The sequence below is a fragment of the Thauera phenylacetica B4P genome, from assembly GCF_000310225.1.
GTDB lineage: Bacteria > Pseudomonadota > Gammaproteobacteria > Burkholderiales > Rhodocyclaceae > Thauera > Thauera phenylacetica.
Genome location: NZ_AMXF01000012.1, coordinates 1 through 42,164 on the forward strand (window position 1 = coordinate 1; position 42,164 = coordinate 42,164).

General features: G+C 69.1%; 39 protein-coding genes and 2 tRNA genes. 31 read left to right on the plus strand and 10 right to left on the minus strand.

The window, feature by feature from the left end; translation table 11 throughout:
• Positions 1-251 precede the first annotated feature (251 nt).
• Complete coding sequence (locus tag C667_RS03515) at positions 252-866, minus strand: DUF2238 domain-containing protein (RefSeq protein WP_004357134.1); 615 nt, start codon at positions 864-866, stop codon at positions 252-254.
• Between the two features lie 220 nt (positions 867-1,086).
• On the opposite strand from C667_RS03515, the gene C667_RS03520 reads away from it, so the two are divergent.
• The 7 genes from C667_RS03520 (at position 1,087) to mnhG (ending at position 7,794) form a co-directional block, all read left to right on the plus strand.
• Entirely contained in the window at positions 1,087-1,659 is a 573-nt protein-coding gene (locus C667_RS03520) for a lipocalin family protein (protein WP_004357136.1), read from the plus strand.
• Positions 1,660-1,769: 110 nt separating this feature from the next.
• Entirely contained in the window at positions 1,770-4,679 is a 2,910-nt protein-coding gene (locus tag C667_RS03525; protein ID WP_004357137.1) for a monovalent cation/H+ antiporter subunit A, read from the plus strand.
• Positions 4,679-5,020: a Na+/H+ antiporter subunit C gene (locus C667_RS03530; RefSeq protein WP_004357139.1), complete on the plus strand. Its 342-nt coding sequence runs from the start codon at positions 4,679-4,681 to the stop codon at positions 5,018-5,020. The genes C667_RS03525 and C667_RS03530 overlap by 1 nt, the downstream gene beginning before the upstream one ends.
• Complete coding sequence (locus tag C667_RS03535; protein WP_004357142.1) at positions 5,017-6,645, plus strand: monovalent cation/H+ antiporter subunit D; 1,629 nt, start codon at positions 5,017-5,019, stop codon at positions 6,643-6,645. The genes C667_RS03530 and C667_RS03535 overlap by 4 nt, the downstream gene beginning before the upstream one ends.
• Complete coding sequence (locus C667_RS03540; RefSeq protein WP_004357144.1) at positions 6,642-7,160, plus strand: Na+/H+ antiporter subunit E; 519 nt, start codon at positions 6,642-6,644, stop codon at positions 7,158-7,160. Before C667_RS03535 ends, C667_RS03540 begins: the two co-directional genes overlap by 4 nt.
• Positions 7,157-7,441: a K+/H+ antiporter subunit F gene (locus tag C667_RS03545; RefSeq protein WP_004357146.1), complete on the plus strand. Its 285-nt coding sequence runs from the start codon at positions 7,157-7,159 to the stop codon at positions 7,439-7,441. The genes C667_RS03540 and C667_RS03545 overlap by 4 nt, the downstream gene beginning before the upstream one ends.
• Positions 7,438-7,794, plus strand: coding sequence for a monovalent cation/H(+) antiporter subunit G (gene mnhG / locus C667_RS03550; RefSeq protein ID WP_004357148.1), 357 nt, complete (start codon positions 7,438-7,440; stop codon positions 7,792-7,794). Before C667_RS03545 ends, mnhG begins: the two co-directional genes overlap by 4 nt.
• Positions 7,795-8,208: 414 nt before the next feature.
• Here the strand turns inward: mnhG and C667_RS03555 are convergent.
• From C667_RS03555 to C667_RS03565, 3 genes are all read right to left on the minus strand, one after another.
• Positions 8,209-8,284: transfer RNA gene (locus tag C667_RS03555), tRNA-Asn, on the minus strand.
• A gap of 78 nt (positions 8,285-8,362) precedes the next feature.
• Positions 8,363-8,438, minus strand: a tRNA-Asn gene (locus C667_RS03560).
• Positions 8,439-8,544: 106 nt separating this feature from the next.
• A complete protein-coding gene (locus C667_RS03565) occupies positions 8,545-9,753 on the minus strand; it encodes an amino acid aminotransferase (RefSeq protein WP_004357150.1) in 1,209 nt (402 codons plus the stop codon).
• A gap of 151 nt (positions 9,754-9,904) precedes the next feature.
• Between C667_RS03565 and uvrB the strand changes: the two genes are divergently transcribed.
• Entirely contained in the window at positions 9,905-11,992 is a 2,088-nt protein-coding gene (gene uvrB / locus C667_RS03570; protein WP_004357152.1) for an excinuclease ABC subunit UvrB, read from the plus strand.
• Positions 11,993-12,016: 24 nt separating this feature from the next.
• A complete protein-coding gene (locus C667_RS03575) occupies positions 12,017-12,490 on the plus strand; it encodes a low molecular weight protein-tyrosine-phosphatase (RefSeq protein ID WP_004357154.1) in 474 nt (157 codons plus the stop codon).
• 153 nt (positions 12,491-12,643) lie between these two features.
• Here the strand turns inward: C667_RS03575 and typA are convergent, their stop codons facing one another.
• On the minus strand, positions 12,644-14,461 hold the full coding sequence (gene typA / locus C667_RS03580) for a translational GTPase TypA (protein ID WP_004357156.1): 1,818 nt from the start codon (positions 14,459-14,461) through the stop codon (positions 12,644-12,646).
• A 121-nt stretch (positions 14,462-14,582) separates the two neighbouring features.
• Between typA and C667_RS03585 the strand changes: the two genes are divergently transcribed.
• Positions 14,583-15,320, plus strand: a complete 738-nt coding sequence (locus C667_RS03585) for an S-methyl-5'-thioinosine phosphorylase (RefSeq protein WP_004357158.1) — start codon at positions 14,583-14,585, stop codon at positions 15,318-15,320.
• A 25-nt stretch (positions 15,321-15,345) separates the two neighbouring features.
• On the plus strand, positions 15,346-15,852 hold the full coding sequence (locus tag C667_RS03590) for a TIGR00645 family protein (protein WP_039920720.1): 507 nt from the start codon (positions 15,346-15,348) through the stop codon (positions 15,850-15,852).
• Between the two features lie 324 nt (positions 15,853-16,176).
• Here the strand turns inward: C667_RS03590 and C667_RS03595 are convergent, their stop codons facing one another.
• Together C667_RS03595 and map are read right to left on the minus strand one after the other, a co-directional pair.
• The gene (locus C667_RS03595) at positions 16,177-18,753 is read right to left on the minus strand and encodes a [protein-PII] uridylyltransferase (protein ID WP_004357162.1); all 2,577 of its coding nucleotides are present in this window, start codon (positions 18,751-18,753) and stop codon (positions 16,177-16,179) included.
• A gap of 22 nt (positions 18,754-18,775) precedes the next feature.
• Positions 18,776-19,606: a type I methionyl aminopeptidase gene (gene map, locus C667_RS03600; protein WP_004357164.1), complete on the minus strand. Its 831-nt coding sequence runs from the start codon at positions 19,604-19,606 to the stop codon at positions 18,776-18,778.
• A gap of 396 nt (positions 19,607-20,002) precedes the next feature.
• Here map and rpsB point away from each other — a divergent pair, with 396 nt between their 5' ends.
• From rpsB to C667_RS03695, 19 genes are all read left to right on the plus strand, one after another.
• Positions 20,003-20,758: a 30S ribosomal protein S2 gene (gene rpsB, locus C667_RS03605; protein ID WP_004357166.1), complete on the plus strand. Its 756-nt coding sequence runs from the start codon at positions 20,003-20,005 to the stop codon at positions 20,756-20,758.
• Positions 20,759-20,923: 165 nt separating this feature from the next.
• Positions 20,924-21,820, plus strand: coding sequence for a translation elongation factor Ts (gene tsf / locus C667_RS03610; protein WP_004357169.1), 897 nt, complete (start codon positions 20,924-20,926; stop codon positions 21,818-21,820).
• 10 nt (positions 21,821-21,830) lie between these two features.
• Positions 21,831-22,544, plus strand: a complete 714-nt coding sequence (pyrH, locus tag C667_RS03615) for a UMP kinase (protein WP_004357171.1) — start codon at positions 21,831-21,833, stop codon at positions 22,542-22,544.
• An 18-nt stretch (positions 22,545-22,562) separates the two neighbouring features.
• On the plus strand, positions 22,563-23,120 hold the full coding sequence (gene frr / locus C667_RS03620) for a ribosome recycling factor (RefSeq protein WP_004357174.1): 558 nt from the start codon (positions 22,563-22,565) through the stop codon (positions 23,118-23,120).
• A 52-nt stretch (positions 23,121-23,172) separates the two neighbouring features.
• Positions 23,173-23,940, plus strand: a complete 768-nt coding sequence (uppS, locus tag C667_RS03625; RefSeq protein WP_004357177.1) for a polyprenyl diphosphate synthase — start codon at positions 23,173-23,175, stop codon at positions 23,938-23,940.
• Between the two features lie 7 nt (positions 23,941-23,947).
• Positions 23,948-24,769, plus strand: a complete 822-nt coding sequence (locus C667_RS03630; protein ID WP_004357178.1) for a phosphatidate cytidylyltransferase — start codon at positions 23,948-23,950, stop codon at positions 24,767-24,769.
• A 45-nt stretch (positions 24,770-24,814) separates the two neighbouring features.
• Positions 24,815-26,014: a 1-deoxy-D-xylulose-5-phosphate reductoisomerase gene (ispC, locus tag C667_RS03635; protein ID WP_004357180.1), complete on the plus strand. Its 1,200-nt coding sequence runs from the start codon at positions 24,815-24,817 to the stop codon at positions 26,012-26,014.
• Positions 26,014-27,378, plus strand: coding sequence for an RIP metalloprotease RseP (rseP, locus tag C667_RS03640; RefSeq protein WP_004357182.1), 1,365 nt, complete (start codon positions 26,014-26,016; stop codon positions 27,376-27,378). The genes ispC and rseP overlap by 1 nt, the downstream gene beginning before the upstream one ends.
• An 8-nt stretch (positions 27,379-27,386) precedes the next feature.
• Positions 27,387-29,747, plus strand: a complete 2,361-nt coding sequence (gene bamA / locus C667_RS03645) for an outer membrane protein assembly factor BamA (protein WP_004357185.1) — start codon at positions 27,387-27,389, stop codon at positions 29,745-29,747.
• A 34-nt stretch (positions 29,748-29,781) separates the two neighbouring features.
• On the plus strand, positions 29,782-30,282 hold the full coding sequence (locus tag C667_RS03650; RefSeq protein ID WP_004357187.1) for an OmpH/Skp family outer membrane protein: 501 nt from the start codon (positions 29,782-29,784) through the stop codon (positions 30,280-30,282).
• A gap of 13 nt (positions 30,283-30,295) precedes the next feature.
• Complete coding sequence (gene lpxD / locus C667_RS03655; RefSeq protein ID WP_004357189.1) at positions 30,296-31,330, plus strand: UDP-3-O-(3-hydroxymyristoyl)glucosamine N-acyltransferase; 1,035 nt, start codon at positions 30,296-30,298, stop codon at positions 31,328-31,330.
• Between the two features lie 6 nt (positions 31,331-31,336).
• Positions 31,337-31,771 (plus strand): 3-hydroxyacyl-ACP dehydratase FabZ, encoded by a 435-nt coding sequence (gene fabZ / locus C667_RS03660; protein WP_004357191.1) that lies wholly within the window; start codon positions 31,337-31,339, stop codon positions 31,769-31,771.
• Positions 31,768-32,538 carry an acyl-ACP--UDP-N-acetylglucosamine O-acyltransferase gene (gene lpxA / locus C667_RS03665; RefSeq protein WP_004357193.1) on the plus strand — a complete coding sequence of 257 codons (771 nt, stop codon included), beginning with the start codon at positions 31,768-31,770 and terminating at the stop codon, positions 32,536-32,538. Before fabZ ends, lpxA begins: the two co-directional genes overlap by 4 nt.
• A gap of 40 nt (positions 32,539-32,578) precedes the next feature.
• Positions 32,579-33,736, plus strand: coding sequence for a lipid-A-disaccharide synthase (gene lpxB / locus C667_RS03670; protein ID WP_004357194.1), 1,158 nt, complete (start codon positions 32,579-32,581; stop codon positions 33,734-33,736).
• Positions 33,733-34,344 carry a ribonuclease HII gene (gene rnhB / locus C667_RS03675; protein WP_004357196.1) on the plus strand — a complete coding sequence of 204 codons (612 nt, stop codon included), beginning with the start codon at positions 33,733-33,735 and terminating at the stop codon, positions 34,342-34,344. Before lpxB ends, rnhB begins: the two co-directional genes overlap by 4 nt.
• Positions 34,337-35,149, plus strand: coding sequence for a TrmH family RNA methyltransferase (locus C667_RS03680; RefSeq protein ID WP_004357199.1), 813 nt, complete (start codon positions 34,337-34,339; stop codon positions 35,147-35,149). Before rnhB ends, C667_RS03680 begins: the two co-directional genes overlap by 8 nt.
• A 232-nt stretch (positions 35,150-35,381) precedes the next feature.
• Complete coding sequence (locus C667_RS03685) at positions 35,382-35,888, plus strand: hypothetical protein (RefSeq protein WP_004357201.1); 507 nt, start codon at positions 35,382-35,384, stop codon at positions 35,886-35,888.
• A 72-nt stretch (positions 35,889-35,960) separates the two neighbouring features.
• Positions 35,961-36,746, plus strand: coding sequence for a peroxide stress protein YaaA (yaaA, locus tag C667_RS03690; protein ID WP_004357203.1), 786 nt, complete (start codon positions 35,961-35,963; stop codon positions 36,744-36,746).
• The gene (locus tag C667_RS03695) at positions 36,743-37,888 is read left to right on the plus strand and encodes a M14 family metallopeptidase (protein ID WP_004357205.1); all 1,146 of its coding nucleotides are present in this window, start codon (positions 36,743-36,745) and stop codon (positions 37,886-37,888) included. The genes yaaA and C667_RS03695 overlap by 4 nt, the downstream gene beginning before the upstream one ends.
• A 78-nt stretch (positions 37,889-37,966) precedes the next feature.
• Here C667_RS03695 and hpnE read toward each other — a convergent pair whose 3' ends face one another.
• From hpnE to hpnC, 3 genes are read right to left on the minus strand one after another with little or no spacing between them, the layout of a single operon-like run.
• The gene (gene hpnE / locus C667_RS03700; protein ID WP_004357207.1) at positions 37,967-39,292 is read right to left on the minus strand and encodes a hydroxysqualene dehydroxylase HpnE; all 1,326 of its coding nucleotides are present in this window, start codon (positions 39,290-39,292) and stop codon (positions 37,967-37,969) included.
• A complete protein-coding gene (hpnD, locus tag C667_RS03705; RefSeq protein WP_004357209.1) occupies positions 39,289-40,122 on the minus strand; it encodes a presqualene diphosphate synthase HpnD in 834 nt (277 codons plus the stop codon). The genes hpnE and hpnD overlap by 4 nt, the downstream gene beginning before the upstream one ends.
• A complete protein-coding gene (hpnC, locus tag C667_RS03710; protein ID WP_039920725.1) occupies positions 40,119-40,967 on the minus strand; it encodes a squalene synthase HpnC in 849 nt (282 codons plus the stop codon). Before hpnC ends, hpnD begins: the two co-directional genes overlap by 4 nt.
• Before the next feature lie 425 nt (positions 40,968-41,392).
• On the opposite strand from hpnC, the gene C667_RS03715 reads away from it, so the two are divergent.
• Positions 41,393-42,070, plus strand: coding sequence for an ABC transporter ATP-binding protein (locus C667_RS03715; protein WP_004357214.1), 678 nt, complete (start codon positions 41,393-41,395; stop codon positions 42,068-42,070).
• Positions 42,071-42,164 lie beyond the last annotated feature (94 nt).

Consider the following 42,164-nt stretch of genomic DNA (forward strand, 5'->3'; position numbering starts at 1 on the left):
TGGCGGCGGGCGGCGCGGATTGCGCCAGGGCGTGGCCGGCGACCGCTGCGGTGGCGAGCCCGCCGGCCGCGGCGAGGAAGCGCCGGCGTGGATTGGAGGATGGCTGGGTCATGGAGTCTCCCGATAGCTGAGCCGCCCCGGTGCGGGATGCCGCCGGGGCTTGATGAGCCGGGCGCGCGGGCCCGGCGGGGCTTGGCGACGCGAGTCGCCGAGACGGACGGCCGATATGAAGATCGGCCGGATGCGTCCGTTCAGGTGGAGGGCTGCGCGGCCAGTCGTTCGAGCTGGCGGTCGTGCAGTCGTCCCAGGGCAAGCTGCGCGATTATCGCCCCGAGCAGCGCCATCAGCATGTCGGCCTGTGCGTCCCACGGGTCGCCCTGGGTGCCGAGGAACTCCACCGCGCCGCCTCCCCAGAGCACCGCGGAGGCCCATTCGACCAGCTCGTAAAGCGCGCTGATGCCGGTGCAGCTCAGGGTGAGTAGGGCGAACAGCCATTTTCCCGGGCGCAGCGGCGAGGTGCGCAGCAACAGCTCACGACCGAGGATGGCCGGGGTGACGCCCTGGAAGAAGTGGCCGAAGCGGTCGTAAGGGTTGCGCGCGAGCTCGAACCAGTCCTGCACCACGAAGCCGACCGGCACCCGTGCGTAGGTGTAGGCGCCGCCGAGGATCAGGATCAGCGAGAAGAACGCGATCAGGCCATACGTGAGCGGGGTGAGCGGGAAGCGCCGCGCGCTCGCGAGCAGGATGGGCAGCGCGATCAGCACCGGGGCCACCTCGGCCCACCACACGTCGCGGTCGTAGGGGGCGATGCCCGAGGCGAGGAGGGCGGCGAGGACGAGGATCAGCAGGGCGAGGCGCAGGTTCATGGGGGCTCCCGGGGGCCGACGTGGGGCTGGCGTTGGTACGAGGCCGTGCGGACCCTTGGGGATGATGCCGCGGGCGATCGCCTTGGCGCGTTATCCTGAGCCCTTGCGAACTTCCTCGCCAGCATGGCCCGCCTGTTCCGGTGCAGCGGCGGTGCAGGGCAAGCGAAACTTCACGCCCCACGGAAAGTCGTATCAGCCCTATTCACGCGCAGGATCTCCGATGAAATACCGCCCCATCACGCTGGCCGCCTGTCTCCTGGCGGCGCTCTTTGCGCAGGTCGGCCCCGCAGCCGCGGCCGACGCCTCGCCCGCGCCCGTGGAGCCGATCGCCGCGCTCGATGTGCCGCGCTACATGGGCACCTGGTACGAGATCGCGCGCTATCCGAACTGGTTCCAGAAGAAGTGCACGGGGGATTCGCGCGCCGACTACAGCCTGCTCGAGAGCGGCGAGGTGCGCGTGGTGAACCGCTGCCGCGAGGCCGACGGCAAGGTCGCGGAGGCGGTGGGCCTTGCGCGGCAGCTCGGTGCGGCGGACTCGCCGCGGCTGGAGGTGCGCTTCGCCCCAGCGTGGCTGTCTTTTCTGCCCATGGTGTGGGGCGACTACTGGGTGCTCGACCTCGACCCCGACTATCGCCTGGTGGCGGTCGGCGAGCCGAGCCGCGAGTACCTGTGGATCCTGTCGCGCACGCCGACGGTCGATGCGCGTGCCTACTCCGAACTGCTCGAGCGCCTCGCGGCGCGCGGCTTCGATGTCGACCGGCTGGTGCGCGGGGAGCAGGGCGGCGGCGGGTGACTGGCACCAAATTTGCTGTGGTAACCTCGGCAGGGTGTCGCCGTGCCGCCGTACGTCTTCCCGGCCGCCCACCCCGTCCCTGAAAGCCTTTCCGCCCCGATCCGCCATCGATGTTGCTCGCCTCGCTCGTCCTGCTCCCCTTCCTCGGCAGCGTGCTCGCCGCGCTCATGCCGCAGGACGCGCGCAACCGCGAGTCCTGGCTGGCGATCGGGGTGGCGGTGGGCGGGCTGGCGATCGCGGCGGCGCTGTTCCCGCAGGTCGCCGCAGGCGAGGTCGTGCGTGCGGAGTTCGCCTGGCTTCCGGCGAAGGGCCTGGACTTCGTGCTGCGGGTCGACGGCCTGGCCTGGGTGTTCACCGTGCTGGTGCTGGCGATCGGGCTGCTGGTGGTGCTGTACGCGCGCTACTACATGTCGCCCGAAGACCCGGTGCCGCGCTTCTTCGCCTTCCTGCTTGCCTTCATGGGCTCGATGCTGGGCGTGGTGCTGTCGGGCAACCTGGTGCAGCTGGTGGTGTTCTGGGAACTCACCAGCCTCACCTCCTTCCTGCTCATCGGCTACTGGCACCACCGCGCCGACGCCCGCCGCGGCGCGCGCATGGCGTTCACGGTGACCGCCACCGGCGGCCTGTGCCTGATGGCCGGGGTGCTGGTGCTCGGGCACATCGTCGGCAGCTATGACCTCGACGTGGTGCTCGCCGCCGGAGACCTCATCCGCGGCCACGAGCTCTACCTGCCCGCGCTGGTGCTGATCGCGCTCGGCGCGCTCACCAAGAGCGCGCAGTTTCCCTTCCACTTCTGGCTGCCGCACGCGATGGCGGCGCCTACGCCGGTGTCGTCCTACCTGCACTCGGCCACCATGGTGAAGGCGGGGGTGTTCCTGCTGGTGCGCCTGTGGCCGGCGCTCGCGGGGACGCCGGAGTGGACCTGGATCATCGGCGGCGCGGGGGTGTGCACCCTGCTGATCGGCGCCTTCGTGGCCATCTTCCAGCACGACCTCAAGGGCCTGCTGGCCTACTCGACGATCAGCCACCTCGGCCTCATCACCGTGCTGATCGGCATCGGCACGCCGCTGGCGATCGTCGCGGCGATCTTCCACATCCTCAACCACGCTACCTTCAAGGCCTCGCTGTTCATGGCCGCGGGCATCATCGACCACGAGACCGGCACCCGCGACCTGCGCGTGCTGCGCGGCCTGCGCCACAAGCTGCCGATCACCGCCACGCTGGCCATCGTCGCCAGCGCGGCGATGGCGGGGGTGCCGCTGCTGAACGGCTTCCTGTCCAAGGAGATGTTCTTCGCCGAGACGCTGCAGGTCGGCGGTGACCTCAACTGGTGGATGTCGTACGCCGCGGTGGCGATGGGCATGTTCAGCGTGGCCTACTCGCTGCGCTTCATCTCGGTGTTCTTCGGCGCGCCCGCGCAGGGCCTGCCGCGCGACCCGCACGAGCCGCCGCGCTGGATGCGCTTCCCGGTCGAGCTGCTGGTGCTCGCCTGCCTGGTGGTGGGGGTTGCGCCCGGGGTGAGCATCGAGCCGCTGCTCCACCTCGCGGTGGTCGCCACCCTGGGCGAGGCGGCGCCGGTCTACGACCTGGCGGTGTGGCACGGCCTCAACCTGCCGCTGCTGATGAGCGTGTGCGCGCTTGTGGGCGGCGTGGCGCTCTACGTGGTGCTGCGCCGCCACTTCGACCTGGCGCAGCGCGAGCGCGTGCCGCTGATCCACCGCCTGAACGGCGCGCAGGCCTACGAGACCACGATGCTGCAGCTCACCCGCGGCGCGGAGTGGCTGCTGCGCCGCGTCGGCACGCGCCGGCTGCAGCCGCAGCTGATGCTCATGATGGTGGCGCTGCTGCTCGTCCCGCCCCTGCTCGCGGGCGTGCCGCCGGCGTGGACGGCGATCCCGCTGCAGGGCTTCGACCCGCTCTTCGCCGGCATGTGGCTGATCGGTGCCGGCTGCGCGCTGGCCGGGGCGTGGATGGCGAAGTACCACCGCCTCGCCGCGCTCGCGCTCGTCGGTGGCACCGGCATCGTCACCGCGGCGACCTTCCTGTGGCTGTCGGCACCCGACCTGGCGCTGACCCAGCTGATGGTGGAGACGGTGACCACGGTGCTGATCCTGCTCGGCCTGCGCTGGCTGCCGCCACGGATCGAGTCGATCACCGGCTCGACGCAACCGGCCTGGCGCGTGTGGACGCGGCGCGGACGCGACCTCGCGCTCGCAGTCGGTGGCGGCCTCGCGCTGGCGGCGCTGACGTATGCGGTGCTGGTGCACCCGGCCTCGGACACGATCGCCGACTTCTTCCTGCTCAACGCCCTGAGCGGCGGCGGGGGCAGCAACGTGGTGAACGTGCTGCTGGTGGACTTCCGCAACTTCGACACCCTGGGCGAGATCACCGTACTCGCCATCGTCGCGCTCACGGTGTATGCCCTGCTGCGCCGCTTCCGCCCTGCGCCCGAGAGCGCCGGCATCCCGCCGCAGCAGCGCTTCGAGGGCGACCCCGCGAGCCGGCAGAACCCCGCCGAGCAGGCCGATCGCGGCTACCTGCTGGTGCCGGGCATCTACCTGCGCCTGCTGCTGCCCTTCATGGGGGTGATCGCGGTGTATTTCTTCATGCGCGGGCACAACCTGCCGGGCGGGGGCTTCGTCGCCGGGCTGATCTTCGCGGTGGCGATCCTGGTGCAGTACATGCTGGCCGGCACGGTGTGGGTGGAGAGCCACCTGAGCCTGCGCCCGCACCGCTGGCTGGGCTTCGGCCTGCTGCTGGCCTGCGTCACCGGCCTGGGGGCGTGGTGGTTCGAGCACCCCTTCCTCACCACCCACACCGCCCACGTTCATTGGCCGCTGGTGGGCGAGCTGCACCTGCCGAGCGCCTTCGTCTTCGACCTCGGGGTGTTCGCGGTCGTGGTGGGGACGACGATGCTGATGCTGGTCGCGCTCGCGCACCAGTCGCTGCGCGCACACCGCCACCCAGGCGAGGACGCGCCGGCGGACGGGCAGGGCGGCGCCGAGGGGAGGAGGCTCTGATGGAGCTCGTGCTGGCCATTTCCGTCGGGGTGGTGTTCGGCGCAGGCGTCTGGCTGATCCTGCGCCCGCGTACCTTCCAGCTCATCACCGGGCTGCTGCTGATGTCCTACGCGGTCAACCTGTTCATCTTCGCGATGGGCCGGCTGTGGGTGGACAAGCCGCCGATCACGCCCACGCCCGCCATCGATCCGGCGCAGTTCGCCGACCCGCTGCCGCAGGGGCTGGTGCTGACCGCGATCGTGATCGGCTTCGCCACCACCGCGCTCTACCTGGTGATCATGATCGGCGCGCGCGGGCTGTCGGGCAGCGACCACGTCGACGGTGAGGAGCCGCGCGAATGACTTCGCTGCCTTGGCTGAACCACCTGATCATCGTGCCCGTGCTGCTGCCGCTGGTCGTGGGCGCGTTGATGATCCCGATCAACCAGGCGCGCCACGGCCTCAAGTTCGCCCTCGGCCTCTCCAGCGGGGTGCTGCTGTGGGCGGTCGCGGTCGCGCTGCTGGTGCTGGCCGACAGCGGGCATTGGCCGGGCGGTATCGGCGTGTATCTGGCCGCCAACTGGGCGGCGCCCTTCGGCATCGCCCTGGTCGCCGACCGCCTCTCCGCGCTGATGCTGGTGCTCGCCGCGACCATCGCGCTCGCCGTGCTGGTGTTCTCGGCGCGGCGCTGGGACCGCGTCGGGGTGGGCTTCCACCCGCTCTTCCAGTTCCTGCTGATGGGGCTCAACGGCGCCTTCCTGACCAACGACCTGTTCAACCTCTTCGTGTTCTTCGAGGTCATGCTGGCCGCGTCCTACGGCCTCGTGCTGCACGGCTACAACCTGCGCCGCATCCAGGCCGGCATGCAGTACATCGCGGTGAACCTGGTGGCCTCGCTGCTGTTCCTGATCGGGGTGTCGCTGATCTATGCCGCCTCCGGCACGCTCAACATCGCCGACCTCGGCGCGCGGGTGGCCCTGCTCGGCGCGCAGGACGCCTGGCTGCTGCAGATCGGCGCGACGGTGCTGGCGCTCGCCTTCCTGACCAAGGGCGCGATGTGGCCGCTCGGCTTCTGGCTGCCCACGACCTACGCCTCGGCCTCGGCGCCGGTGGGGGCGATGCTGGTGCTGATGACCAAGGTGGGCGTGTATGCGGTGCTGCGGGTGTGGCTGGCGGTGTTCGGCGAGGGCGCGGGCGCCGCGGAGGGCTTCGGCTTCACCGCGCTGACCCTGGGCGGCATGGCGACCCTGCTGTTCGGCGCCATCGGCATGCTCGCCAGCCAGGACGGCGGGCGCATGGCGGGCTACGGCGCGATCGTGTCCTCGGGGACGCTGCTGGCAGTGGTCGGGCAGGCGGGCGGCGCGGTGCTGGCCTCGGGCCTCTACTACCTGCTCGGCTCCACGCTGGCGATGGCGGCCTTCATGCTGCTGATCGAGCTCACCGAGCGCATCCGCCCGCCGGGCGCCGCGCTGATCGCGATCACCATGGAGGCCTTCGCGATCGAGGACAAGCCGGAGGACCCGGTGGGCGTCGGCATCCCCGGCACGCTCGCCTTCCTCGGCCTGAGCTTCGCCGCGTGCGCGCTGGTGATCGCCGGCATGCCGCCGCTGTCGGGCTTCGTCGCCAAGTTCAGCCTCTTCCACGCCCTGCTCGCGGCCGCACCCGAGGCGGTGCCGGCGACCACCTGGATGCTGATCGGGCTGATGATCCTCGCCGGGCTGGCCGCAATCATCGCGCTGATGCGCCTGGGCGTGCGCACCTTCTGGGCCGCGGGCGCGGTGACGCCGCCGCGGCTGCAGTTCTCCGAGGCTGCGCCGGTGGGCGCGCTGGTGCTGCTGTGCGTGCTGCTGACGGTGCAGGCGGGCACGGTGTTCGACTACCTCGGGCGCACCACCGCGGGCCTGCTGCGCAGCGGCGACTACGCCGCGCGTGTGCTCGGCGAGCCCCCGGTGCTGCGCGCGCCGGGCGCGGAGGAGGGGGCGCGATGAGACGCTGGCTGCCTTCGCCGCTGCTGTCGGCGAGCCTGCTGCTGATGTGGCTGATGCTCAACCAGACGCTGGAGCCCGCCCACTGGCTGCTCGGCGGCGTGCTCGGCGTGCTCGCGCCGCTGCTGTCGCGGCCGCTGCAGCCGCACGGCCACGCCCGCATCCGGCGCCCGCTGGCGCTTTTCCGGCTGTTGTGGATGGCGGCGGTCGAGATCGTCCGCTCCTGCTTCAACGTCACCCAGATCATCCTGCTGCGGCGCTCGGCGGACGTGAACTCGCAGTTCATCCGCGTGCCGCTCGAGCTGAAGAGCCCGCACGGCCTGGCCCTGCTGTCCTGCCTGATCAACTCGACGCCGGGCACGGTGTGGGTGGAGATCCTGCCCGAGCGCCACGAGCTGCTGCTGCACGTCTTCGACCTGCACGACGAGGCGTGGTGGGTGCATACCATCAAGACGCGTTACGAACAGCCGATCATCGAGGTGTTCGAGACGCCCGAACCCGGAGGAAGCCGGACATGACGACCGCGACGCTGCTCTCGGCAGCGAGCTTTTTCGCGCTGGCCTGCGTGGTGCTGGCCATGCTGCTGTGCACGCTGCGGCTGATGGTCGGGCCCTCGGCGCAGGACCGCGTGCTGGCGCTCGACACGCTGTGGATGTGCGTGATGGTGCTGGCGCTGTTGCTGGGCATCCGCCACGGCAGCCAGATCTACTTCGAGGCGGCGCTGATCATCGCGCTGCTCGGCTTCGTTTCCACGATCGCGCTCGCCAAGTTCCTGATGCGCGGGGAGGTGATCGAATGAGCGGCGCCGAATCCCTGCCGTGGTGGGCGGCGATCCCGGTGGCCTTGCTGCTGGTGCTCGGCGGGCTGATCACCCTGGTCGGCACGATCGGCCTGGCGCGCCTGCAGAGCTTCTACCAGCGCATCCACGGCCCCGCGATCACGATCGCGCTCGGCGCCGGCTGCATCCTGGTCGCGTCGATGCTGTACTTCACGGTGGCGCAGTCGCGCCTGGTGATCCACGAGCTGCTGATCAGCGTCTTCGTGCTGATGACCGCGCCGGTGGTGTCGATGCTGATCATGCGCGCCGCGGTGTATCGCGACCTGCGTGCCGCGCGCGACATGGATCCGGGGAACGACGCGGGGAACTCGTGAGCGCGCGGGGCGCCGAGGCGAGCAAGTCGAGATCGAAGGTTAACCGACCCCGTTTCAACCGGATCCGTTACGCCCAAGGGTTCAACAAGCCCGCGTTCGTCGTCTCTAAGTCACCGACGCTTCGCGTGGCCACCGTCAGGCCATGAGCGGACGCGGTTGCCGCGATGAGGGCATCGTGCTCTGCACGCACATCAGGAACGTGCAGCTTCGCGCAGCGACGCGCGACTGCGGTATCGACAGCAAGGATTCGGCCGGCAAAGGCCGGCAGTAGATGTCGATTGAGCCATACGCGCAGCAGCGCGGCCTGTGCGCGATCCGGTTGCTCGACGAGCAGGGGCCCTCAGTTTTGCCTCCCCGGGGATCAGCCAATAAAAAAGCCAACCCCGGAGGATTGGCTTTTTTGCTTGGTGATGCTGGCTCCCCGACCTGGGCTCGAACCAGGGACCTACGGATTAACAGTCCGGCGCTCTACCGACTGAGCTATCGAGGAATTACTCTTTTTGCAGCTTCGCTACGAAGCACCCGCTGCAACTTGCTGTTCCTTGGAGAAACACCAAGTTCTGAAACTTGGCTCCCCGACCTGGGCTCGAACCAGGGACCTACGGATTAACAGTCCGGCGCTCTACCGACTGAGCTATCGGGGAACAGAGGCGCGCATTCTAGGCAGAGAACGCGCTTGCGTCAAGGCAAAGGCGGCAAATTTTAGCGCCCCCCCCCTCGCCCCGACGCGTTGAGGCTCGGCCCCCGAGCTTAGCCCTTGACCACCTGCGCGATCGCCTTGGCGACGTAGCCGATGTTCTTCGAGTTGAGCGCGGCCAGGCAGATGCGGCCGGTCGACACGGCGTAGATGCCGAAGTCGGCCTTCAGCTGCTCGACCTGGGCGGCGGTCAGCCCGGTGTAGGAGAACATGCCGCGCTGCTTGATCACGAAGGAGAAGTCCTGCGCCACGCCGGCGGCCTTGAGCTGCTCGACCAGGCCGGTGCGCATGGCGCGGATGCGCTCGCGCATACCGCCGAGCTCGTCTTCCCACATCTGGCGCAATTCGGGCGAGGACAGCACCGCGGCGACGATGGCGCCGCCATGGATCGGCGGGTTGGAGTAGTTGGTGCGGATCACGCGCTTGACCTGCGACAGCACGCGGCCGGCTTCTTCCTTGCTGGCGGTGACGATGGACAGCGCGCCGACGCGCTCGCCGTAGAGCGAGAAGCTCTTCGAGAACGAGCTCGACACGAAGAACTGCAGGCCGCTGGCCGAGAAGGCGCGCACGGCGACGGCGTCGGGCTCGATGCCGTCGGCGAAGCCCTGGTAGGCCATGTCGAGGAAGGGGATGAGGCTGCGCTCGCGGCACACGGCGACCACGTCGTCCCACTGCGAATCGGACAGGTCGGCGCCGGTCGGGTTGTGGCAGCAGGCGTGCAGCACGATGATCGAGCCGGGCTGCAGGCTGTCGAGCTTGGCCTTCATGCCGGCGAAGTTCACGCCGCGGGTGGCGGCGTCGTAGTAGGGGTAGTTCTCGACCGGGAAGCCGGCGGACTCGAACAGCGCACGGTGGTTCTCCCAGCTCGGGTCGGAGATGTACACGGTGGCGCCGGGCAGCAGGCGCTTGAGGTAGTCGGCGCCGACCTTGAGCGCGCCGGTGCCGCCGAGGGCCTCGATGGTGACGGTCTGGCCGCTGGTGGCGAGCTGCGAGTCCTTGCCGAAGAGCAGGCCCTGCACCGCGTTGTTGTAGGCGGCCGGGCCTTCGATCGGCTGGTAGCCGCGCGGCGGCATGGCCTCGAGGCGGGCCTTCTCGGCGGTGCGCACGGCGGCCAGCAGCGGGATCTTGCCGTTGTCGTCGTAGTACACGCCGACGCCGAGGTTCACCTTCTCGGCACGGGTGTCGGCGGCGAAGGCCTCGTTCAGGCCAAGGATCGGGTCACGGGGCGCCATCTCGACGGCGGCGAAGATCGAAGCGGACATGAGGACTCCAGTTGTTCCGGTAGGGCAGCAAGAATGACGCGTGGCGGGAACGGACTTGCGCCGTGCCTTGTCACGCGATTTGGGAAATAATCGGCGTTTTCGTCCGGTCTCACCATGCGGCGATGCACCGGAATGGAGCAGGAATTTTAGCATGACGAGTCAAGGCAATAGCGCCGGAAACGATGCACCGCAGCAAAGCGCGACGGTGCTCTCCTTCGAGGGCAGCCCCTTTCGCCTGCACCAGCCCTTTCCTCCCGCCGGCGACCAGCCCGAGGCGATCCGCCTGCTGTGCGAGGGGGTGGAAGACGGCCTGATGTACCAGACGCTCCTCGGCGTGACCGGCTCGGGCAAGACCTACACGATGGCCAACGTCATCGCCCGCATGGGCCGCCCGGCGCTGGTGCTGGCGCCCAACAAGACGCTGGCGGCGCAGCTCTACGCCGAGTTCAAGGAGTTCCTGCCCGAGAACGCGGTCGAGTACTTCGTCAGCTACTACGACTACTACCAGCCCGAGGCCTACGTGCCCTCGCGCGACCTCTTCATCGAGAAGGACTCGTCGATCAACGAGCACATCGAGCAGATGCGGCTGTCGGCGACCAAGAGCCTGATGGAGCGCCGCGACGTGGTGATCGTGGCCACGGTGTCTTGCATCTACGGCATCGGCGACCCGGTCGACTACCACGCCATGATCCTGCACCTGCGCGAGGGCGAGCGCATCGCGCACCGCGACCTCATCCAGCGCCTGGTGGCGATGCAATACACCCGCGCCGACATCGACTTCCGCCGCGGCACCTTCCGCGTGCGCGGCGACGTGATCGACGTCTTCCCGGCGGAGAACGCCGAGCTCGCGGTGCGCATCGAGATGTTCGACGACGAGATCGAGCACCTGACCCTGTTCGATCCGCTCACCGGTCACCTCAAGCACAAGCTGGCGCGCTTCACCGTGTATCCGTCCAGCCACTACGTGACCCCGCGCGCCACCGTGCTGCAGGCGATCGAGGCGATCAAGGAGGAGTTGAAGGAGCGCATCGCGACCTTCCAGCGCGAGGGCAAGCTGGTGGAGGCGCAGCGCATCGAGCAGCGCACCCGCTTCGACCTTGAGATGCTGAACGAGATGGGCTTCTGCAAGGGCATCGAGAACTACTCGCGGCATCTGTCGGGCCGCGGCCCGGGCGAGCCGCCGCCGACGCTGATCGACTACCTGCCGCAGGACGCGCTGCTGTTCATCGACGAGTCGCACGTCGCCATCGGCCAGGTCGGCGGCATGTACAAGGGCGACCGCTCGCGCAAGGAGAACCTGGTCGGCTATGGCTTTCGCCTGCCCTCGGCGCTGGACAACCGGCCGCTCAAGTTCGACGAGTTCGAGCGCCTGATGCCGCAGACCGTCTTCGTCTCCGCCACGCCGGCGAAGTACGAGGAAGAGCACCAGGGCCAGGTGGTGGAGCAGGTGGTGCGCCCGACCGGCCTGATCGACCCGATGGTCGAGGTGCGTCCGGCGATGACCCAGGTGGACGACCTGCTCGGCGAGATCAAGAAGCGCCTGGCGGTGAACGAGCGCGTGCTGGTCACCGTGCTCACCAAACGCATGGCCGAGGACCTCACCGACTACCTTGCCGACAACGGCATCCGCGTACGCTACCTGCACTCGGACATCGACACCGTGGAGCGCGTGGAGATCATCCGCGACCTGCGCCTGGGCGAGTTCGACGTGCTGGTGGGCATCAACCTGCTGCGCGAGGGACTGGACATTCCCGAGGTGTCGCTGGTGACGATCCTGGACGCGGACAAGGAGGGCTTCCTGCGCTCCGAGCGTTCGCTGATCCAGACCATCGGCCGCGCTGCGCGCCACCTGCACGGTACCGCCATCCTCTACGCCGACCGCATCACCGACTCGATGAAGGCGGCGATCGGCGAGACCGAGCGCCGCCGCGACAAGCAGATCGCCTTCAACGAGGCCAACGGCATCGTGCCGAAGTCGGTCACGAAACGGATCAAGGACATCATCGACGGGGTCTATGATTCGGATGGCGCCAAGCGCGACGCCGCACGCGTGGCGGAGAAGGGCAAGGACTACGCGGCGATGGACGAGAAGGCGCTGGCGCGGGCGATCAAGCGCCTGGAAAAGGAGATGCAGGAGCACGCCCGCAACCTCGAGTTCGAGAAGGCCGCGGCGGCGCGCGACGAGCTCTTCAAGTTGCGCGAGCGCGCCTTCGGCGCCGACCAGCACGGCAGCGTGTAAACAACAATAAGAGGAGGGGAGGGGATGAAGAGGATCCTGTTCGTATGCACAGGGAACATCTGCCGCTCGCCGACCGCGGAGGCGGTAGCGCGTCACTTTGTCGAGACCGGCGGGCTCGGCGCGCAGGTGCTGCTCGACTCGGCCGGCACACAGGGCTACCACGTCGGCGAGGCGCCCGATCCGCGCACGCAGAAGGCGGCCAGGCTGCGCGGCTACGACCTGTCGGCGCTACGCGCGCGCAAGCTGGAGCTGCGGGATTTCCAGGAGTTCGACCTGCTGCTGGCGATGGACCGCGGGCATCTCGAGCACATGCAGCGCCACTGCCCCGAGGTGTATCGGCCCAAGCTGCAGCTCTTCCTGCCCTTCACGGGGGCGGAACGTCACGGCGAAGAGGTGCCCGACCCCTATTACGGCGGACCGAAGGGCTTCGACCTGGTGCTCGACATGTGTGAGGAAGGGGCGCGCGGCATCGTGGAGCGCGTGCGGCGGGAGGAGTGAGCCGGAGGGGGGCGGCGCGGGCCCATCCGGGCGGGAGATGAGCGAGCGCTCGCAGTGTCGCGCGTTGCCGCAGGGGCGTCGCTGCCCCGCGCGACTGGCGGGGCGAAGCGGCGGCAGCGACGAGAGTCCCGCCCGATCTCCCGTCGCCGGTGCTCAGGCCTCGGCAGCCTTGGCGGCGCGCTTGCGGTCGGTTTCCTTGAGGTGACGCTTGCGCAGGCGGATGTTCTTGGGCGTGATCTCGACCAGCTCGTCGTCGGCGATGAACTCGATCGCGGATTCCAGCGTGAGCGCGATCGGTGTGATCAGGCGCACGGCCTCGTCGGTGCCGGAGGCGCGCACGTTGGTGAGCTGCTTGCCCTTGATCGGGTTCACCACGAGGTCGTTGTCGCGGGTGTGGATGCCGATGATCATGCCTTCGTACAGCGCCTCGCCCGGGCTGACGAACATGCGGCCGCGATCCTGCAGGTTCCACAAGGCATAGGCCACCGCCTCGCCGTCGTTCTGCGAGATCAGCACGCCGTTGCGGCGCTCGGCCATCGGGCCGGCCATGGGGCCGTAGTCGTCGAAGACGTGGCTGGCGAGGCCGGTGCCGCGCGTCATGGTGAGGAACTCGCCCTGGAAGCCGATCAGGCCGCGGGCCGGGATGCGGTACTCGAGGCGCACGCGCCCCTTGCCGTCCGGCTGCATGTCCTGGAGTTCGCCGCGGCGACGGCCGAGCTCTTCCATCACGCCGCCCTGGTGATCTTCCTCGACGTCGACGGTGAGCGTCTCGTAGGGCTCGCACTTGACGCCGTCGATTTCCTTGTAGACCACGCGCGGGCGGCCCACCGCGAGTTCGTAGCCCTCGCGGCGCATGTTCTCGAGCAGGATGGTGAGGTGCAGTTCGCCACGACCTGCAACTTCGAACACGTCCGAGTCGCCGGTGTAGGTCACGCGCAGGGCGACGTTCTTGAGCAGCTCCTTCTCCAGGCGTTCGCGGATCTGGCGGCTGGTGACGTACTTGCCTTCGCGACCGGCCAGCGGCGAGGTGTTGACCATGAAGTTCATGGTCAGCGTGGGCTCGTCGACGGCGATCGGCTTCATGCCGTCGAGGCACTCCGGGTCGCACAGCGTGACGCCGATGTTGACCTGCTGGATACCCGCGATCAGCACGATGTCGCCAGCCTCGGCAAGCTCGGAGGGTTTGCGCTCCAGACCCTCGAAGGTGAGGATCTGGCTGACCTTGCCCTTGCCGCGGTTCTCGTCGCCGTACATGACGACGACTTCCTGGTTCGGACGCACGCGGCCGCGCTTGATGCGGCCGATGCCGAGCTGGCCCATGTAGGTCGAGTAGTCGAGCGAGCACACCTGGATCTGCAGCGGGCCGTCGGCGTCGACTTCGGGCGCGGGCACGTGCTCGAGGATGGCCTCGAACAGCGGGCGCATGTCGGTGCGCTCGTCGCCCTCGTTGATCACCGCGAAGCCGTTCAGGCCCGAGGCGTAGATCACCGGGAAGTCGAGCTGCTCCTCGGTGGCGCCGAGCTTGTCGAACAGGTCGAAGGTGTGGTTGATCACCCAGTCCGGACGCGCGCCCGGGCGGTCGATCTTGTTGATGACGACGATCGGCTTGAGGCCGAGCGCGAGCGCCTTGCGGGTGACGAAGCGGGTCTGCGGCATCGGGCCTTCGACGGCGTCCACCAGCAGCAGCACGCTGTCCACCATCGACAGCACGCGCTCGACCTCGCCGCCGAAGTCGGCGTGGCCCGGGGTGTCGACGATGTTGATGTGGGTGTCGCCGTACTGGATGGCGCAGTTCTTCGAAAGGATCGTGATGCCGCGTTCCTTCTCGATGTCTCCCGAGTCCATGACGCGTTCGGCGACCTGCTGGTTTTCGCGGAAGGTGCCGGACTGGCGCAGCAGTTGGTCGACGAGGGTGGTCTTGCCGTGGTCGACGTGGGCGATGATGGCGATGTTGCGAATGGCGCGGGACATGGAGGAGGGCGGCGAAGTCTTTGAAAGGGCGAGGATTCTATCACGTGCTGTGGCGGCGCAGCATGGATTTGTGGGGGGCGTGCTAGAATCGCGCGCCTCAGCCAACAGAGGTCTCTACACCATGCTCGCGATCATCGGCGGCAGCGGACTCACCCAACTGTCGAACATGGAGATCGAGCGCCGCGAGGTCGTGCGCACGCCCTACGGCGAGCCCTCCGGTGCGCTCGCCTTCGGCCGCGTCTGCGACGAGCCGGTCGTCTTCCTCGCCCGTCATGGATACGGCCACACGATTCCGCCGCACCTGGTCAATTACCGCGCGAACATCTGGGCGCTCAAGGAGGCCAAGGCCACCGGCATCGTCTCGGTCGCCTCGGTGGGCGGCATCCGCGCTGACCTCGCGCCGGGCACGCTGATCGTGCCGAGCCAGATCATCGACTACACCTGGGGGCGCAACAGCACCTTCTTCGAGGGCGGCAGCACGCCGGTGCGCCACATCGACTTCACCGAGCCCTACGACGAGGCCCTGCGCGGCCGCCTGCTCGCGGCGACCCTCGCGGCCGGCGACAGCGCGGTGGATGGTGGCGTGTATGCGAGCACGCAGGGCCCGCGCCTGGAGACCGCAGCCGAGATCGACCGCCTCGAGCGCGACGGCTGTGACATCGTCGGCATGACCGGCATGCCCGAGGCGGCGCTGGCGCGCGAGCTCGAGCTGCCCTATGCGGCAATCGGCGTGGTGGTGAACTACGCCGCCGGGCGCTCGTCGAGCGCGCACGGCATCCACTTCGACGAAATCGAGCTGGTGCTGCAGGAGTCCATGGTGCGCGTGCGCGCCGTGCTGGAGGGCCTCTGCCATGTCTGATCGACCGGTCGAGGGGGGCGACGCGATCAAGCGGATCGAGAGCGGGTTCGAGCACGTGCTGTTCGCCAGCCGCTGGCTGATGGCGCCGGTGTATTTCGGCCTGGTGCTGGCGATGGTGCTGCTGCTGGTGAAGTTCGGCAAGGAGCTGTTCGGGCTGTTCGCGCAGATCTGGAGCGCCTCGGGCAGCGAGCTGATCATCGGCGTGCTTTCGCTCGTCGACGTGGCGCTGATCATGAACCTGCTGATCATCATCATGTTCAGCGGCTACGAGAACTTCGTCTCCAAGATGGAGGACCTGCACACCCACCGCGACCGCCCGGAGTGGATGGGACATATCGGCTTCTCCGACCTCAAGCTCAAGCTGATCGGCTCGATCGTGGCGATCTCCGGGATCGAGCTGCTGAAGGCCTTCATGAACGCCCACAACCTCACCGATCGCCAGCTCGGCTGGATGGTGGGCATCCACGTCACCTTCCTGTTCTCGGGCCTGCTCTACGCGGCCATGGACCGCCTGGCGGGCAAGGGCCACTGAGCGCCGGCGCCCCGCCGCTGCTTTCGCGCCTGCCGGCGCTCCTACAGGGGATCCACCCGCCGGAGTTCATCTTTCGGGCCGCGCGGGTTCGTGTCTCGGCCCACGCGGGTCCATGTCCCGGGTCGCGCGGGGGTCATGTAGGAGCGCCGGCAGGCGCGAATGGGCGGTGCGGAGACGGTAGCCGTCGGGGCTGGGACGCCGCTTTCGCGCCTGCCGGCGCTCCTACAGGGGATCCGACCGCGGAGGCGCAGGTTTCGGGCTGCGCGGAGTTCATGGAGGAGCGCCGGCAGGCGCGAATGGGCGGAGCCGGCCCGCCCATTCGGCCTAGACCTGCAGTCGCTCGAGCAGCTCGCGCTCGATCCTGAGCACCTGCGCGTCCTGGTTCAGCACATTGCCGGTGAGCAGGAAGGTGTCCTCGACGCGCTCGCCCAGGGTGGCGATCTTGGCGGTGTGCAGGCGGATCCCGTGCTCGGCGAGTACCGCGGCGACGTCGTAGAGCAGGCCGGGGCGGTCGGCGGCGGTGAGCGAGAGCACGTGGTGGCGGCCGGCCTCGTCGGGGCGGATGCTGACCTCGGGGCTGATCGGGAAGTGCTTGACCTGCCTCGACATTCTTCCGCGGCTGGGGCGCTCTGGCACGCCGGGCTTCTGCAGGCGCGCGGTGAGCTCGTGCTCGATCAGGATCAGGATGTCGCGATAGGCGGCCTGTTCGCCCGGGTCCTGCAGCATGAAGCTGTCGAGTGCGTAGCCGTGACGGGTGGTGTGCACCTTCGCGTCTACGATGGTGAAGCCCATGCGGCCGAAGAAGCCGGTGAGGCGCACGAAGAGGTCCTTCTGGTCGCGGGTGAACACCATCACCTGCACGCCGTCCTCGTCCTCGGCCACGCGCGCCTTCACCACCGGCTCGTCCGATTCGGTGCGGTAGTACAGCACCCGCGTGTGCCAGGCGATCTCCTCGGCCGAATGGCGCATGAAATACACCGGGTCGAGCCGGGCCCACAGCGCGTCCTCGACGCCGGGGCGCAGGCCGTGGAAGCGCAGCTGGCGGCGGGCGTCCTCGATGCGGTCGTCGAGGCCGAGCGCCTCCTTGGCGGTGGCCCCGCGCAGCAGGCGCTGGGTGGCGAAGAACAGATCCTCGAGCAGCTTGCCCTTCCAGCCGTTCCACACCTTGGGGCTGGTGCCGCGGATGTCGGCGTGGGTGAGCAGGTAGAGCGCGACGAGGCGACGCTCGTCGCGCACGACGTCGGCGAAGCGCTGGATGATCTCGGGGTCGGAGGTGTCTTCCTTCTGCGCGACGCGCGACATGGTGAGGTGCTGCTCGACCAGCCACACGACCAGCGCGCTGTCGTCCGCGTCCATGCCGTGCTGCGCGCAGAACTCGCGCGCATCGGCCATGCCCAGCGTGGAGTGGTCGCCGCCGCGGCCCTTGGCGATGTCGTGGAAGAGCGCGGCGACGTAGAGCAGCCAGGGGCGCTCGAAGGCCATGATCAGGCGCGTCATCAGCGGGTATTCGTGCGCGTGCTCGCCCATGGTGAAGCGGCGCACGTTGCGCAGCACCATCAGGATGTGCTGGTCGACGGTGTAGACGTGGAACAGGTCGTGCTGCATCTGGCCGACGATGCGCCGCCAGGCGGGGATGTAGCGCGACAGGATGCCGTACTCGTTCATCTTGCGGAACACGCGCACGATGCCGCGGCGCTGCTGCAGGATCTGCAGGAAGAGCGCACGGTGCGCGGGGTCGGCGCGGAAGGCGGCGTTGACCTGGTTGCGGTGGATCCACAGCGCGCGCAGGGTGCGAGCGGTCATGCCCTTGAGCTCGGAGCGCTGCTGCAGCAGCAGGAAACATTCGAGCAGCGCGGCGGGCTGGCGCTCGAAGACGTCCTCGTCGCGGATGTCGAGCAGCTCGCGCACGACCTGGAAGCGCGCGTTGACCACGATCGCGGCGCCGCGGTCGGGGAAGATGACGCTGCCGTAGTTCTGCAGCAGCACGGTGTTGAGCTGCATCACCATCTTGGCGGTGACGTAGTAGCGCTGCATCAGCACCTCGGAGGCGCGCCGGGTGGGCGTGGCCTCGATGCCGAGGATGCGGGCGAGCCTTTCCTGGTGGTCGAAGAGCAGGCGGTCCTCGGCGCGGCCGGTGAGCTGATGCAGGCGGATGCGGATGTGCTGCAGGAAGCGCTCGATGGCGCGCAGCTCGCCGGCCTCGCCGCCGGTGATCAGGCGGTGGCGGGCGAGGTCGCGCCAGTTGTGGCCGAGGCCGGCGGCGCGCGCGATCCAGCCCAGCATCTGCAGGTCGCGCAGCCCGCCGGGGCTCTCCTTGCAGTTGGGCTCGAGCGCGTAGGGCGTGTCGTTGAAGCGCGCATAGCGCTGCTCCTGCTCGAGCAGCTTGGCCTTGTAGAAGGCGCGCACGTCGAGCGCCTCGCGGTAGCGCGCGTCGAGCTCGCCGAAGAGCGCCGCGTTGCCCGCGAGCAGGCGCGCCTCGAGCAGGTTGGTCTGCACGGTGATGTCGTCGGCGGCGGCGATCATGCACTCGTCCACCGTGCGCACCGCGTGGCCCACCTCGAGCCCACAGTCCCACAGCGCGCCGACCAGCGCCGACAGCCGTGCCTTCAGCGCCTCGTCGGGCGGCGCCGCGAGCAGCACGAGCAGGTCGACGTCCGAGGCGGGGAAGAGCTCGCCACGCCCGTAGCCGCCCACCGCCACCAGCGCGGCGGTGGCGGGCATCGCGCATGCCGTCCATAGGCGGACGAGTTCCTGGTCCACCAGCCGGGCGCGCCCCTTGAGCAGGGTGGAGGTCTGCGGCCGCGCCTGGTAGGCCGCGCGCAGCTGCGCGCTGCCCTCGACGAGGCGTTGGCGAGCCGTGGCGGCCAGGGTCTGCAGTTCGTCGGTGAGGGCGTCGTTCATGCGCGGGCCAGGGTCGGTTGGCTCAGCCTGCCTTGGCGAAGCGGGCGGCGACGAGTTCGGGCGGGGGCGGGCACTTGGCGGAGAGGGTGAGCACCTCGACGCCGGTCTCGGTGATCACCACCGTGTGCTCCCACTGCGCGGACAGGCTGCGGTCCTTGGTGACGATGGTCCAGCCGTCGGGCAGCTCGGAGATTGCCGCCTTGCCGGCGTTGATCATCGGCTCGATGGTGAAGATCATGCCGGGCTCGAGCGTGGGGCCGGTGCCGGCCTTGCCGTAGTGCAGCACCTGCGGCTCCTCGTGGAACTTGCGCCCGATGCCGTGGCCGCAGAACTCGCGCACCACCGAGAAGCCGTTGCCTTCGGCGTGCTTCTGGATCGCCGCACCGATGTCGCCGAGGCGGCCGCCGGGCCTGACCGCGGCGATGCCGAGCCACATGCACTCGTAGGTGATGCGCGTCAGGCGGCGGGCGACGATGCTGCAGGCCGACTCGCCGCCGACCAGGAACATGCGGCTGGTGTCGCCGTGGAAGCCGTCCTTGATGACGGTGATGTCGAGGTTGACGATGTCGCCCTTCTTGAGCGCCTTCTCGCCGGGCACGCCGTGGCACACCTGATGGTTGACCGAGGTGCAGATCGACTTGGGGTAGGGCTTGTAGCCGGGCGGGGCATAGTCGAGCGGGGCAGGGATGGTGTCCTGCACATTCACCATGTAGTCGTGGCAAAGGCGGTCGAGCTCGCCGGTGGTCACGCCGGGGACGACGAAGGGCTCGATGTAGTCGAGCACCTCGGCGCCGAGGCGGCAGGCCACGCGCATCTTCTCGATCTCTTCGGGGGTCTTGATGACAATGCTCATTGTTGTGTGTTCTGCGTCGGGGCGGTAAAGCAGGAAGGCTATCGCAAGCGCCGCGCTGCAGCAAACCCGGGCTCGGCGCAGGGCGCGCGCGCCGCCATGCCTTCGCCATCGCCGTGGCCGTCGCCCGCCGGACGGGTGTCGGCCTGCGTTCGACCGGCTGGCGGCCTTGAGCGCGATGCGAACCGCGTGATATTATTGCGGGCTTGTCTGCATGCGCAGGCAAAATCCGCACGCCTTGCGGCACAGGGTCCTTCCGGGGGCTCGCCCGATCCACCGCCTTCCGGCATCCGCCGGGGCCGAGGTCGAGCGAATCCCGGCGGGCAGCGTGGCGGTCCGGTTCGCCGGCCGTCCACCCGCAGGGCGGAGGTTCAACCCTTGTACAGTTTGGAGCAACACATGTCCGTCACGATGCGTCAGATGCTGGAAGCCGGCGTCCACTTCGGTCACCAGACCCGCTTCTGGAACCCGCGCATGGCCCCCTACATCTTCGGCCAGCGCAACAAGATCCACATCGTCAACCTCGAGAAGACGATGGTGAAGTACAACGAGGCCATCGAGTTCGTGCGCAAGCTCGCCGCAAACCGCGGCAACATCATGTTCGTCAGCACCAAGCGCCAGGCTCGCGAGATCATCGCCGAGGAAGCCCAGCGCGCTGGCATGCCCTACGTCGATGAGCGCTGGCTCGGCGGCATGCTGACCAACTTCAAGACCGTCAAGCAGTCGATCAAGCGCCTGAAGGAAGTCGAGGCGATGATGGAAGACGGCTCGATCGATCGCCTGTCCAAGCGCGAGGCGCTGACCGTGCGCCGCGAGCTCGACAAGCTGCAGAAGTCGATCGGCGGCATCAAGGACATGGGCGGCCTGCCTGACGCGCTGTTCATCATCGACGTCGGCTACCACAAGATCGCCATCACCGAAGCCAAGAAGCTCGGCATCCCGGTCGTGGCCGTGGTCGACACCAACCACTCGCCCGACGGCGTGGATTACCTGATCCCGGGCAACGACGACTCGTCGCGCGCGATCCGCCTCTACGCCCGTGGCGTGGCCGACGCCGTGCTGCAGGGCCGCAGCCAGGTGCTGCAGGAGATCGTTGACGCCGGCGGCGACGAGTTCGTCGAGGTCGAGGAAGAAGGCTCGCAGGAACAGGCCTGATCCTCAGTAAAGGGGGCCCGCGGGGCCCCTTTTGCAATCCGGGTGGCGCCTGCGAATCCCGCAACGTGCGCCCCGCACAATTCCCGATGTCGCGCCGACGGCCCTCCGGTGCGTCGCGCGGCATCCGCGTTTCGAACATCAAACCGAACCTATTCAGGAGCTAGCATGGCGGAAATCACCGCAAGCATGGTCAAGGAACTGCGCGAGAAGACCGACGCGCCGATGATGGAATGCAAGAAGGCGCTGACCGAAGCGGCCGGCGACATGGGCAAGGCCGAAGAGATCCTGCGCGTCAAGCTCGGCAACAAGGCCTCGAAGGCCGCTGCCCGCATCGCAGCCGAAGGCGTGGTCGGCATCGACATCTCGGCCGATGGCAAGCTCGGCTCGATCATCGAGGTGAACTGCGAGACCGACTTCGTCGCCAAGAACGACGATTTCCTGGCCCTGGTGCAGAACTGCGCCGGCCTCGTCTCCGCCAACAACCCGGCCGACGTCGCCGCCCTGTCGGCGCTGCCGATGGGCGAGGGCACCGTCGAGGCCACCCGCACCGCGCTGGTCGGCAAGATCGGCGAGAACATGTCGATCCGCCGCTTCGCCCGCGTCGAAGCCAAGGGCAAGCTGTTCTCCTACATCCACGGTGGCGCCAAGATCGGCGTGCTGCTGGACGTGGTCGGTGGCGACGAGCAACTCGGCAAGGACATCGCGATGCACATCGCCGCGTCCAAGCCGAAGGCGCTCGACGCCTCGGGCGTGTCGCAGGACCTGATCGACGCCGAGCGTCGCATTGCCATCGAGAAGGCCCGCGCCGACAACAAGCCCGAAGCGATGCTCGAGAAGATCGCCGACGGCACCGTGCAGAAGTTCCTCAAGGACGTCACGCTGCTGGCCCAGGTCTTCGTCAAGGCCGAGGACGGCAAGCAGACCATCGAGCAGCTGCTCAAGGCCAGGGGCGCCTCGGTCGCCGGCTTCACGCTGTACATCGTCGGCGAAGGCATCGAGAAGAAGGTCACCGACTTCGCCGCCGAAGTGGCCGAGCAGGCCGCCGCTGCCGCCAAGAAGTAAGGAGAGGAACGTGTCCGCCGCCTATAAGCGCATCCTGCTCAAGCTCTCCGGCGAAGCCCTCATGGGCGACGACGCCTACGGCATCAACGAGGAGGTCGTCAGCCGCATCGTGTCCGAGGTCGCCGAGATCACCCGTCTCGGCGTCCAGGTCGGTGTGGTGATCGGCGGCGGCAACATCTTCCGCGGCATGAAGGGCGCGGCCTCCGGAATGGACCGCGCCACCGCCGACTACATGGGCATGCTGGCCACGGTGATGAACGCGATGGCGCTCGCCGACGCGATGCGCCGCATGGACCTCGAGGCGCGCGTGCAGTCCGCGCTGCGCATCGACCAGGTGGTCGAGCCCTACATCCGCGGGCGTGCGATCCGTCACCTCGAGGAAGGCCGCGTGGTGATCTTCGCCGCCGGCACCGGCAACCCCTTCTTCACCACCGACACCGCCGCCGCGCTGCGTGGCGCCGAGATCGGCGCGCAGATCGTGCTCAAGGCGACGAAGGTGGATGGCGTCTATACTGCCGATCCGAAGAAGGACCCGCTGGCGCAGCGCTACCATCGCATCAGCTTCGACGAGGCGATCGGGCGCAACCTGCAGGTTCTCGACTCGACCGCGTTCGCGCTGTGCCGCGACCAGAAGCTCCCGATCAACGTGTTCTCGATCTTCAAGCCCGGTGCGCTCAAGCGCGTGGTGATGGGCGAGGACGAAGGCACGCTGGTCCATTCCTGACCTCCGGAGAGGGCTTGCATGATTTCCGAACTCAAGAAGAACATCGAGCAGAAGATGCAGAAGTCGGTCGAGGCGCTCAAGACCGACCTCGCCAAGGTGCGCACCGGGCGCGCCCACACCGGCCTGCTCGACCACGTCATGGTCGAGTACTACGGCTCGATGGTGCCGGTGAACCAGGTCGCCAACATCACCCTGATCGACGCCCGCACGATCGGCGTGCAGACCTGGGAGAAGCCGATGCTGGGCAAGGTCGAGCGCGCGATCCGCGACAGCGACCTCGGCCTCAACCCCGCGAACATGGGTGAGCTGCTGCGCGTGCCGATGCCTGCGCTGACCGAAGAGCGCCGCCGCGACCTCACCAAGGTCGTCCGCCACGAGGGCGAGACCACCAAGGTGGCGATCCGCAACCTGCGCCGCGATGCCAACCAGCAGCTCAAGGACGCGGTCAAGGACAAGGAGATCTCCGAGGACGACGAGCGTCGTGGCGAGGACGAGGTCCAGAAGCTCACCGACCGCTACGTCGCCGAGATCGACAAGCTGCTCGCCCAGAAAGAGCAGGAACTGATGCAGATCTGATCCGCTTGCGCGGATCGGCTGTATCGTCAACGGGCAGGACAGGAGGCGGAGCATGATCGGAGGGCTGTTCAGGAGTTCCACCCGCGACATTCCCGACGTCTCGCAGGTGCCGAAGCACATCGCCGTCATCATGGACGGCAATGGGCGCTGGGCGCGCAAGCGCATGCTGCCGCGCGTCGCCGGCCATGCGCGTGGCGTGGAGGCATTGCGAGCCACCGTGCGCGGCTGCGTCGATCGCGGGGTTGAATACCTCACCGTCTTCGCGTTCAGCTCCGAGAACTGGCGCCGCCCGCAGGACGAGGTCTCGTTCCTGATGCAGCTCTTCCTCAAGTCGCTGCAGAAGGAGATCCGTCGCATGCACGACAACGGCATGCGTTTTCGCGTGATCGGCGATCTCTCCCGATTCGATGGTCGCCTGGTGGACATGATCCGCGAGGCCGAGGCGCTCACCGCAGGCAACGGCGGGCTCAACTTCACCGTGGCGGCAAACTACGGCGGGCGCTGGGACATCCTCGACGCCATGTCGCGCCTGATGGCGCGCGAACCCGGACGCCTGGAGCGATTCACCGAGGAGGAACTCGCCACCGAGCTGTCGATGAGCTTCGCGCCCGAGCCCGATCTCTTCATCCGCACCGGCGGCGAGAAGCGCATCAGCAACTTCCTGCTCTGGCAACTCGCCTACACCGAGCTCTATTTCACCGACGTGCTGTGGCCCGATTTCGACGGCGAAGCGCTGGGCCAGGCCCTCGGTTCCTATCAGGCGCGGGAGCGGCGCTTCGGGCGTACCAGCGAGCAACTCAAGGCGGACGCCGGGGAGTAGGGTCGCCATGCTCAAGGATCGCGTCCTCACCGCCATCGCCTTGCTGGTCGGCCTGCTCGCGGCGGTGTTCCTGCTGCCGGCCTCGCTCTGGCTCGTGGTGTGCGCAGCCCTGTGCGGTGCGGCCGCCTGGGAGTGGGGCGCGCTCGCTCGCTTCGAGCAAGGCCTGCGCGTGTCCACCGCGGTCGCCTTCACCGCGGCGTGCGCGCTCCTCGGCTGGAGCGCCGGGCTGGGCAGCGGCCAGCTCGGCGGCGCGGGGGCCTTGGTTCCGCTCTATGTCTTCAGCGCCTTGTTCTGGATCTTCGTCGTGCCGCTGTGGCTGCGCGGCAAGTGGGCGCTGTCCAACCCGATGCTGGCCTCGCTGGTCGGCTTCGTCGTCCTCGTGCCGACCGCACTCGCGATGATGCAGCTGCGCACGATGGGGCCCTGGGTGCTGCTCGGCACCATGGCGGTGGTGTGGGTGGCCGACATTGCGGCCTACTTCACCGGGCGGGCGTTCGGTCGCCGCAAGCTGGCGCCCTCGATCAGTCCCGGGAAGACCTGGGAAGGTGCCGCCGGCGCGGCGGTCGCGGTCCTGGCGTTCGGCTTCGGCATCCTGGCCATGCTTGGTGCGGAGCTGCAGGGTGGCGTGGCCGCGATCGCCGTCGTGTTGCTGGCATGGACCGCCGTGAGCATCGTCGGCGACCTCTTCGAGTCCCTGCTCAAGCGCCAGGCCGGCTTGAAGGACAGCGGCAGCATCCTGCCCGGCCATGGCGGCATCCTAGACCGCATCGACAGCCTCACCTCCACGCTCCCGATGGTTGCGCTCGGCGCGGTGTGGCTCGCGCGCTGATCCTCCACGGCTGCGGCCGTGCTCCCTCCGTAACGGATTCTCCCCATGCCTGACCCCGCACCCCAGCGCCTGACCGTCCTGGGCGCGACCGGCTCGATCGGCCAAAGCACGCTCGACGTCGTCGCCCGCCACCCCGACCGCTTCGAGGTCTTCGCGCTCAGCGCGCAGCGCCAGGACGACAAGCTGCTCGAACAGTGCCTGCGCTTCTCGCCGCGCTTCGCGGTGATGGGCGACGCCGCAGCGGCCGATCGCCTGCGCGCCGCGTTGCGGGGAGCGGGCCGCGACACCGAGGTGCTGTGCGGTGAAGAGGCGCTCGAGCGCGTCGCCGCAGCCGAGGCGGTGGACATGGTGATGGCCGCGATCGTCGGCGCCGCTGGCCTGCGCCCGACGCTGGCCGCCGCGCGCGCAGGCAAGAAAGTCCTGCTCGCCAACAAGGAGGCCCTGGTGCTGTCGGGCCAGCTGCTCATCGACGCGGTGGCGGCGAGCGGGGCCGTTTTGCTGCCGATCGACAGCGAGCACAATGCGATCTTCCAGGCCCTGCCCGCCGACTACGCGCGCGAACCCGCTCGCGCCGGAGTGCGCAGGGTCTTGCTGACGGCCTCCGGCGGTCCCTTCCGCGCCGCGCCGATCGAGTCGCTCGCCAACGTCACGCCCGAGCAGGCCTGCGCGCACCCCAACTGGGTCATGGGGCGCAAGATCTCGGTCGACTCGGCGACCATGATGAACAAGGGCCTCGAGGTCATCGAGGCGCACTGGCTGTTCGGTGCGCCCGCGGAGATGATCGAGGTGGTCGTGCATCCGCAGAGCGTGATCCACTCGATGGTCGACTACGCCGACGGCTCGGTGATCGCCCAGCTCGGCAACCCCGACATGCGCACCCCGATCGCCAACGCCATGGCCTGGCCCGAGCGCATCGACGCCGGGGTGCGCCGGCTCGACCTGTTCGAGATCGCCAGGCTCGACTTCGAGCGCCCGGACTTCGCGCGCTTCCCCTGCCTGAAGCTGGCCTTCGATGCGCTGCGCGCCGGCGGCACGGCGCCCGCGGTGCTCAACGCCGCCAATGAGGAGGCGGTCGCCGCATTCCTCGATCACCGCATCGGTTTCCTCGATATCGCCGCGGTGATCGCGGCGAGCCTGGAACGTAGCCGGCCGGGCGCGGTCGATTCGCTGGAGGCGGTCCTGGCCGCCGACGCGCACGCCCGCGAACTCGCGCGGGACGAGATCTCCCGACTCCGGCTCAATTGATGAACCTCTTCGACTACCTGATTCCCTTCGCGCTCGCCCTCGGCCTGCTCATCCTCGTCCATGAACTCGGTCACTACCTGGTGGCGCGCTGGTGCGGGGTCAAGGTGCTGCGCTTCTCGATCGGCTTCGGCAAGCCGCTGCTGCGCCACACCGCCGGGCGCGACGGCACCGAGTGGGTGCTCGCCGCGTTCCCGCTCGGCGGCTACGTCAAGATGCTCGACGAGCGCGAGGCGCCGGTGGCGGCGCCCGAGCTGCACCGCGCCTTCAACCGGCAGAGCGTGTATCGCCGCTTCGCGATCGTCGCCGCGGGCCCGCTGGCCAACTTCCTGCTCGCGATCGCGCTGTACTGGGGGCTCTTCGTCGGCGGCACCGAGGAACTCAAGCCACGCGTGGCGCTGTCCGACACCCCGGCAATCGCCCAGGCGGCCGGCGTGCGCGAGGGCGACCTCGTCGTGGCGGTGGACGAGGAGCCGGTGCGCAGCTGGCAAGACCTTCGCTGGGTGCTGCTGCGCCACGCGCTCGACAGCCGCGAGGTGATGCTGCGCGTGCGCACCCTGGAGGACGTCGAGGCCTTTCGTCGCCTCGACCTCGCCGGCGTGGCGATCGACGAGGGCAACACCGACCTGATCGCGCGCCTCGGCCTGCGCCCATGGCGGTCGGCGATCCCGGCGGTGATCGGCCGGATCGCGGACGGCAGCGCGGCCGAGCGGGCGGGATTGCTTGGCGGGGACCGCGTGCTCACGATCGCGGGCTCGCCGGTCGAGGCCTGGAGCGACCTCGTGCGCCAGGTGCGCGAGGCGCCCGGGCGCGCACTCGACTTCGAGGTCGAGCGCGCTGGCGTGGTGGTGAAGCTGGTGATCACGCCGGAGGCGGCCGAGGAGGGCGGGGCGCAGATCGGCCGCATCGGGGTGGGTGTCGCCGAGGCCGCCGCGGGCGGCATCGCGATGTTCGGCGAGGTCCGCTACGGCGTGCTCGAAGGGCTGTCGCGCGCGGTCCAGCAAACCTGGGAGACGAGCGTGCTGAGCCTCAAGATGATCGGCCGCATGCTCACCGGCGAGGTGTCGTGGAAGAACCTCTCCGGGCCGGTCACCATCGCCGACTACGCGGGGCAGACCGCCCAGCTCGGATGGGCCCACTACCTCAAGTTCGTGGCCCTCATCAGCATCAGCCTGGGGGTCCTGAACCTGCTGCCCATCCCGGTTCTGGATGGGGGGCACTTGTTGTACTATACGGTCGAAATCATCAAGGGCGGTCCGATCCCGGAGCGCATCATGGAGGTCGGTCAGCAGATCGGCCTCGCCCTCCTGGTGATGTTGATGGCATTCGCCTTCTACAACGACCTGAACCGTCTCATTTCCGGCTGAACTCCCGCATGAAACGCAAGCTCCTGCCCGGGCTCCTGGTGGCCCTTTTTGCCGCGTCGCCGGCCCTCGCCTTCGATCCCTTCGTGGTCAAGGACATCCGCGTCGAGGGCATCCAGCGCACCGAGGCGGGCACCGTATTCAACTACCTGCCGGTCCGTGTCGGCGAGACCTTCTCCGAGGCGCAGGCCGCCGACGCCATCCGCGCGCTGTTCGCCACCGGCTTCTTCAGCGACGTGCGCATCGAGACCGAGGGCGACGTCATCGTCGTGGTGGTGGACGAGCGCGCCGCGATCGCCGACATCACCTTCGACGGCGTCAAGGAGTTCGACAAGGACGCGCTCAAGAAGGGCTTGCGCGAGGTCGGCCTCGCCGAGTCGCGCATCTTCGACCGCTCGCTGCTCGAGCGCGCGGAGCAGGAGCTCAAGCGCCAGTACCTGTCGCGCGGCAAGTACGCGGCCACGGTCACCACGACCGTGACGCCGCTGGAGCGCAACCGCGTCGGCATCAATTTCAAGGTGGACGAGGGCGGCGTGGCCAAGATCCGCCAGATCCGCATCGTCGGCGCGAAGACCTTCGAGGAGGAAGACCTTCTCGACGAGATGCAGCTGACCACGCCCGGCTGGCTGACCTGGTATACCAAGAACGACCAGTACTCCCGCCAGAAGCTCTCGGCAGACCTCGAGACCCTGCGCTCGTTCTACCTGAACCAGGGCTACCTCGACTTCAACATCGACTCGACCCAGGTCTCGATCACGCCCGACAAGCAGGACATCTACGTCACGGTGAACATCACCGAGGGCGAGAAGTACACGGTGAGCGGCGTGCGCTTCACCGGCGACCTGATCCTGCCTGAGTCCGAATACCACGCGCTGACGAAGATCCGCCCGGGCGAATCGTTCTCGCGCGAGCGCCTCACCGAGACCACCAAGGCGATCACCGACCGCCTCGGTAACGAAGGCTATGCCTTCGCCAACGTCAACGCCGCGCCCGAGGTCGACAAGGACAAGCGCGAGGTGGCCTTCACCGTGTTCGTCGATCCGGGCCGTCGGGTGTACGTGCGCCGCATCAACGTCGGCGGCAACACCAAGACGCGCGACGAGGTGGTGCGCCGCGAGATGCGCCAGATGGAAGGCGGCTGGTACGACGCGGCGGCGATCAATCGTTCGCGCACGCGCATCGACCGCCTCGGCTTCTTCGACGAGGTGACCGTCGAGACTCCGGCGGTCCCGGGGACCACCGACCAGGTCGATGTCAACTTTTCCGTCAAGGAACGACCGACCGGCAACCTGATGCTGGGGGCCGGGTTCTCCAGCTCCGAGAACATCGTGCTGTCGGCGTCGATCTCGCAGCAGAACCTCTTCGGCAGCGGCAACGCATTGACGCTCGGTCTCAACACCAGCGAGTCCAGCCGCACGCTCGCGCTGTCCTTCACCAACCCGTACTACACGGTCGATGGCGTCAGCCTGGGCTGGGATCTCTACCATCGTACCTACGATGCCGACGAGCTCGACTCGGTGTCACCGTACAAGACCGTGTCGACCGGCGCGGGCATCCGCCTCGGCTGGCCGATCGCCGAGGACGACCAGGTCAATTTTGGCCTCACCGCCGATCGCACCGAGATCACCACCTACAACCTCAGCCCGCTGCTGTACAAGGACTTCTGTCGTGAAAACGGCCTGAACAACGTCAGCGGCGTGGGCGAGTGCACGGTCGACAGCCTGGTCCTTACCGTGGGCTGGTCGCGCGACGGTCGCGACAGCTTCGTCTATCCGCGCAGCGGCGTGTATCAGCGCCTGTACGGCGAGGCCACCGTTCCGGTCGGCGACCTGCGTTACGGCAAGCTCGGCTACCAGTATCAGCACTGGTTCCCGATCGGTTCCGACTATGCGCTCATGCTCAACGCCGACGTCGGCTACGCGAAGGGCTTCGGCGGCAAGGACGTACCCTTCTACAAGAACTACTACGTCGGTGGCATCGGGTCGGTGCGCGGCTTCGACCAGGGCTCGGTCGGTCCGAAGTACATGGACGAGGATGGCGACATCACCTCCACCGGTGGTACCCGCAAGGTGGTGGCGAACGCCGAGTTCTTCTTCCCGATGCCGGGCGCCGGCAAGGACCGCTCCTTCCGCATCTCGGCCTTCTTCGACGCCGGCTACGTCTGGGGCGAGGAGCAGGTGCCGCTCGACGCCAAGACCGGCAGCTTCGTCGAGCAGGATGTCCGATTCGGCGACCTGCGCTACAGTACGGGCCTCGCGTTCTCGTGGAGTTCGCCGATCGGCCCGCTGAAGTTCAGCTTCGGCCACCCGCTCAAGAAGGAAGAGAACGACGAGATCCAGCGGTTCCAGTTCCAGCTCGGCAGCGTGTTCTGATCTGCCGGCAACCCAGTTTCATCCGGAGGCATAATTGAAAGTCCGTACCCTCTCCCTGGTCGCAGTCGCCCTGCTCGGCCTCTCCCACTCCGCGCTCGCCGAAACCAAGATCGGCTTCGTCAACTCCGATCGGGTCATGCGCGAAGCGGCGCCCGCGGTGCGTGCGCAGCAGCGTCTGGAGAAGGAATTCGAAAAGCGTGACCAGGAGCTTCAGCGCATCGCGCGCGACCTCAAGTCGATGCAGGAAGACCTCGAGCGCAACGGCCCCACCATGGGCGACAGCGACCGCCGCAACAAGGAGCGTTCGTTCAACGAGCTCAACCGCGAGTTCCAGCGCAAGCAGCGCGAGTTCCGCGAGGACCTCAACCAGCGTCGCAACGAGGAGCTCGCCTCGGTGCTCGACAAGGCCAACCGCTCGGTGAAGGAGATCGCCGAGCAGGAAAACTACGACATCATCTTCCAGGAAGCGGTGTACGCGAACCCGCGCATCGACATCACCGACAAGGTCATCAAGACCCTGTCCGACGCCAAGTAAGACCGGCCGCCCGATGTTCCGACTGCAAGAGCTGGTCGATCGCCTGGGCGGCGTGATCGCGGGGGACGGCGCGGTCGCCGTCGCCCGCGTCGCGCCGCTGGATACGGCGAAGGAGGGCGACCTCGCCTTCCTCGCCAACCGCAAGTACCTGTCGCAGGTCGGCGAGTGTGCCGCGAGCGCGCTCATCGTCACGCCCGACCTGCGCGAGGCGCTGGCTGGGCGCAACCTGATCCTGACCGCCGACCCCTACCTGTATTTCGCGCGCGTCGCGCAGCTCTTCAATCCGCCTCCCGCGGTACGTCCCGGCGTCCATCCGCTCGCGGCGGTCGCCAGCACCTTGCCGGCCAGCGTGCAGGTGGGGCCGGGCGCCTCGATCGAGGAAGACGTGGTGCTCGGCGAGGACGTGGTGATCGGCCCCAATTGTCACGTCGGGCGCGGCACCCGCATCGGGCGCGGAACGCGGCTCTACGCCAACGTCAGCGTCTATCACGACTGCGTGATCGGTGAGGACTGCATCCTGCACTCGGGCGTGGTCATCGGCGCCGACGGCTTCGGCTTCGCGCGCGAGAAATCCGGCGCCTGGGTCAAGATCCCGCAGGCCGGGCGCGTGGTGCTCGGCAACGACGTCGAGATCGGCGCCAACACCACGGTCGACCGCGGCGCGCTCGACGACACCGTGATCGGCGACGGCGTCAAGCTCGACAACCTGATCCAGATCGCGCACAACGTGCGCATCGGCGAGCACACCATCATGGCGGGTTGTGCCGGGGTCGCAGGCAGCGCCCGCATCGGTGCGCGCTGCATGATCGGCGGCCAGGCAGGCATCTCCGGCCACCTCAGCATCGCCGACGACGTGGTGGTCTCGGCGTGGACCCTGGTCGCCAAGTCGATCACCAAACCCGGTGTCTACACCGGCAACCTGCCGCTGCAGACCCATGGCGACTGGGTGAAGAACTTCTCCCACCTGCGCCACCTCGACGCGCTCGCCAGGCGCGTCCGCCAACTCGAACAACACAGCGACGGTCCCGACGACCGCTCGCAGGGCTGAGCCATCATGGACATCAAGGAAATCCTGCAGTACCTGCCGCACCGCTACCCCTTCCTGCTCGTCGATCGCATGCTGGAGATCGAGCCGGGCGTGCGTGCGCGCGGGCTGAAGAACGTGACCATGAACGAGCCCTTCTTCCCGGGCCACTTCCCGCACCACCCGGTGATGCCGGGCGTGCTGATCATCGAGGCCATGGCCCAGGCCGCCGCGCTGCTGTCGTTCAAGAGCACCGGCGTGAAGCCCGACGACAACTCGGTGGTGTACTTCGCCGGCATCGACAACGCGCGCTTCAAGCGCCCGGTGGTGCCGGGCGACCAGCTGATCTTCGACGTCGAGATCACCCACACCAAGCGCAACATCTACAAGTACAAGGCGCGCGCGAGCGTCGACGGCGAGCTCGCCGCCGAGGCCGAGCTGATGTGCGCGATCAAGACGCTATGATCCACCCGACCGCCATCGTCCATCCGGGCGCGAAGCTCGGTGCCAAGGTCAGCGTCGGGGCCTATTCGCTGATCGGCGAGCACGTCGAGATCGGCGACGGTACCCGCATCGGGCCGCACGTGGTGGTCGAGGGCCACACCCGCATCGGCCGCGACAACGAGATCTTCCAGTTCTGCTCGATCGGCGCCAGCCCGCAGGACAAGAAGTACGACGCCGAGCCCACCCGGCTCGAGATCGGAGATCGCAACACGATCCGCGAGTTCTGCTCGTTCAACGTCGGCACCAGCCAGGACGCTCACGTCACCCGCGTCGGCAACGACAACTGGATCATGGCCTACGTGCACGTGGCGCACGACTGCCAGGTCGGCGACCACACCATCTTCGCCAACAACGCCACGCTCGCCGGCCACGTGCACGTGGGCGACTGGGCGATCCTCGGCGGCTTCACCGGCGTGCATCAGTTCTGCCGCGTCGGCGCGCACAGCTTCTGCGGCGTCGGCACCGTGCTGCTGCAGGACCTGCCGCCCTTCGTGACCGTCGCCGGCAACCCGGCCAAGCCGCACGGCATCAACAGCGAAGGCCTCAAGCGCCGCGGCTATTCGGCCGAAGGCATCGCCGCGATCAAGCGCGCCTACCGGGCGCTGTACCGCTCAGGCCTGACGCTCGATGAAGCCCGCCAGCGCGTGGCCGAAATCGCCGCAGGGCAGGCCGAGGTCGCGCCCTTCGCCGCCTTCATCGCCGACTCCGGTCGCGGCCTCGTGCGCTGAGCACGGGCCGTAGCACCGTGCACGCCCAGTCCCGCAAGGTATGAAGATCCGCATCGCCATGGTCGCTGGAGAGACCTCCGGCGACCTGCTCGCGAGCCACCTGATCCGCGCGCTGCGTCGTCACCTGCCCGACGCCGAGTTCTTCGGCATCGGCGGGCCGAAGATGCAGGCCGAAGGCTTCGAGGTGCGCTGGCCCTGCGAGCTGCTCGCGGTGCATGGCTACGTCGACGCGCTCAAGCGCTACCGCGAGCTCTCCGGCATCCGCCGCGAGCTGCTCGGGCAGATCCGCGCCGAGCGCCCCGACGCCTTCATCGGCGTGGATGCGCCCGACTTCAACCTGTGGCTCGAGGGCAAGGTGCGCGACGCCGGCATCCCGGCGATCCACTTCGTCGGCCCGTCGATCTGGGCCTGGCGGGGCGGGCGGATCAAGCGCATCGCGCGCTCGGTGTCGCACATGCTGTGCCTGTTCCCCTTCGAGCCCGAGCTCTACGAGCGCGCCGGCGTGCCGGTGAGCTACGTCGGCCACCCGCTTGCCGACGAATTCCCGCTCGAGCCCGATCGCGCCGAGGCGCGCGAACGCCTCGGCATACCGGCCGAACGCCGCGTGGTGGCGATGCTGCCGGGCAGCCGCCAGTCCGAAGTGCGCAACCTCGCCGACATCTTCATCGGCACCGCGAAGACCTTGCACGAACGTGATCCGGAGCGCCTCTTCCTGGTGCCGCTGGCCACGCGCGAGACGCGCCAGCTCTTCGAGGAGGCGCTGCACCGACAGGATGCGAGCGAGCTGCCGATCCGCATGCTGTTCGGCCACGCGGTCGAGGCGATGACCGCGGCCGACGTGGTGCTGGTGGCGAGCGGCACGGCGAGCCTGGAGGCGGCGCTGCTCAAGCGCCCGATGGTGATCACCTACCGCATCGGCAAGTGGCAGTATCGCCTCATGAAGCGCATGGCCTACCTGCCCTGGGTGGGCCTGCCCAACATCCTGTGCGGCGAGACCGTGGTGCCAGAGCTGCTGCAGGACGAGGCCGACCCCGCGCACCTCGCCGCCGCGATCGACGACTGGTTCGCCGACGACGCGCGCCGCGCCGCGGTCGAGGCGCGCTTCACCGAGCTGCATCACACGCTCCGGCAGGACACCGCGCGGCGGGCCGCGGAGGCGATCCTGCCCTACCTGGACAAGGCGAGAGCGGCCGGATGACTGGCGACCTGTTCGCGCTGGCGCTGCCGGCCTCGGGTCTCGTCTGCGGGGTGGATGAGGCGGGGCGGGGGCCGCTGTGCGGTCCGGTGGTCGCCGCAGCGGTGATCCTCGACCCGGCTCGCCCGATCGACGGCCTCGCCGACTCCAAGAAGCTGAGCGAGGCCGCGCGCGAGCGCCTCGCGCCGCTGATCCGCGAGCGCGCGCTCGCCTGGGCGATCGCCGAGGCCAGCGTCGCGGAGATCGACCGCCTCAACATCCTGCACGCCACCATGCTGGCCATGCAGCGCGCGGTGATGGCGCTCGGCACTGCGCCGGCCGAGGTGCGCATCGACGGTAACCGCTGCCCCGCCTTGCCGTATCCGGCGCGCGCGATCGTCAAGGGCGACGCCACCGAGCCCTCGATCTCGGCCGCCTCCATCCTCGCCAAGACCGCCCGCGACGCCGCCATGCGAGAGCTCGACACGCAGTGGCCGCAGTACGGGCTGGCCGCGCACAAGGGCTACCCGACCGCCGCCCACCTCGCCGCGCTCGAGGTACACGGGGTGCAGGCCTTCCACCGCCGCAGCTTCGCGCCGGTGAGGAAGCAGCTCGAGCGCCGGGATGACTGAGCCCGCGCTCAAGCCGCTGGCCTCGCGCGACAACCCCTTCGTCAAGCGCCTGCACGCGCTCGCGCACTCGGCGCGCGAGCGCCGCAAGCTCGACGAGACCGTGCTCGATGGCGCGCACCTGGTCGAATCCGCGCTCGCCGCAGGCGTCCCGCTGCGCGCGCTGGTGGTATCGGAGACCGGGCTGCTGCGCGAGGAGCATCGCCGCCTGCTCGCGGCGGCGTCCGCCGAGGTGCCGCGCTACCGCCTGGGGGACGCCTTGTTCGCCCACGTCAGCCCGGTCGACAGCCCGTCGGGCCTGCTGGCCACCATCGCCATGCCGGCGAGTGTGCCGATCGACCTGGCCGACGCCAGCCTGATCGTGCTCGACGGCGTGCAGGACCCCGGCAACCTCGGCAGCCTGCTGCGCACCGCCGCCGCAGCCGGTATCCGCCACGCGCTGCTCGGGGAGGGCTGCGCGCAGGCCTGGTCGCCGCGTGCGCTGCGTGCGGGCATGGGCGCGCAGTTCGTCGTCTGCATCGAGGAGGGCTGCGCGCTGCTCGCCCGGCTCGAGCGCTACCGTGGCCGCTGCCTGGCCACCGCCCTGCGCGAGGACGCCCGCCCGCTCTACGAGCTCGACCTGAACGGCCCGGTGGCCTGGCTGTTCGGGGCGGAAGGGCAGGGCCTCTCGCCGGCGCTGCTCGCGCGTGCCGACCGCTGCGTGACCATCCCGATGGCGGCCGGCATCGAATCCCTCAACGTCGCCGCCGCCGCGGCGGTCTGCCTGTTCGAGCAGGCTCGGCAGCGCCGCACCCCGACGAAGCCCTGACGCGTCGATCTTCCTCCGAGCCGTGGTGGTTCCCTGTAGGAGCGGCGGCCGTCGCGAACTGGGCCTTGGAGCTTGCGACTCGTGTCGGAGGAGCCTCCCTCGCGCCTGCCGGCGCATCTTGACGCCGGCGCGGGATTTCTCCGATGCTTCCCGCATTCCTTTGGGGCACGGCAGAATTCGTACCTGCGTCCTGGGGACGACACCACGGGGGCCGCGCCCCGAGAGGAGCAGGATGGAAACGTACGCCAAGACACCCAAGGGGCAGGACGAGATCGCGCACCGCACGCACGGGCTCGGGCTGCGCGCGCGCCGCCTGTTGATCCTGGTCGATGGCCAGCGCAGCGTCGAGGACCTGCGCGGCCTGACCGGCGACGCCGGCATCGCGGACGCGCTCGGGGAGCTTGCCGCGGCCGGCTTCATCGCGCCTCGCGGCGATGCCGCGTGCCCGGCCGAGGCCGTCGGGCGTGACGCGCACACGGGCCCGGCGCCAGTCGCGCGTGCGAACACCGGCCACACCGCCAGCCTGCCGCTCGCGCGCGACTTCATGATCAACACCCTGCGCACCTTCCACGGCCCCTACGCCAAGCTCGACCTCGTCAAGCGCATCCACGCCACGCAGAGCGGCGGCGAGCTGCGCAGGCTGATCGTGGAGTGGCAGCAATCGATCGCCGAGTCGCGCCTCGGCCGCAAGCGCGCAGACGAGCTGCTCGCGCGGCTGGAGGAGGTCATGCCGGGATGAAGGGGGTGTGGCGGGGCGATTCGCGTTAACATCCTGCAACCCGGCCCCGCGCCGACTCAGCGAACAGAAGGCATGATTCTCGTCATCTCTCCCGCCAAGGCGCTCGACTACGAGACGCCGCCGACCACCACCACCTTCACCCAGCCCGACTTTCTCGACCACGCCGCCGAGCTGATCGAGGTGCTGCGCGAGAAATCGCCGGCCCAGATCGCCGAGCTGATGTCGCTCTCGGACCCACTTTCCAGCCTCAACGTGGCGCGCTACGCGAGCTGGTCGCGGCCCTTCGCCCCCGACAACGCCAAGCAGGCGCTGCTCGCCTTCAACGGCGATGTCTATGAAGGCCTCGACGCGAAGACGCTCGACGACGAGGGCCTGGCCTGGGCGCAGGACCGCCTGCGCATCCTGTCCGGCCTCTACGGCGTGCTGCGCCCGCTCGACCTGATGCAGGCCTACCGCCTGGAGATGGGCACCCGGCTCGCCAACCCGCGCGGCAAGAACCTGTACGAGTTCTGGGGCGAGCGCATCACCGACGAGCTCAACCGCCTGCTGGCACGCGAGGAAGAGGCGGGGCGCGAGCGCGTGCTGCTGAACCTCGCCTCCGACGAATACTTCAAGTCGGTCAAGCCGAAGAAGCTCGCGGGCCGCATCGTCACCCCGGTGTTCGAGGACTGGAAGGGCGGGCGCTACAAGATCATCAGCTTCTACGCCAAGCGCGCGCGCGGGCTGATGAGCCGCTACGTCATCACCAGCCGCATCGACGAGGTCGAGGCGCTGCAGGGCTTCGACGCCGAGGGCTATGCCTTCGCGGCGGATGCGTCCGATGCCGACACCCTGGTCTTCCGCCGGCGCGAGGCGTGACCGTGCTCAAGATCAGCTCCACCTTCGACTCCGGCGCGATCGAGGTCGTGCGCCTGGACGACCCGGCCGACATCCGCCTGCGCCTGCGCAAGGACAGCGCCGCCGACTTCCACCAGTGGTTCCACTTCCGCCTCATGGGCGCGGCCGGCAAGCCGGTGCGCATGGTGTTCGAGAATGCCGCCAGCGCAGCCTACCCGGACGGCTGGAAGGACTACCGCTGCGTCGCGTCCTACGACCGCCAGAACTGGTTCCGCATCGCCGGCACGCGCTACGAGGACGGCCAGCTCGTCGTCGAACACACGCCCGAGCGCGACAGCCTCTACTACGCCTACTTCGAGCCCTATTCGCACGAGCGCCACCTCGACCTGCTCGCGCGCGTCGAGCTCTCGCCCTACGCCCGCGTGCGCAACCTCGGCAGCACCGTCGACGGGCGCGACCTCGACCTGGTGACGGTCGGGCGCGACGCGCCGGGGCGGGTGCCGGTGTGGATCATCGCCCGCCAGCACCCCGGCGAGACCATGGCGGAGTGGTTCGTCGAGGGCCTGCTCGAGCGCCTGCTCGACCACGCCGACCCAGTCGCGCGCAAGGTGCGCGAGCACGCGGTGCTGCACATCGTGCCGAACATGAACCCGGATGGTGCGGTGCGCGGCAACCTGCGCACCAACGCCGCCGGGCGCAACCTCAACCGCGAATGGCGCGAGCCCGACCCCGCGGCCAGCCCCGAGGTCTTCCTGGTGCGCGCCGAGATGGAGCGCAGCGGCTGCGCGCTCTTCCTCGACATCCACGGCGACGAGTCGCTGCCCTATGTCTTCTTCTCCACCGCCGAGGAGGTGCCCGGCTTCACCGCCGCGGCGGCGGCCGCGCAGGCGCGCTTCGTCGAGACCTTCCTCGCGGTGAGCCCCGACTTCCAGACGCAGGAAGGCTACAAGCCCGGCCGCTTCGGCGAGGAGCTGCTGACGCTGGCGAGCAAGTGGGTCGCCAACCACTTCGGCTGCGTTTCGCTGACGCTGGAGATGCCCTTCAAGGACAACGCCATCCTGCCCGACGGCCACGTGGGCTGGAACGGCGCGCGCAGCAAGCGCCTGGGCGCGGCGATGCTCGACCCGATCCTGCGCCACCTGCGCGAGGGCGGCGAAGGCTGAGCGGGAGGGCGCGGCGGGGCCTTGCCGCGGCGTCCGGGCTTCGACGCGACGAGGCCGCCGGTCGATCTGCCGCCGTGATCAGGCCTTGTGGCCGATCTCGGCGAGAATCGCGGTCGCGCAGGCCACGCCCGAGCGCACCGCAGACTCCAGCGTCGCGGGGTAGTCCGAATCCAGGTAGTCGCCAGCCAGCCACAGCCCCGGCAGCGGGGTGCGGATGCCGGGGCGGAAGAGGCCCGGCCGGCACGCGAAGGTGGCGCGCTTCTCGACGATGACCTGCGACCACTCGGGGGCCGGCAGGCGGCGACCGAGCTGGCGTTCGAGCTGGGCGTGCACCGCGAGCACGAGCTCGTCGCGGGCGAGCGCCTCGTGCGGGCCGTGGGCGCTGATCACGCAAGAGAGCAAGCCCTCCGGCCCGCCCAGCTGGCCGCGGTCGAACACCCACTGCGCCGGCCCGGCGGTGCTGCCCGAGACCAGGCCGATCATCGGCTCGGGCAGCTTCTGGCCGCGCCCGAGGGCGAGGTAGACGGACACGATCGGCTCGTGCTCGAGCGCGTCGATCTGCGCCACGAGGCGCTCGCACCCGCCTGCGGAGGCGAGCAGCGTCCCGGCGTGGTAGGGCGCCGTGGCCACCACCACGTGAGGCCAGGGCTGGCTGCCCGGGTCGCCCTCGAGGCGGTAGCCGCCGGCCACCCGCTCGATCGCCTCGATCGCATTGCCGGTGCGCAGCTTGCCGCGGCGCACGCCGATGTAGCGCGCGGCCGGGACCGGGAAGAGCTCGGACAGGTCGGTGCGCGGCAGCAACAGCTCGCTGGCTGCGGCGCCGGCGGCGAGGCTGTCGCGCAGCACGTTCGCGAACACCTGGGCCGAGGCCTCGGCGACCGGGGTGTTGAGCGCGGCGACGCACAGCGGCTCCCAGATCAGCTGGCACAGCGTCGGCGTCTGGCGCGTCTCGGCGAGCAGGGCGGCGACGGTCATCGCCGGGTCGGGCAGGCGGAAGCCGTGCCGCTTCAACCAGCGCATCAGGCGCAGCATCGCGAGGCGGTCGGCCCAGCGCAAGCCCTTCGCGCGCAGCAGACCGACGGCGAGGTGGAAAGGCGCGGGCAGCGACGCCGCCTTCAGGTGCAGGCGGCCGGGCACGTGCAGGGTGAGCGGCAGGTGGGCGAGCTGCTTGGGCGACACCCCGGTGAGGCGCAGCAGGCGGGTGAGCTCGCTGTAGGCGCCGATGAGGATGTGCTGGCCGTTGTCCACCCGCCAGTGGTGATCTTTGTGCACCACGCGGGCACGGCCGCCCATCGTGTGCGAGCGCTCGAACACGGTGACATGCACCCCGGCGCGCGCAAGCTCGACCGCGCAGGCGAGCCCGGCGTAGCCGGCACCGATGATGGCGACGACCGGGACGCTCATGCGCGGAACCAGGTGGTGCCCGCGAGCCACACCTTGCGCAGCGGGGTGAGCGAGGTGCGGCGGTCGAGCACCAGGAAGCCGTCGCGGGCGATCTCGCGCAGCAGGGTGCGGTAGATCGCCGCCATCACCAGGCCGGGGCGCTGCGCCTTGCGATCGATCGCGGGCAGCTGGGCGAAGGCCTGGTCGTAGAACTTCTCGGCGCGCTCGGCCTGGAAGGCCATCAGCTCGCGGAAGGCGTCGGAGTAGCGCGCCTCGAGGAGGTCCTTGGCGGGCACCTCGAAGCGCTGCAGGTCCTCGATCGGCAGGTAGATGCGGCCGCGGCGGGCGTCCTCGCCGACGTCGCGGATGATGTTGGTGAGCTGGAAGGCCAGCCCGAGGTCGTGCGCGTACTTTAGCGTCTGGCGGTCCTGGTAGCCGAAGATCTCCGCGGCGAGCAGGCCGACCACGCTGGCGACGCGGTAGCAGTAGAGCTGCAGGCCCTTGAAGTCGAGGTAGCGCGTCTGCGACAGGTCCATCGCCATGCCGTCGATGATCTCGAGCAGTTGCTCTTGGGGCAGGCGAAAGCCTTTGATCACGTCCTTCAGTGCGTGGCCGACCGGGTGTGTCGGCGTGCCGTTGTAGACGCGCCCGACCTCCTGCCGCCACCACTCGAGCTTGGTCTGCGCCAGCGAGAGGTCGTGGCATTCGTCCACGACGTCGTCCACCTCGCGGCAGAAGGCATACAGCGCGGTGATCGCCTGGCGGCGCTCGGCGGGCAGGAACATGAAGCTGTAGTAGAAGCTCGAGCCGCTCTTGGCGGCCTTGTCCTGGCAGTAGTCGTGAGGGTTCATCCGAGTTTTCCGTAATTCAGCGCGCGCCAGGCGAGGCGCGCCCAGTCCCCGCGGCCTAGCGCGGGGCGGTGGCGAAAGACATCGTAGCCCACCGCCTCGATGCGTTCGAGGATGCGCAGCCCGCCCAGCACCACGAGGCGCAGCTCCCAGCCGACGCGGCCGGGCAGGGCGCGGGCGAGCGGAGCGCCGTCGAGCATCATGGTGCGCGCACGTTCCACCTCGAAGGCCATCAGCGTGCGCCAGTCCTCGCCCGGGCTGCGTTCGCCGCGGGCCAGCGCGTCGAGCGCACGCTCGTCGAGGCCGAAGCGGGCGAGCTCGTCGAGCGGCAGGTAGATCCGCCGCTTTTCCCAATCGACCGCGACGTCCTGCCAGAAGTTGATCAGCTGCAGGCTCGTGCAGATCGCGTCCGAGCGGCGCAGGTTGTCGGCGGTCGCGGCGCCGTAGAGATGCAGCATCAGGCGGCCCACCGGGTCTGCCGAGCGCCTGCAGTAGTCGCGCAGCTCGGAGAAGTCGGCGTAGCGCGTCTTGCCCACGTCCTGCATGAAGGCGTCGAGCAGGTCGCGAAAAGGCTGCAGCGGCAGGGCGTGCGCGTGGATCGCGCTGCCGAGGCGGGCGAACATCGGTGCCAGCGTCGCGTCGGCCACCGCCCGGCCTCGCGCGCAGGCCTCCAGCCCGAGCTGGTAGTCGTGCAGCCGCGCCAGCCGCGCCACCGCGGGCGCATCGCCCTCGTCGGCGACGTCGTCGGCCCCGCGCGCGAAGGCATAGATCGCCTCCACCGGCTCTCGCAGGCGCGCCGGCAACAGCAGGGAGGCGACAGGGAAGTTCTCGTAGTGCTCGACGGGCATCGGCGACAAGGAAGCGGCAGGACCTGCAAGGTGCCGCAGTATATCCGCACCCACCTGTAGGAGCGCCGGCAGGCGCGAAGCGGGCAGTGGGGTGATCGACGCGTGGGGCCACCTCGACCGCCGCATTCGCGCCTGCCGGCGCTCCTACATAAAGGCGGCGCGGGCTTGGGCGTGACGCGGGCGGTCGGCATCGACACGCGCCCGGGTTCGCCGTAGCGCCTCCGCACCCACCCGTAGGAGCGCCGGCAGGCGCGAAGCGGGCAGTGGGGTGATCGACGCGTGGGGCCACCTCGACCGCCGCATTCGCGCCTGCTGGCGCTCCTACACACCTTACTCGCGCTGGCGGGCGCGAACTTTTTGCGGCGGGCGGTGACACAATGGCGCCCTTCCAGCCCCCAACCTTCCCCGTCCCACGAGGTCTTTCGATGCTGCAGCTCGACCAGGTCACCCGCATCCTGCCCGGCGCGCCCGCGCGCGTGCTGTTCGAGGGCTTGGCGCTGCGGGTGGAGGCGGGGGAGTGCGTGGCGATCGTGGGCGAGTCGGGCTCGGGCAAGTCGACCCTGCTCAACTGCATCGCCGGACTGGAAGCGATCGACGGCGGCACGATCCGGGTCGGCGACACGCCGATCGAGCGCCTCGACGACGACGCCATGGCGCGCATGCGCCGCAGCCACTTCGGCTTTGTCTTCCAGGCCTTCCACATCCTCCCGCACCTGGACCTGCTGCAAAACGTCGCGCTGCCGCTGTGGCTGCTCGGCACCGCCGAGGCGGAGGCCGCACGCCGGGCACGCGAGATGCTCGGCCGCGTCGGGTTGGGCGCGCGCGCGACCGACCCGCCGCAGCAGCTGTCCGGGGGCGAGCTGCAGCGCGTGGCGATCGCGCGCGCGCTGGTGCATCGGCCCCATCTGGTGCTGGCCGACGAGCCCACCGGCAACCTCGACCCGGGACGGGCGAGCGAGGTGCTCGACCTGCTGCTCGGCCAGATCCGCGACCGCCGCGCCGCCGGGGTCATGGTCACCCACTCGCGCAGCGCGGCCGCGCGCGCCGACCGCGTGCTGGAGCTGCGCGTCGACGGACTGCACGACGTCACGGAGCGCACGTGATCGCGGCCGCAAGCCGGTCCGCAGTGCCGTATCCCGCACCGCGGGCCGGTCGCCCGTGCAGCGCCGGGGGGGGCGCCCGGTGAGCGTGCCGCTG

Bases quoted from the DNA above. Each gene is read 5' to 3' on its own strand.
- C667_RS03515 (WP_004357134.1), bottom strand. From the start codon at position 866: ATGAACCTGCGCCTCGCCCTGCTGATCCTCGTCCTCGCCGCCCTCCTC.
- C667_RS03520 (WP_004357136.1), top strand. From the start codon at position 1,087: ATGAAATACCGCCCCATCACGCTGGCCGCCTGTCTCCTGGCGGCGCTC.
- C667_RS03525 (WP_004357137.1), top strand. From the start codon at position 1,770: ATGTTGCTCGCCTCGCTCGTCCTGCTCCCCTTCCTCGGCAGCGTGCTC.
- C667_RS03530 (WP_004357139.1), top strand. From the start codon at position 4,679: ATGGAGCTCGTGCTGGCCATTTCCGTCGGGGTGGTGTTCGGCGCAGGC.
- C667_RS03535 (WP_004357142.1), top strand. From the start codon at position 5,017: ATGACTTCGCTGCCTTGGCTGAACCACCTGATCATCGTGCCCGTGCTG.
- C667_RS03540 (WP_004357144.1), top strand. From the start codon at position 6,642: ATGAGACGCTGGCTGCCTTCGCCGCTGCTGTCGGCGAGCCTGCTGCTG.
- C667_RS03545 (WP_004357146.1), top strand. From the start codon at position 7,157: ATGACGACCGCGACGCTGCTCTCGGCAGCGAGCTTTTTCGCGCTGGCC.
- mnhG (WP_004357148.1), top strand. From the start codon at position 7,438: ATGAGCGGCGCCGAATCCCTGCCGTGGTGGGCGGCGATCCCGGTGGCC.
- C667_RS03565 (WP_004357150.1), bottom strand. From the start codon at position 9,753: ATGTCCGCTTCGATCTTCGCCGCCGTCGAGATGGCGCCCCGTGACCCG.
- uvrB (WP_004357152.1), top strand. From the start codon at position 9,905: ATGACGAGTCAAGGCAATAGCGCCGGAAACGATGCACCGCAGCAAAGC.
- C667_RS03575 (WP_004357154.1), top strand. From the start codon at position 12,017: ATGAAGAGGATCCTGTTCGTATGCACAGGGAACATCTGCCGCTCGCCG.
- typA (WP_004357156.1), bottom strand. From the start codon at position 14,461: ATGTCCCGCGCCATTCGCAACATCGCCATCATCGCCCACGTCGACCAC.
- C667_RS03585 (WP_004357158.1), top strand. From the start codon at position 14,583: ATGCTCGCGATCATCGGCGGCAGCGGACTCACCCAACTGTCGAACATG.
- C667_RS03595 (WP_004357162.1), bottom strand. From the start codon at position 18,753: ATGAACGACGCCCTCACCGACGAACTGCAGACCCTGGCCGCCACGGCT.
- map (WP_004357164.1), bottom strand. From the start codon at position 19,606: ATGAGCATTGTCATCAAGACCCCCGAAGAGATCGAGAAGATGCGCGTG.
- rpsB (WP_004357166.1), top strand. From the start codon at position 20,003: ATGTCCGTCACGATGCGTCAGATGCTGGAAGCCGGCGTCCACTTCGGT.
- tsf (WP_004357169.1), top strand. From the start codon at position 20,924: ATGGCGGAAATCACCGCAAGCATGGTCAAGGAACTGCGCGAGAAGACC.
- frr (WP_004357174.1), top strand. From the start codon at position 22,563: ATGATTTCCGAACTCAAGAAGAACATCGAGCAGAAGATGCAGAAGTCG.
- uppS (WP_004357177.1), top strand. From the start codon at position 23,173: ATGATCGGAGGGCTGTTCAGGAGTTCCACCCGCGACATTCCCGACGTC.
- C667_RS03630 (WP_004357178.1), top strand. From the start codon at position 23,948: ATGCTCAAGGATCGCGTCCTCACCGCCATCGCCTTGCTGGTCGGCCTG.
- ispC (WP_004357180.1), top strand. From the start codon at position 24,815: ATGCCTGACCCCGCACCCCAGCGCCTGACCGTCCTGGGCGCGACCGGC.
- rseP (WP_004357182.1), top strand. From the start codon at position 26,014: ATGAACCTCTTCGACTACCTGATTCCCTTCGCGCTCGCCCTCGGCCTG.
- bamA (WP_004357185.1), top strand. From the start codon at position 27,387: ATGAAACGCAAGCTCCTGCCCGGGCTCCTGGTGGCCCTTTTTGCCGCG.
- lpxD (WP_004357189.1), top strand. From the start codon at position 30,296: ATGTTCCGACTGCAAGAGCTGGTCGATCGCCTGGGCGGCGTGATCGCG.
- fabZ (WP_004357191.1), top strand. From the start codon at position 31,337: ATGGACATCAAGGAAATCCTGCAGTACCTGCCGCACCGCTACCCCTTC.
- lpxA (WP_004357193.1), top strand. From the start codon at position 31,768: ATGATCCACCCGACCGCCATCGTCCATCCGGGCGCGAAGCTCGGTGCC.
- lpxB (WP_004357194.1), top strand. From the start codon at position 32,579: ATGAAGATCCGCATCGCCATGGTCGCTGGAGAGACCTCCGGCGACCTG.
- rnhB (WP_004357196.1), top strand. From the start codon at position 33,733: ATGACTGGCGACCTGTTCGCGCTGGCGCTGCCGGCCTCGGGTCTCGTC.
- C667_RS03680 (WP_004357199.1), top strand. From the start codon at position 34,337: ATGACTGAGCCCGCGCTCAAGCCGCTGGCCTCGCGCGACAACCCCTTC.
- C667_RS03685 (WP_004357201.1), top strand. From the start codon at position 35,382: ATGGAAACGTACGCCAAGACACCCAAGGGGCAGGACGAGATCGCGCAC.
- yaaA (WP_004357203.1), top strand. From the start codon at position 35,961: ATGATTCTCGTCATCTCTCCCGCCAAGGCGCTCGACTACGAGACGCCG.
- hpnE (WP_004357207.1), bottom strand. From the start codon at position 39,292: ATGAGCGTCCCGGTCGTCGCCATCATCGGTGCCGGCTACGCCGGGCTC.
- hpnD (WP_004357209.1), bottom strand. From the start codon at position 40,122: ATGAACCCTCACGACTACTGCCAGGACAAGGCCGCCAAGAGCGGCTCG.
- hpnC (WP_039920725.1), bottom strand. From the start codon at position 40,967: ATGCCCGTCGAGCACTACGAGAACTTCCCTGTCGCCTCCCTGCTGTTG.
- C667_RS03715 (WP_004357214.1), top strand. From the start codon at position 41,393: ATGCTGCAGCTCGACCAGGTCACCCGCATCCTGCCCGGCGCGCCCGCG.